This window comes from Bradyrhizobium semiaridum (genome assembly GCF_020329505.1).
GTDB classification, from domain to species: domain Bacteria; phylum Pseudomonadota; class Alphaproteobacteria; order Rhizobiales; family Xanthobacteraceae; genus Bradyrhizobium; species Bradyrhizobium semiaridum.
Genome location: NZ_JAGKJJ010000012.1, coordinates 1 through 56394 on the forward strand (window position 1 = coordinate 1; position 56394 = coordinate 56394).

Genomic DNA, 56394 nt, shown 5'->3' on the forward strand with positions numbered 1-56394 from the left:
AAGCCGCCGCCCAGGCCGCCTCCGGCGTCAAGCCGAGCTGATCAACTTGCTCGCTGTCGTCGCCCGGCTTGACGGGGCGACCCAGTACGCCGCGGCCCCTAGGTTCTATCACTGGCGTCTCTGGAATACTGGGTCGCCCGGTTCATGTGCGCAATTGCGCACAGGCCGGGCGATCACAGCAGTGGATGAGGATAAAGCTCCACGCCTTCACTGGGTCACGGGGATGGATTTGTGGCGCACAGCTTCTTCCCACCATCGTCCTGGCGAAGGCCAGGACCCATAACCACCGAATTTGATTGAGCGCGGGACAGCGGCCTCAGCGTCGTCCAACAACATGCAGTTGGCGTAATGGGTCCTGGCTTTCGCCAGGACGACGCTGAGTACGTTCACATTATCTCGGCATCTCGGGGTGACTGAGCAACCCGATCAAGCCGCCGGCGCTGCGGCCGGGACCGGCGGCGGCAGGTAATCGTTCCAGAGCGGCTTGTCGCCCAGGGTGGCGACGAAGGCGCGGTGGGCCTCGCGGTCGGCCTCGCTGACACGCGGCAGCAGCGGGGTCTCGCGCTGGCGCCGCGGCGTGTCGCCATAGCTGCCTGCGCGTACGTCAGGCGCCTCCGACGCCAGGATGAGCTGCGACTGCCGCGCGCCGATCAGGTCGATATAGACCTCGGCCAGCAATTCGGCGTCGAGCAGCGCGCCGTGCTTGGTGCGGCGGGAATTGTCGATCGCATAGCGCGAGCAGAGATCGTCGAGCCGGTTGGACACGCCCGGGTGCTTGCGGCGTGCCAGCAGCAGGGTGTCGACCAGGCGGTCCTTCGGGATCGTCGCCCGCTTGATGCGGTCGAGCTCGGCATTGATGAAGGCGATGTCGAACGAGGCGTTGTGGATCACCAGCGGTGTGTCGCCGATGAACGCCAGGAACTCGTCGACCACTTCGGCGAACAGCGGCTTGCTCGCCAGGAACTCGGTCGACAGTCCGTGCACCGCGAACGCTTCTGCCGGCATGTCGCGCTCGGGATTGATGTAGACGTGGTAGGTCTGCCCGGTCGGCATGCGGTTGAAGATCTCGACGCAGCCGATCTCGACCAGCCGGTCGCCGCGCAGCGGATCGAGGCCAGTGGTTTCGGTATCGAGAACGATTTCACGCATGAGGCAAAGACAATCCGAACAGCGGGCGAATCAGGCGCGCCGCTTTGGCATCTTAACAACCTCGGCCAGAATGTCGCGGATGCGCGCCCGCACCGGATCAAGTCCGTGCGAGGTATCCACTATGAAATCCGCGCGCTTGCGCTTCTCGGCATCCGGCATCTGCTTGGCGATGATGGCGTCGAGCTTGGCGGCATCCATGGTGCCGCGGGCCAGCACGCGTTCGCGCTGCAGTTCCGGCGAGGTGGTGACGACGACGACCGCGTCGACGCGCTTCTCGCCGCCGGTCTCAAACAGCAGCGGGATATCGACGACGACGACGGGCGCGCCGGCAGCCTCGGCATCGGCGAAAAATTTCTGCCGCGAAGACCCGAGCATCGGGTGCACGATCTGCTCGAGCTGCTTCATCGCCGCGGTGTCGTGCACCACGCGCGCCGACAATTTTGCGCGATCGACCTTGCCGTTCACGGTGGTGCCGGGAAACGCCGCCTCGATCGCCGGCGCGGCCTCGCCTTCGTACAGCCGATGCACCTCGGCATCGGCGTCGTACACGGGCACGCCGGCTTCCACGAACAGCTTTGCGGTGGTGGATTTCCCCATCCCGATCGAGCCGGTCAGTCCAAGGATCAACATCAGGTCAGTATCTTTCCGTCGCCACGCTTCTCACACCGCGAGCAATTTTTCGCCGCGCAGGAACGCGAGCAGCGACAATAGCGGCAGGCCGAGGATGGTGAAATGGTCGCCTTCGATGCGCTCGAACAGATGCACGCCGAGGCCTTCGAGCTGGTAGGCGCCGACGCTGGTTGTCACCGCCGCGCCGGCCTGGTCGAGATAGGCCTCGATCTCGCCGTCGCCGAGCCGCCGCATTGTCATGCGCGCGACGCTCACGTCACTGAACAAAACCTGCCCGTCGCGCGCGACCGCGACGGCCGAATGCAGCTCGTGGGGTTGGCCAGCGAGCAGCCGAAGCTGCTCGGCAGCCTGGACCCGGCCGGCCGGCTTGCTGAACATCCGCGGCCCCAGCGCCAGCGTCTGGTCGGCGCCGACGACATATTGGGCCGGCCGCTGCCCGGAAACGAACAGCGCCTTCTCCCGCGCCAGGAACGCGGCGATCTCGCCGGGCCCCGAGAGACCGGAATCCCGCTGCACCGCGCGCTCGTCGATATCGGCCGGCAGCGCCTCGACATCGAGGCCGGCGTTTTCCAGCAGCATTTTCCGCGCGCGGCTTTGCGAGGCGAGAATCAGCCGCTGTTGTCCGAGCCAGATGCCCATCACCTACAGCTCTTCCAGCGGCCGCGCGCGCTGGCGGTCGTTATAGAGCTTCATCACAGCGGCCGCCGTCTCCTCGATCGAGCGCCGCGTCACGTCGAGCAGCGCCCAGTTGAATTTCGCGCTCAGGCGGCGGGCAAAGGCGACCTCGTCGGCCACCGCCTGCTTGTCGATATAGGTTTCATTGTCGCGGTCACCCATGGTGAGCAAGCGGTTCTGCCGAACCTGGATCAGCCGCTCCGGCGTGGCATGCAGGCTGACCACCAGAGGCTTCTTCAACGTCTCAAGCTGGTGCGGCAGCGGAATGCCCGGCACCAGCGGCACGTTCGCGGTGCGGATGCCGCGGTTGGCGAGATAGATCGAGGTCGGCGTCTTCGAGGTGCGGGAGACACCGACCAGCACGACATCGGCCTCCTCGAGACCTTCGACGTGCTGACCGTCGTCATGCATCATCGTGAAGTTCAGTGCATCGATGCGGGCAAAATATTCCGCGTTGAGCACGTGCTGCGCACCCACGCGTCCGGTGGTGGCGGCACCCAGATAAGCCTCGAACAACTGCATCACCGGTCCGATGATCGACAGGCTCGGGACGTTGATCTCGCGGCACTTGGCCTCGAGGCGGCCGACGAGATCCTTCTCCAGCAGCGTGAACAGCACGATGCCGGGCGATTCCTCGATCTCGTCGAGCACGCGATCGAGCTGCTTCTGGCTGCGCACCAGCGGATAGACATGCTCGACCGCGGTGACGTTGGCGTATTGAGCGGCGACCGCGCGCGCCACGGTGATCAGCGTCTCGCCGGTCGAATCCGACACCAGATGCAGGTGGAAATAGTTGGAGGTCGTCGGCACCAGAGCCCCTGTCTATCCTGTGAATCCCTGTGGAGGTCGAGGACGAGAATCCGCCGCCGCCGGCCGGCCGCTGGATATCTCATCCCTTTCTTCACAGCACCTCGCAAAAGGATAAGTCGGCGTCATAGCGGCGATGATAGTGGGTAGGTGTGGATTTGTCTCTTCATAAGCTGGCCATAGACCGGCGCAAGCAATTGAGCCGAACGCTGGATTTCGGACAGCCATGCCGGCGCTCCGGAATGTTGAGGGATGTGAACAAGCCCGCAGGAACGGCTGGATCGCCTTGCATGAGTCAAATCCACCGCCATTCAGACTCAAACCTTAGAATCTAAAATTAATAGGTTTAGGAGAACCGAGCTTGCGGATATGTATCGGTCCCTCGCTTGCAAAGCTCGGTTCGCAACGCTGAGACCACCCAAGCTGTTCCTGGAAGGCATCCCCGCGATGTATGAGTGGATCAAGGCGCTGCACATCGTTGCCGTCATCTCCTGGATGGCGGGCATGCTCTATCTGCCGCGGCTGTTCGTCTATCATTGCGAGGCGGAGATCGGCTCGAAGCAGTCCGAGACCTTCAAGGTCATGGAGCGGCGGCTTTTGAAGGCGATCATCAATCCCGCGATGATCATCACCTGGCTCGCCGGGCTCTATCTGGTCTGGGCCGGACATTGGTACCTGTCGGGCTGGTTTCACGCCAAATTTACGCTGGTGCTGATCATGTCGGGTATCCACGGCTTTTTGTCCCGCTGCGTGAGGGATTTCGGCGCAGACCGGAATCAGCGCAGCCAGAAATTCTACCGTATTATCAACGAGGTACCTACAGTATTGATGGTTCTGATCGTGCTCTTGGTGGTGATCAAGCCGTTCTAGGCGTCCTGGACATGACGATGCTTAGCAAGCATGCTTCAGTCCTTCTTGCGAAGGACGGATCGATTTTCTATATAGATATTATCCCACCCCACGCAGGCGGATGTGGTCGCGTTCCGGTTCTTTTCGGGCCGGCGCCGCATCAGGTTCGAAAGCCCCAACGGCACTTTCCTGGCTGAGACCTGCGGACCTTCCTTTGGCGTCCGCTTTTTCCAAAGCCACTTCGCATCCCTTCCCTACTTACTTCCTCACAGGACTACCCCAATGCGGGAAATCAAACTCCAGGACCTCAAATCGAAAACGCCGGCCGAGCTCGTCTCGTTTGCGGAAGAGAATGGGGTCGAAAACGCCAGCACCATGCGCAAGCAGGAGCTGATGTTCGCTATCCTCAAGCAGCTCGCGATCGCCGAGACCGACATTATCGGTGAGGGCGTCGTCGAGGTGCTGTCCGACGGCTTCGGCTTTCTTCGTTCGCCCGACGCGAACTACCTGCCCGGCCCCGATGACATCTACGTCTCGCCCTCGCAGATTCGCCGTTTCGGCCTGCGCACCGGCGACACCATTGAAGGCCACATTCGCAGCCCGAAGGAAGGCGAACGCTATTTCGCGCTGCTGAAGGTCAACACGCTCAATTTTGAGGATCCGGAAAAGGCCAAGCACAAGGTCAATTTCGACAACCTGACGCCGCTGTTTCCCAATCAGCGCTTCCGCATGGAGCTCGAAGACTCCACCAAGAAGGATCTGTCCGCGCGCGTGATCGACATCGTCGCGCCGATCGGCAAGGGCCAGCGCGCGTTGATCGTGGCGCCGCCGCGCACCGGCAAGACCGTGCTGATGCAGAACATCGCGCACTCCATCACCGCAAATCATCCCGACTGCTATCTGATCGTGCTCCTGATCGACGAGCGTCCGGAAGAAGTCACGGACATGCAGCGATCGGTGAAGGGCGAGGTGGTGTCGTCGACCTTCGACGAGCCGGCCGTGCGTCACGTCCAGGTCGCCGAGATGGTGATCGAGAAGGCCAAGCGGCTGGTCGAACACGGCCGCGACGTCGTGATCCTGCTCGACTCGATCACGCGCCTCGGCCGCGCCTACAACACCGTGGTGCCATCATCCGGCAAGGTGCTGACCGGCGGTGTCGACGCCAACGCATTGCAGCGGCCGAAGCGCTTTTTCGGTGCCGCGCGCAACATCGAGGAGGGTGGTTCGCTGACCATCATCGCGACCGCGCTGGTCGATACCGGCAGCCGCATGGACGAAGTCATCTTCGAAGAATTCAAGGGCACCGGTAACTCCGAACTGATCCTCGACCGCAAGGTCTCGGATAAGCGGACCTTCCCGGCGATCGACATCGCCCGCTCCGGCACCCGCAAGGAGGAGCTGATCACCGATCCGCAGGTGCTGAAGAAAATGTACGTGCTGCGCCGCATCCTCAATCCGATGGGCACCATGGATGCGATCGACTTCCTGCTCGACAAGCTGCGCAACACGAAGAGCAATTCCGAGTTCTTCGACTCCATGAACACCTGAGACCAACGGCTTCGAATGGGACAGGGCGCTCCGCGCAAACGGGGCGCCCTTTTCATGCTGCGGGTATTGCTGCAAAATCGTGCAGCAACAGGTCGGAGCCCATAAAGCGTTCATTTACCGTATAATCTATTGATATCGTTGGTATATCCTAAATTGGAGGTTGGCCGACGGTTCAGCGACGCCATTTGCAACAAAATTGCTGCAGCCGTGCTGCAGTCTTCTGACGGTCATGCTGCGTCGCAACATGCGGGTCTTTTCGCAGCGAAGAGAAACAGCGTTGCCTTTCCGAAAGCTCGCGACCTAATAGGCAATGCATCCGCGCGACCAAACCATCTTTGCTTTGTCGTCAGGCCGGCCACCGAGTGCGATCGCCATCGTCCGGGTGTCTGGGCCAATGGCCGAATCGGTGATGTCGGATTTGGCCGGCAAGCTGCCGGTCCCGCGGACGGCGACCAGAGCCTTGCTGAGGGACCTGGATCTCCAGCCGATCGATGATGCGGTGGTGCTGTGGTTCCCGGGCCCGGCCAGCGCCACCGGCGAAGACGTCGCCGAATTTCATGTCCATGGCGGACGCGCGGTGCTGACGGCATTGTTCGACGCGCTGGCCAGGTTCGACAATGTGCGCCCGGCCGATGCAGGTGAATTCACGCGGCGCGGCTTCGAGAACGGCAAGCTCGATCTGACCGAGGCCGAGGGCCTCGACGACCTCATCCATGCCGACACCGACCGCCAGCGGCGCCAGGCGCTGCGGCAGTTGAAGGGCCTGCTCGGCGATCGCGCGCGCGATTGGCGCGAACGCATCATCGCGGCGTCGGCGCTGATCGAAGCCGGCATCGATTTCTCCGACGAAGGCGACGTGCCCGCCGAGCTGATCGCGCCGGCGCTGCAGCGGATCAGGTCGCTTCATGACGAAATTCAAGCTGTCCTTGCGGCACAGGCCCAGGGTGAGCGGCTGCGCGACGGCCTGGTGGTTGCGATTTCAGGTCCGCCGAATGTCGGCAAGTCGACCCTGATCAATCAGCTGGCCCGGCGCGAGGTCGCGATCGTCTCGCCGCACGCTGGCACCACGCGCGATGTCATCGAGGTGCAGCTCGATCTCGACGGCTATCCGGTCACGGTGATCGACACCGCAGGCATCCGCGAGACCGACGATCCGGTCGAACAGGAGGGGGTCCGCCGCGCCCGCTCCCGCGCCGCGGAGGCGGATCTCGTGCTGTGGCTGAGTGATACCGATGGCGGGGCTGCGCACGAGGGAACGACGCCGGTCTGGCTGGTGCGCAACAAGATCGACCTTGGTCGGCCATTGGCCGAGCCGGGCGACGGAACTGTCGAGTTCAGGATTTCGGCGGCTCGGGGCGACGGGATCCCCGAGCTGATCAGGAGTCTGGTCCGGTTTGCGCATGATTACTTCGGAGCCGGCGAGGGCGGGCTGATCACGCGGGTCCGGCAGCGCGAGTTGCTGCAGCAGACGGTAGATGCGCTGGGCCGCAGCATCGAGGTCGTCGGGCGGGGCGAGGAACTCGCTGCCGAGGAACTTCGCACCGCGGCGGTCTCACTGGGCCGTCTGCTGGGCCGGGTCGATGTGGAGGATATCCTCGACGTGATCTTCCGGGAGTTCTGTGTCGGGAAGTAGGGTCCTTTGCATGGGGTTGTTTTGCGGAAAATGAGTTCAGGGTTGCGCACCCCGTTTCACGTGAAACAAGGCCGGGCAGGTTCGGAACTTGTCTCGCGTGAAACGCCGGCTCCCCCAATCGTCGTTTCACGTGAAACAGAACGCCCCGATTGCACCTGCGTGCCCGATCCATATGTCCGAGCGGGTTTGGGCCCCTCCGGCTAACCGCATCTCAACTTCGTTCTTCCGGCTTTCATCACTCCGCGATAGAAGTCCCGCATGAATTCGCGGGCAGACTCATTTGACGTGATCGTCATCGGCGGGGGCCATGCCGGCTGCGAAGCCGCGAGTGCGGCTGCCCGAATGGGAGCCCGGACGGCCCTTGTGACCCATTGCTTCGCGACCATCGGGGCGATGTCCTGCAATCCCGCGATCGGTGGCCTGGGCAAGGGCCATCTGGTGCGCGAGGTCGACGCTCTGGATGGCTTGATGGGCCGGGTCGCCGACGCCGGCGGCATTCAGTTCCGGATGCTCAATCGCCGCAAGGGTCCGGCGGTCCGTGGTCCACGGGCTCAGGCTGATCGGAAGCTCTATGCTGCGGCGATGCAGGCGGCGATATCAGAGACCGCGAATCTCAGCGTCATTGAAGGCGAGGCGGAAGAACTGATCGTGGCCGACGGCGGGGTCACCGGCATCCGTCTGGGTGATGGCCGCGCTATCTCCGCCGGCGCGGTCGTCATCACGACCGGCACCTTTCTGCGCGGCCTGATCCACCTCGGTGAGCGGAACTGGCCCGCGGGCCGGGTCGGCGAGGCTCCGGCAATGGGGCTGTCCGCCTCGTTCGAGCGGGCGGGCTTTACGCTGGGCCGGCTCAAGACCGGCACGCCGCCGCGCCTGGATGGCACCACGATCGACTGGTCGGCGGTCGAAATGCAGCCCGGAGACGATCCGCCGGAGCCGTTTTCGGTCATGACCGACCGGATCACGACCGCGCAAATCCAGTGCGGCATCACCCGGACCACGCCGGCGACCCATGAGGTGATCCGGGCCAACGTGCATCGCTCACCGATGTACTCCGGCCAGATCAAGAGCACGGGGCCGCGCTATTGTCCCTCGATCGAGGACAAGATCGTCCGCTTCGGCGACCGCGATGGCCACCAGATCTTCCTCGAGCCGGAAGGGCTCGACGACACCACGGTCTATCCCAATGGGGTCTCGACCTCGCTGCCGGAGGAGGTCCAGCTCGCGATCCTCGCCAGCATCCCCGGCCTCGAACGGGTGAAGATGGTCCGGCCGGGCTACGCGATCGAATACGACCATGTCGATCCGCGCGAGCTCGATCCGACCCTGGAGGCCAAGCGTCTGCGCGGCCTGTTCCTGGCCGGCCAGATCAATGGCACCACCGGTTACGAAGAGGCAGCGGGGCAGGGCATCGTGGCTGGGCTCAATGCGGCGCTGGCCGCCGGCGGCGCCGATCCGATCGTGTTCGATCGTGCCGACGGCTATCTCGGCGTGATGATCGATGATCTCGTCACCCGCGGCATCACCGAGCCCTATCGCATGTTTACCTCGCGCGCCGAATATCGGCTCACGCTGCGGGCCGACAACGCCGATCAGCGGCTCACCGACAAGGGCATCGCGCTCGGCTGCGTCGGAGCGGCCCGCGCCGCGCGCCACCGGACCAAGATGGCGGCGCTGGATGCCGCAAGGGTGCTGGCGAAGTCGCTGTCGATCACCCCGAACGAAGCCGCCCGGCACGGCCTGTCGCTCAATCGTGACGGCCATCGTCGCTCCGCCTTCGAGCTGTTGGCCTACCCGGACATCGAATGGCCGGCCGTGCAGGCGATCTGGCCGGAGCTGTCGGCCATCGATCCTTCAATCGCCGTGCACCTCGAGATCGACGCCAAGTACGACGTCTACCTGAAGCGCCAGACTGCCGATGTCGACGCCTTCCGGCGTGACGAGAGCCTGTCGCTCACCGATATCGATTATGCCGATGTGCCCGGACTCTCCAATGAAGCGCGCGCCAAGCTGCAGAAGGCGCAGCCGCGGACAGTCGGGCAGGCCGGCCGGATCGACGGCATGACGCCGGCAGCGCTTGGTATCCTGGCCGCCTATCTGCGGCGCGAGGCACGGCGGAAGACCGCGAAGGCGACGGCGTAGCGTTTCACGTGAAACGAATGGTCGAGAGGCCGGTCCGCGTCATTGCGAAGAGGGAAGCGACGAAGCAATCCATCGCTCCCCGACGGCACAATGGATTGCTTCGCTTCGCTCAATGACAGTACGTCCGGCGCCCACATGGCTCAAGCTTCACGGCCCGCAGAACTCATGATCTCCGCTGACGACAAGGCGGCGGCCTTGGCACTCACCCCCGTTACACCCGAAACGAAAGCGCGCCTGGATCGCTACGTCGCGCTCCTCCTCGAATGGCAGGCCAAGACCAACCTGGTTGCGCCGTCGACTCTGTCCACTCTGTGGACCCGCCACATCTCCGATTCGCTCCAGCTCCTGAAGCTCGCTCCGTCGGCAAAATCCTGGGTCGATCTCGGCAGCGGCGGCGGCTTTCCCGGCATCGTCTTGGCCTGCGCGCTGGCCGAGACGCCCGGGGGACACGTCCATCTGATCGAGCGAATCGCCAAGAAGGCGGCATTCCTGCGCGAAGCGATTCGCGTCACGGGCGCGCCGGGGACAGTGCATCTCGCTGACATCGGGGATACTGTGGATAGAATCAGGGCGCCCATCGATTGCGTCACCGCGCGGGCGCTGGCTCCGTTACATCAGCTCATCGGCTTCGCGGAGCCGTGGGTCAAAAAGGGCGCCAAAGCCCTGTTTTTGAAGGGGCAAGATGTAGAGGCCGAATTGACCGAGGCCACTAAATATTGGAAAATCGAGCCGAAGCTACATTCCAGCCGGACCGGCGGACATGGCTGGATCGTCGAACTCGGGTCAATCGAGCGGCGCTAGGGGACTCCGCAAAAGCAAATGGTGTTTTGGTATGACTGTGATGGACGAGGTTTATCAAGAGGATAGGGCGCCTTCGGCGCCGGGCCATCCGCGCATCCTGTCGCTCGCCAACCAGAAGGGTGGCGTCGGCAAGACCACCACAGCGATCAACCTCGGCACCGCACTCGCGGCAATTGGCGAGCGCGTCCTGATCGTCGATCTCGATCCTCAGGGCAACGCCTCGACCGGTCTCGGCATCGACCGCCGCAACCGCAGCTGCTCGACCTACGACGTCCTGATCGGCGAAGCGCCGCTGCGCGATGCGGTGGTCGCGACCGCGGTGCCGCGTTTGCACATCGCGGCCTCGACGATGGATCTCTCCGGCCTCGAGCTCGAGCTTGGCACCACGCCCGGCCGCGCGTTCAAGCTGCGCGATGCGATCGCCGGACTGAACAACAACGTCTCGCCCGACAACGACTACACCTATGTGCTGATCGACTGCCCGCCGTCGCTCAACCTGCTCACCGTGAACGCGATGGCAGCATCGGATGCGATCCTGGTGCCGCTGCAATGCGAGTTCTTCGCGCTCGAAGGTCTGTCGCAGTTGTTGCAGACCGTGGAGCAGGTGCGTTCGACGCTCAATCCGAACCTGTCGATCCACGGCATCGTGCTGACCATGTTCGACTCGCGCAACAACCTGTCGAACCAGGTCGTCGCCGACGTCCGCCAGTTCATGGGCGCCAAGGTCTACGACACCATGATCCCGCGCAACGTGCGCATCTCGGAAGCGCCGTCCTACGGCAAGCCGGTGCTGGTCTACGATCTGAAATGCGCCGGCAGCGAAGCCTATCTGAAGCTCGCCACCGAAGTGATCCAGCGCGAGCGCGAGCTGCGCACGCATTGACGATGCGCAGGCTGGGTGGCGCGCAGCGATACCCATCACGATACGCCATGAGGGCAATGGGTTTCGCTTCGCGCGACCCATTCGACGATTCTGAAATTCAAGTCTGGAGTACTGCGCGTGAATCCAAGGGAGCTCGCAACAATGGCCGATGAAGCGCGTTCGCGACTGGGGCGCGGGCTGGCAAGCCTGATCGGAGATGTCGGCGGCGAGGCCGCACATATCGAGCGGCCGCGCAACCAGCGCAAGGTGCCGATCGAATTCCTCAAGGCCAACCCGCGCAATCCGCGGCGCAGCTTCGCCGATGCCGAGCTCGGCGAGCTTTCCGATTCCATCAAGCAGCGCGGCGTGATCCAGCCGATCGTGGTGCGTGCCATCAAGGGCGTGCAGGACCGCTACGAGATCATCGCCGGCGAGCGCCGCTGGCGCGCCTCGCAGCTCGCTGGTCTGCATGAAGTGCCGATCGTGCCGGTCGAGGTCAGCGATTCCGACGCGCTCGAGATCATGATCATTGAGAACGTCCAGCGCGAAGATCTCAACGCGATGGAGGAGGCGCAGGGCTATCACGCGCTCGCCGACGAGTTCAAACGCAGCCAGGAAGAGATCGCAAAGATCGTTGGCAAGAGCCGCAGCCATGTCGCCAACATGATGCGGCTGACCAAACTGCCGAACGAGGTGCAGGCGCTGATCGCCAAGGGCGATCTTTCCGCCGGCCACGCCCGCGCGCTGATCGGCGTGCCCGATCCGCTCGCTGCGGCCAAGCGCATCGTCGCCGAGGGTCTCAATGTCCGCCAGGCCGAGGCCCTGGCGCATGAAGAAGGCGTGCCGGAGCGCAAGCCGCAGAAGCCGCGCGCGAGCGCCGCGGCCAGGATCGCCAAGGATGCCGACACGCTGGCGCTGGAGAAACGCGTCAGCGACGCGCTTGGCCTCGCCGTCACCGTCAGCCATCGCGATCCCGGCGGCACCGTCCAGATCAGCTACCGCAACCTCGAGCAGCTCGACGAGGTGGTGCGGCGGCTGGAGGGCGGCTAGGTTCTCCCGATCTCTCTCCGCGTCATTGCGACGCGTTGGCTCGCAATGACGACTGCTGCAACGTCCCGCTCTAGCCCCTCCGCTTCGCATTCGCCGCGATCGAGAGCAGTGCGCGCTGGCCGATCACCGCGGCGAGCGAAGATTGCTTGCGCATGTCGAGCGCGGCGGTCGCGAGCTGATCGATGATCGCCACCAGCCGCGGCGGGCTGAGATTGCGCAGCGCGATCTCGACGGCGGGCTTGCGCGAGAAGTGCAGCCGCGGGAAGCCGCCTTCGAGCACGGCCGACGCCGGCGTGCCCTCTGCGATCGCCAGTGCCGATTTGTGCAGCCACGCTGCCTGGCGCTGCGCGGCGGAGATGATCACGCCGGGATAGGTGCCGGCGACCATCGCTTTTGTGAACTCGGTCTCGACCAGCGCGGCATTGCCGGCAAAGGCGCCGTCGACGATCGGATCGAGCTTCAGCTCGGAAGCGTCGGAAACCACCGTCATCACGTCATCGAGCGTGATCTCACCCTTGCCGTGCGCGAACAGCGCCAGCTTACGCAGCTCGTTGCGCGAGGCCTGGCGGTCGCCGCCGAGCAGCGACATCAGCACCGCGCGCGCATCCTGCGCGAGCCGGAGGTTGGAGATCTGCAGCTCGTCCTCGATCAGCTTGGTGAGATCGCGCTCGGTGTCCGGATAGCAAGCGATCGCCACTGCGTTCTTCGCGCGCTCGCAGATCTTGCGCAGCGGCGATTCGGCGCGCAGCTCGCCGGCCTCGATCACGATGCGGCATTCCTTCAACGCCATCTCCGACAGCGTCTCGACACCGCTGGAGAAGTTGCGTGTGCCGGCGCGGACGCGGATGGCGCGGCGGCCGCCGAACAGCGGCACGGTCATGGCTTCATCGACCAGGCGCGAGGGCTCGGCGGCGAGCTCGTCGCCGTCGAGCCGCACCAGCGAGAACGGGTCGTTGGGATCGTCGACCGCGGAGGCCATCAGCGCGTCGGCGCGCTCACGCACCAAGCCTGTGTCCGGGCCATAGAGCAGGATGATCGGCCGGCCGGCATCGGGCCGGGCGAGAAAGCTGTCGATCTCTTTTCCGCGGAGTGCGACCAATGCGGTGATCAGGTCCCGGTGGCGAAGAAGGAGGCCAGCCGGGTCTGAATGTTGTCGGCGATCTCCTGCGCAGCGCGATCCTCGGCGTCACGGAAGGCGCGGGCGCGGGCGAAGCGCTGGTAGGAGCCCGGCATGTCGTAGGACACGCGTGAGAAGGTGGTGCCGGTCATCACCGACTTGTTGGAAGCGATCTCGATCAGGTTGAACTGCGCGTCGATCGAGTAGTTCTCGCTGGTCGGCAGCGCGGTGGTCTGATCGATCATCAGCGAGGAACGGCCGGTCGAGAACCGCAGCACCAGCTTATGCGTCGGCGGCATGCCGGTGGCGTTGCCATAAAGCTTGAAGGCCAGTGCGTTGCGAATCTCGACGCCGACCCGCGCCTCGCGCGAGGCGTTGTTCTTGTCGACCGGCGGGATTTCGACCGCCATCAGCTTGTCACGCAGCGCGGGCGAGCCGTCGGTGCGCTCGGCATACATCGGCTGGAAGCAGCCGGCCGTCAGCGCGGCCAAGGCGGCGACGGCCAAAAGCCGGGCAGCGATCCTGATCCTAGCCGACGACATTGACGATCCTCATGGGCACTACGATCACCTTGCGGACGGGTTTGCCGCCGAGGGCGACTTTTACCGCATCAAGCGCCAAAACGGCAGCCTCTATATCCGCATTTTGGGCGGTGCGTGGCACGGTAACATCACCTCGTTTTTTACCGTTGACCTGGACCACCAGGGTGACGCTGTCTTCGACCAGCAAATCGCGTTCGATTTGGGGCCAATCGGCCTCCGAAACCAGCCCGTTCTGGCCCAAAACCGCCCAGCACTCCTCGGCCAGATGCGGCATCATCGGCGAGAACAGTTGAACGAGGATGACGGCCGCTTCCCTGACCGCCCAGGCGACATCGGGAGCCGGCTTGTCCCCCTTGGCCAGCACCTCGGCCAGTGCGTTGGCGAACTCGCGGATATGGGCGAGACACACGTTGAAGTGCAGCCGCTCGATGCCGCCGGACACCTTGTCCAGCGCGCCATGGGCGGCCTTGCGCAGCGCCAGCGCCTCGGGGCTGAACGCGGCCGGCCGCGCCGCCGGCGCCGCCTTGGCGATCTCGGCCGCTTCGTTCACCAGCCGCCACAGCCGCTGCACGAAGCGCGAGGCACCCTGCACCCGCTCGTCGCTCCAGATCACGTCGCGGTCCGGCGGCGAGTCCGACAGCATGAACCAGCGGGCGACGTCGGCGCCGTAGCTCGCGATGATGTCGTCGGGGTCGACGGTGTTTTTCTTCGACTTCGACATCTTCTCGATCGGGCCGATCGTGACTGTCTCGCCGCCCTCGAGCAGCGTCGCGCGGCGTTCAGTGCCGACCATCTCGACCTTCACCTCGGCCGGCGTGACCCAGGTGCCGTCAGCCTTCTGGTAGGTCTCGTGCACCACCATGCCCTGGGTGAACATGCCGGCGAACGGCTCGGTCATGTCGATGTGGCCGGTCGCCTTCATCGCGCGGGTGAAGAAGCGGCTGTAGAGCAGATGCAGGATCGCGTGCTCGACGCCGCCGATATACTGGTCGACGGGCATCATCCGGTTGGCGACCGCGGGCGTGGTCGGCGCGGTCGTATTCCAGGGATCGGTGAAGCGCGCGAAGTACCATGACGAGTCCACGAAGGTGTCCATCGTGTCGGTCTCGCGCACCGCCTTGCCGCCGCATTGCGGGCAGTTGACGTGCTTCCAGGTCGGGTGATGGTCGAGCGCGTTGCCCGGTTTGTCGAAGCTGACATCCTCCGGCAGCACCACCGGCAGCTGGTCGTCCGGCACCGGCACCACGTCGCATGTCGGACAGTGGATCACCGGGATCGGGCAGCCCCAATAGCGCTGGCGCGAAATGCCCCAGTCGCGCAGGCGGAAGTTCACCTGGCGCTCGCCGACCGGCGCGTTGCCGCGCAACTCGCCCTCCAGCCGCTTCGCAACCTCTTCCTTGGCTTGCTCGATGGTCATGCCGTCGAGGAAGCGCGAATTGATCATGCGGCCGTCGCCGTCAAAGGCGACGTCGGTGATGACGAATGTTGCCGGGTCCTGGCCATCGGGGCAGACCACCGGCACATTGCCGAGGTTGTACTTGTTGACGAAGTCGAGGTCGCGCTGGTCGTGCGCCGGGCAGCCGAAGATCGCGCCGGTGCCGTATTCCATCAGCACGAAGTTCGCGACGTATACCGGCAGCTTCCAGTTCGGATCGAACGGATGCACCGCCTTGATGCCGGTATCAAAGCCCTGCTTCTCCGCGGTATCGATGATCTCCTGCGCGGTGCCGATCTTCTTGATGTCGGCGATGAACTCCGCGAGCTTGGGGTTCTTCGCGGCCGCCGCCTGCGCCAGCGGATGATCCGCCGAGATCGCCATGAATTTCGCGCCGAACAGCGTGTCCGGCCGCGTCGTGAAGATCTTCAGCTCGGTCTCGCCGGCCGGCGTCGTGGCCGGATCCAGCGCGAAGCGGATCAGCAGGCCCTCGGAGCGGCCGATCCAGTTGCGCTGCATCAGCCGCACCTTGTCGGGCCAGCGGTCCAGCCCGTCGAGCGCGTCCAGCAGCTCCTGCGAGTACTTCGTGATCTTGAAGACCCACTGGCTCATCTCGCGCTGTTCGACGACGGCGCCCGAGCGCCAGCCGCGGCCGTCGATCACCTGCTCGTTGGCGAGCACGGTCATGTCGACCGGGTCCCAGTTCAGCTTGCGCTTCTCGCGCTCGGCGAGCCCGGCGCGCAGCATGTCCAGAAACATCTTCTGCTGATGCTTGTAGTAGCTGGGATCGCAGGTCGCGAACTCTCGACTCCAGTCCAGCGACAGCCCGATCGAGCGCAGCTGCTTCTTCATTGCGGCGATGTTGTCGTAGGTCCAGGCCTTCGGCGCCACCTTGCGCTCGATCGCGGCGTTCTCCGCCGGCAGGCCGAACGCGTCCCAGCCCATCGGGTGCAGCACGTTGAACCCCTTGGCCCGCATGAACCGCGCCAGCACGTCACCCAGCGTGTAGTTGCGGACATGCCCGATATGGATGCGCCCCGACGGATAGGGAAACATCTCGAGCACATAGTATTTCGGCCGCGTATCGTCGTTCCTGGAGGCGAAGATCGCCTTCTCGTCCCACAGGCGCTGCCAGCGGGGCTCGGATTCACGGGCGTTGTAGCGTTCAGAGGTCATGAAATCGCAAGGATTCTAGGTGGCTTTGGGTGGTTTTCCGGTCCCGGCAAAGGACGGCGGACTAGGCCATAGAAACGCCCGTGGGGTCAACGGTTTGCGGCGTCCCAAGGCCTCGTTGGCCAGCGCAACCGCTCTGCCTATGCCGCAGGGCGGGCGAGGATTGCCTGGGACGGCTGAAGTAGCCGGCCTCGAGAACGTCGGTCTGGGCGCGGAACCCCCCACGCCGTCGTCCTGGCGAAGGCCAAGACCCATAATCACTGAGTCGTGTTGCGGAAGGGATCGCGGCCCCAGCGTCCGATGGCTGACGTTCGGGGTAATGGGTCCTGGCTTTCGCCAGGACGACGGCGGAGAGAACGTGGCCTTCAGCTCGCCAGCGCCATCCCGGCTTCGTCCAGCGTTTGCAGGAAGCCGTGCTCGACCACCGCATTGCGGCCACGCCGTTTCGCGGCATAGAGCGCGGCGTCGGCGGCTTCGATCAGGTCGCCGGGGCGCAGGACCTCGTTCGGCTTGGTCGTGGCGACGCCGATGCTGACGGTGACGATGCCGTGGCTCGAGGTGGCGTGCGGCGCGGCGAGGCCGAGCACGGCGGTGCGCACGGTTTCGCCGATCGCGAGCGCATGGGCGGCGTCGGTGTTCGGCAGCAGCAGGCAGAATTCCTCGCCACCGTAGCGGCCGGCAAAGCCCATCGTGTCGGCGGCGATGCCGGCCAGCGTCGCGCCGAGCCTGGTCAGGCAGGCATCGCCCTCGGGATGGCCATAGGTGTCATTGTAGAGCTTGAAGTGATCGACATCGATCATCATCAGCGACAGCTCGCTGTCATATTGCTGCGCCCGCATCCATTCGAAGTCGAGCCGGCTCTGGAAGCCGCGGCGGTTGGCAAGACCGGACAGCGCGTCGATCGAGGCCATCACGGTAAGGCGGTCGTTGGAGGCGACGAGCTCGCGCTCGCGCTGGCTGAGCTGCGCCGCCATCGCATTGAAGGCGCGCGCCAGCGGCACGAACTCTGCGGGCAGCTTGTGCTTGGCGACCCGCGCCGACCAGTCGCCCTCGCCGAACCGCTTGGCCATGCCGGTCATCAGCTCGATCGGATGGATCACCAGCCGCTCCGCGCCGACCAGGGCGCCCAGCAAGACGAACAGGCAGACGAAGCCAAGCTGCAGATAGGCGGTGCGGATCTCGCGGTTGATCGCAGCCGTGACCCTCGCTTCATCCATGCTGACGATCAGGCGGGCCTGCGTTCCGGCGATGCGGGCGAAGCTCAGCGTGCGCTGCGCGCCGTCGGCCGCGGTGAACGACACCGAGCCGGACGGCTCGTCATAGCTCAGCGCCTTCTCCGCGATCGCCGACATCAGCGGCACGGTGTCGAGCGAACGGCCGATCAGGCTGGCATGATCGGCCGGTGCGGCGATCACGACGCCGGTGCTGTCGACCAGCGCCGCGGACATCCCCGGCTGGCCGCCGAGGTTGGCCATGATCTGCGACAGCCAGTCGATATTGATGCCGGCGACGACGACGGCATCCAGCTCGGGATTGATTGCGGACACCGGATAGGCCGCCATCATCATCGGGCGGCCGTTGGTCTTGCCGAACAGATAGTCGCTGAACACGAAGCCGCGCGATTCCTGCGCCTTCTTGAAATAGTCGCGGTCGCCGAGATCGAGCCCGACCTGGGTGTTGAGGGTGGAACACTGCACGAGGCCGTCTCGCGAGACGAACATGATGCTGCGGATCCACGGCAAGATCGTCGGCAGGCTGGCGCGCAGCAGCTCGCAGCTTCGCGCCACGCCGCTGGAAGCTCGGATATAGGCGGCCGATTTCAGCATGGTCTCGACCGAGGACACCACCTCGCGCTGGGTTTCGGCGGCGCGGCTGGTCAGGTTGGCGTAGCCTTCCGCGGCCTGCGCCACCTGTCTGGCGCGGGAATCCTCGAGCGTGCGGACGCGATCCAGCATCAGGGGCGCGACCAGCATCAAGGCCAACAAGGCCAGCCGGGCACGAATACCCAGAAGCTTCTTGAGTTTGACGCGGTTGCGGTTGAAAGTCAGGCGCGACATCTAGTCCCTTGCCCCTTGCGCCAAGGCTAGAATGAAGGGCTTCAAAAAGCCTTTCCCGAATTTGGTAAAATTCGAGAAACCCCCCGCAGCCTGTCAGAGAACGGCACAAACATGACGCAAAGCCGAACCACGCCGTTAGCAGCGGATTCACCAAGCGGCCTCGCCACCGTGGAGCAGGAGATCGCGCGCGCCTGCAAGGAAGCGCGGCGCGACCGCGCTTCGGTGACGCTGATCGCGGTATCGAAAACCTTCGCCGCCGATGCAATTTTTCCGATAATCGCCGCAGGACAGCGCGTATTCGGCGAAAATCGCGTGCAGGAAGCCAAGGGCAAGTGGCCGGCACTGATGCAGTCCCATCCGGGCCTCGTGCTGCATCTGATCGGTCCGCTGCAATCGAACAAGGCCAAGGAGGCGGTTGCGCTGTTCGATGCGATCCACTCCGTCGACCGCGCCAGCATTTGCGAAGCGTTAGCCAAGGAAATCAAATCTCAGGGCAGGCGCCCGGAACTGTTCGTCCAGATCAATACCGGCGAGGAGCCGCAGAAGGCTGGCGTCGCGCCGCAGGACGCCGATACCTTCATTGCAGCGTGCCGCGAGACTTATGGCCTGTCAATTTCGGGGCTGATGTGCATCCCGCCGGTCGATCAGGCGCCCGCCCCGCATTTCGCGCTCTGCGCCAAGATCGCCGCGCGCAATGGGCTGAGCGGCCTGTCGATGGGCATGAGCGCGGATTTCGCGACGGCGATCCAGATGGGCGCCACGCATGTGCGGGTGGGCTCGGCGATTTTCGGCACGCGGACGGCGCCGCATATCTAACCGTCGTCCTGGCGAAAGCCAGGACCCATACTCCGCGGCCGTCGCAAAAAGGCGCGCGGCCCGACGTTCTTCCGGCAACCAGCTTCAGTGGTAATGGGTCCTGGCTTTCGCCACGACGACGCTGGTGTGGTGGCGCGGATGTGCCCTACGCGAACCGTACCGACACCTTTCCCAGCACGCCGAAATCCGCCGCGAACACGTCGCCCGCCGCGATCGGCAGCGGCGGGTGGCAGGTGCCTGTCGTGACCACCTCCCCTGCCCGCAAGGTGATGCCGAGCGCGCGCAGTTCGTTGGCGCACCAGGCGAGCGCGACGCGGGGATCGCCGAGCACGTTCTTGCCGTGGCCGATGGTGCGCTCGCCGCGCAGCGTGATGACCGGGCGCTCCTCCGCGAGATCGCGGGCCCGCCAGTCGGCGGCGGTCGCTTCGCCCAGCACGAACAGATGCGCGCAGGCATTGTCGGCAATCAACTGCGCCTCGCCCGCTGCGACGAAATCGGCGAAGCGCGAATCCGGAATCTCGATTGCCGGATGCAGCGTGCCGACCGCGTCGAGCACCTCCTGCACCGTGTAAGGCTGCGCGCGCGGCGGCAGGTCCCGCGCCATGCGGAAGCAGAATTCCGGCTCGCCGACGCGCATCTCGTTGCCCTTCATCGATGCGGTACCGCCATCGGCGATCACAGTCTCGGCAAGGATGCGCCCGGCCAGCGGGCCCGCGACATTGATGTGCTTCTGCCCGGCCGCGCTGGTCGCCGCGATCTTCCAGCCGAACAGTTTTTCGCGCGAGGTTTTTTCCAGCGCGGCCTGGATCGCGTAACCCTCTACACGGTCGCGCGGGCGGATCGATTCATCGAGATTGCCGAGCTTCGTGCCGGCACGCCAATGATCGGTCAACATCTTCGAGGCGGCGGCGATCGCGTTGTTGTCGAGCATGGCGTTTCCTATCCGATCACTATCTTCGTGCCCGGCCCCATCCGCCGCAACAGGCGCAGCATCGAGGCCTTCGTCATCGAGATGCAACCCGCGGTCGGCGAGAAATTCGGCCGCGCCAGATGCAGGAATACGGCGCTGCCGCGGCCGGCGATGCGCGGCCCGCTGGAAGCGGTCGGCGCGCCACCACAGCCTGAGCGGGTGGTAGACGCCGCGCGGCGTGCCGCCATCGCCCTCGCGCTTGTTGGCGAGGATGCCGCCGCGCCCGAGCGCCACCGGCACCACCCATCCATCCGCCGCCAACCAGCCCCGGCGGGGGTCGCCGGCGGCGCGGCGAACATGAATGGCGGCAAGCGGGCGATCACGCACATCTGTCATATAAGTGATTGAAATAGCTGATCTTCCTTTCAGAATCATTCCAAACCGAACTTGCCTTCAAATCCCCGATCGGCATATCTGACGGGGATTGCAGGACATTCACGTCTCGCCTGCCGATTTTGGGGTAAACTGCGCCGCCTTGTGAATCAGTAACAACCGCCTACCTGAAGCCATATCTACCGGAAGTCCGGCCACGCGCCTGTCCGCTGCTGGCCACCCCGCCTGCCTCGAAGGATCCTATCTATGGCCAATGCCCGCAAGATCTTGATCGTGGATGACGATACCGATCTGCGCGATACGCTGGTCGAGCAACTGTCGCTGCACGAGGAATTCGAAGCCTCGGCGGTCGACACCGGCGCCAAGGGCGCCAGCGCCGCCAAAGCCAATTCCCCCGATCTGGTCCTGATGGACGTCGGCCTGCCCGACACCGATGGCCGCGAAGTGGTCCGCTCGCTCCGCAAGGGCGGCTTCAAGGCCCCGATCATCATGCTGACCGGCCACGACACCGATTCCGACACCATCCTTGGTCTCGAATCCGGCGCCAATGACTACGTCGCCAAGCCGTTCCGCTTCGCGGTGCTGCTGGCCCGGATCCGGGCACAGCTGCGCCAGCATGAGGCCAGCGAGGACGCGGTGTTCTCGGTCGGCCCCTACTCGTTCCGGCCCGGCTCCAAGATGCTGACCGCGGCAAATGCCCGGAAGGTGCGGCTGACCGAAAAGGAAACCGCGATCCTGCGCTTCCTCTACCGCGCCGGCCAGATGCCGGTGTCGCGCGAGACTCTGCTCCAGGAGGTCTGGGGCTACAATTCCGGTGTCACCACCCATACCCTGGAAACCCACATCTACCGCCTCCGCCAGAAGATCGAGAAGGACGCCGCCAACCCGGAGATCCTGGTCACGGAAGCCGGTGGCTACAAGCTGGTGCCGTGATACGCTTTGCGCTCAACGATTCGTGAAATCGAGGCGCGCTCCGGTCACCGGCCCTGAATGTCGATCGATGATGATGTAGCCCTGCTCGAGCAGGTCCCCACAATGCGTCTGTTGGGCGACAGCTCCTTGCGCATGCTGGCGATCGGCTCCGAGCAACGCGATTTCAATTCCGGTGACGTGCTGTTCAAGGCCGGCGACGACGCCGATGCCGGCTACGTCGTGCAGCGCGGCTCGTTCCGCGTGGAGGAAGGCGGCGCCGAGATCGTCGCCGGCCCCGGCGCGCTGATCGGCGAGCTCGCATTGATCGTGGCGATGAAGCGGCCGTCGACCGCGACCGCGCTGGAGCGCGCCTCCGTCATCCGCGTCGCCCGCAGCCTGTTCCAGCGCGTGCTGGAGAGCGACCCCGCCGCCGCGCGACGGCTGCGCGACGAAATGGCGATGCGGACCAGCCAGCTCGCCAGCGATATTCTGATGGCGGGCGCGAAGCTGAGCACGTAGCTGTCATTGCTCTCCGATCCCGTCGTCCTGAGGTGCTCGCCCCTTCGGCGAGCCTCGAAGGATGCATGGCCCGGCTGGTGGCCGTCGACCCTTCGAGGGCCGCTGAACAAGCGGCCGCCTCAGGGTGATGGGTTGGGTCTTGAGTGTGACGGTCTCGGCGGCGCAACGTTGCCTAAACCTCCAGCACCGCGGTGACCGGCACGTGGTCCGACGGGCGCTCCCAGCTGCGGGCGTCGCGGGTAATGGTGAAGTCGCTGACGGAATCCTTCAGCGCGCGCGACACCCAGATGTGGTCGAGCCGGCGGCCGCGATCGCCGACGGTCCAGTCGGCGGCGCGGTAGCTCCACCAGGTGTAGACCTTCTCCGACATCGGGATGCGCTCGCGCGCGATGTCGAACCATTCGCCATGCATCTGGGCGGCGAGCAGCTTTTCGGTCTCGACCGGCGTGTGCGAGACCACCTTCAAGAGCTGCTTGTGCGACCAGACGTCGTTCTCATGCGGCGCGACGTTGAGATCGCCGACCAGGATGTGGCGGTCGTCGCCGCGCGGATGCAGCGGCTCGCAGGCTTTCATTTCGTCGAGGAATTGCAGCTTGTGCTCGAATTTCGGATTGAGCGCGGGATCGGGAATGTCGCCGCCGGCCGGCACGTAGAAATTATGCAGCACCAGCGGTTTTGCGAGCTGCGCCTTCTCGCCGAAGGACACCGAGATGTGCCGCGAGTCGATCTTGTCGCAGAATGTCCTAATGTCGGTGCTCTCGAACGGCAGCTTCGAGATGATGGCGACGCCGTGATAGCCCTTCTGCCCGTTCAGCGCGACGTGCTCATAGCCGAGCCGCTTGAAGCGCTTCAGCGGAAACGCGTCGTCGATGCATTTGGTCTCCTGCAGGCACAGCACGTCCGGCCGCGCCGCCTTGATGAATTTGGCGACGATGTCGATGCGCAGGCGCACCGAATTGATGTTCCAGGTGGTGACGGAGAACCGCATGAGAGCTGCGTCTTAGCACGGTTCTCGATGCGGGATTCGGATTGTCCACAGCTGGAGGGAGCGTCAGCCCGGTGACGAGCCTGGGTATGTCGTAAAATCGATCTTGAACAGCGCCGGGTCGGGCTTCTGCGTCGCGTCGAGATTGTAGACCGCGACGGTGGTGTCGTAGCCCTGCGGATCGGTGACGGTCCACTGCTTGAGCTTGCCGTCCTTGGCGCCGACCATCAGCATCAGGCGCGAGGTGCCGACCAGCGCCTGCTTCTCCTCGATGGTAACGCTGACGAACACGTCATCGGCGGTGACGCTGACGACGTTGGTGTCCTTCATCAGGTCGATGCGGTCGGACAACAGATAGCGCAGCGGCGTCTGCGACAGCGGGTAGATGTCCTGCGTGGCGAGCCTGCGATCGCGCACCGCGACCGAGGAGCCGTCGGCGACGATCTCGATCGGGCTCGGATCGTCATACTCGAAGCGCACCTTGCCGGGCTTCTGGATGTAGAAGTCGCCCTTGGTCTTGGTGCCGTCGGGGCCGACCTGCACGAAATTGCCGACCAGCGTTTGCAGCGACGACAGATAGGCCGACACCTTGGCGGCCTGCGCCTTCTGGTTGGCGTCGAAGGTCTGAAAGATGTTCGCAGGCACGTTGCGGCGCGGATCGGGGATCACCGGATTCGGCGGTGCCTGGGTGGCGCCGGTGGTGGTCGGGCCCTTGTCCTGGCTGGCCTGCGCGGCGCCATCGCGGCCCTTGGGCGCGGCCTTTGGCGTCGGCGCGCTCTGCGCGGTGGCCGCGCTGACGAGCGCAGCGGAGACGAGGAGTGCCAGCGCATGGCGCGAGCCGCGGTGAATGAGGTGTTTTGCCATCAGATGTGTCAGATCTCTGTTCGAGGCTCGTCCCGCTGGGTTACGACCTTATCGTGCCTGATCCGAGGCGGATATGGCTTTTCCGTGGTGTTTGGTCAGAACTGGCCCTCTTCCTCGCCGACCAGGATTTCACGTTTTCCGGCGTGGTTCGCCGGGCCGACGATACCTTCCAGTTCCATGCGCTCCATCAGGGAAGCGGCGCGGTTATAACCGATTTGCAGCCGGCGCTGAATGTAGGAGGTCGACGCCTTGCGGTCGCGCTTGACGATCGCAACCGCCTGCGTGAACAGGTCGCCGCCGCCGTCGCCGCCCATGCCGGTGGAATCGAACACCGCGCCGTCCTCGCCCTCGGCAGGCTCTTCCGCGGTCACCGCTTCGAGATATTCCGGCGCGCCTTGCGTCTTCAGATGACGCACCACCTTCTCGACTTCCTCGTCGGATGCGAACGGGCCGTGCACGCGGCTGATGCGGCCGCCGCCTGCCATGTAAAGCATGTCTCCCTGGCCGAGCAGCTGCTCGGCGCCCATCTCGCCGAGGATGGTGCGGCTGTCGATCTTCGACGTCACCTGGAAGGCGATGCGGGTCGGGAAGTTGGCCTTGATGGTGCCGGTGATGACGTCGACCGACGGGCGCTGTGTGGCGAGGATCACATGCAGGCCGGCGGCGCGCGCCATCTGTGCGAGGCGCTGCACCGCGCCTTCGATGTCCTTGCCGGCGACCATCATCAGGTCGGCCATCTCGTCGACGATGATGACGATGTAGGGCAGCGGCTCGAGGTCGAGCTTCTCCTCCTCGTAGATCGCCTTGCCGGTCTCCTTGTCGAAGCCGGTATGCACGGTGCGCGTCAGCTCCTCGCCCTTGGCCCTGGCTTCGATGAGGCGCTGATTGTAGCCGTCGATGTTGCGGACGCCGAGCTTGGCCATCCGCTTGTAGCGCTCTTCCATCTCGCGCACCGCCCATTTCAGCGCGACCACCGCCTTCTTCGGATCGGTGACGACGGGCGTCAGCAGATGCGGGATGCCGTCATAGACGGAGAGTTCGAGCATCTTCGGGTCGACCATGATCAGGCGGCACTGGTCCGGGCGCAGCCGGTAGAGCAAGCTCAAGATCATGGTGTTGATGGCGACCGATTTGCCGGAGCCGGTCGTGCCGGCGATCAGCATATGCGGCGTGCGGGCGAGGTCGATGATGACGGGATCGCCGCCGATCGTCTTGCCGAGGCACAGCGGCAGCTTCGCCACCGATTCGGTGCTCTCCTTGGCGACCAGGAGCTCGCGCAGATAAACCTTCTCGCGATGCGCGTTCGGCAGCTCGATGCCGATCGCGTTGCGGCCGGCGACGACGGCAACGCGGGCCGACAGCGCGCTCATCGAGCGCGCGATGTCGTCGGACAGGCCGATCACGCGCGACGACTTGATGCCGGGCGCCGGCTCAAGCTCGTACAGCGTGACCACTGGGCCCGGATTGGCTTTGACGATCTCGCCGCGCACGCCGAAGTCCTGCAGCACGCCTTCCAGCGAGCGCGAGTTGGTCTCCAGCTCGGCCTTGCTCAACGGCTGGCGATCGCTCGCCTTCGGCGCGCTGAGCACCGAGACCGACGGCAGCTCGAACTTGTCCGAGCTCTTTTTCTTCGGCTTCGGTTCTGTCTTTTTGCGCGGGGTGCGGGCGACCGGAGCTACGTCGTCCTCGTCTTCCTCACCATCGCCGCCGTGGTCGAAATGTTCGGCGTCGTCCTCGTCCTCATCATGCTCGGCCGGCGTGATCGAGGGCGCGGCGCGGCCGCCGCCGATATTGGGTTCCTGGCGCTCGAACGCGGCGGCGCGGCCCTGCGAGGCGCTCGACACCAGCGATTTATAGGCGGTCGTGATCAGCCAGCCGAGCCGCGCCTTGGCGCTCATCAGCGCGTGGAACAGCCAGCCCAGCGAGACCGAGCTGCTGTCGCCCTCGTCCTCTTCGACGAACGGCTCGTCGTTATCCGCAATCGGCGTCAGTTCGTCGTCCTGCTCCCTGGCGCCCCAGCCGCAAGCGAACACGAAGCTCGCCGCCATCGCCACGAATAGGATCAAGCCAAGCACGACGCGATAGATGAACCCGGGCGGGCCGAATGCCACCGCCGGCGCGCGGAACAGCGCATCGCCGATCACGCCGCCGAGCCCGGTCGGGAGCGGCCAGGCGGTCCGACACCGGCAGGATCAGCATGATGGCGCCGAGCCCGAGGATCTGCATCAAGAGGTCGGCGCCGATCGCGCCGGGATAACCGACGACGTTGCGGATCGCGCGCGAGGTGGCGTGGCTCAGCGAGGGATCCTGCACCGACCAGGTCATCAGCGCCGCGGCGACGACGCCCGACAGCGCGATCAGGCCGAGGCCGGCCAGCTCGCGCAGCCGCCGCACCAGCGCCTCGCGCAGCGAGAGCGGCAGGTGGCCGACCAGGGGGATGACACGTTCGATTGCAGGCATACTCAATCTTCGCGCTTGCCGATTAACCCAGGGTTTCGACCAGCCGATGCAATGCCTCGGCCGTGGATTCACTGTCGGAGACCAGCGCAAGGCGGATATAGCCCGCGCCCGGATTGAAACCGTCGTTCTGCTCGCGCGCCAGATAGCTGCCGGGAATCACCCGCACGCCGGCGTCGCGATAGAGCTGCACCGTCACGGCCTCGTCACCGCCGCGATCGGAAACGTCGAGCCAGACGCAGAAGCCGCCGGCCGGCCGCTTGTAGCCGTAGCGGCTGCCGAGGATCTGGTCGGCGAAATCGAACTTGATGCGATAGAGCCGCCGGTTCTCCTCGACATGCGCCTCGTCGCTGTAGGCGGCGACCGCGACATGCTGCAGCGGCACCGGCACCTGCGGCGCCGCGACGTTGCGCAGCTCGAGGAACGCGGCCAGAAACTTTTTATCACCGGCGGCGAAGCCGACCCGCATGCCCGGCAGGTTCGAGCGCTTCGACAGCGATTGGAACGCGACCACGTTGGTGAAGTCGGGTCCCGCGCATTCCAGCATGCTGCCCGGCGCTTCGCGGGTGTAGATCTCCGAATAGCATTCGTCGGAGAGGATGATGAAGCCGTGGCGGTCGGCGAGCTGCTTCAGCCGCGTGAAATAGGCACGCGAGGCGACCGAGCCTTGCGGATTCGCCGGCGAGGCGATGAAGAACGCCACGGTACGCGCCCATGTCGCCTCGTCGATCGCATCGAGGTCGGGCAGGAAACCGTTGGCGAGCGTGGTCGGCAAATGGATCTGCTCGCAGCCGGCAGCGCGGGCGCCCGCGCCATAGGCCGGATAGAACGGATTCGGCATCAGGACCGCCGGACGCCCTTTTCGCGGGCTGACGTAGCGCGCGGCGGTGATCGCCGCGAAGAACAGCCCCTCGCGGCTGCCATTGAGCACCAGCACCTCGCTCTCCGGATCGACCGGACGCGGCAGCTGGAACCGGCTCGACAGCCAGGCCGCCGCCGCGCGGCGGAACGGCTCGATGCCCTTGGCCAACGGATAGCGGCCGAAATCGGCGGTGTGCTTGGCCAGCACCGGCCCGACGAAGTCCGGCACCGGATGCTGCGGCTCGCCAACTGACAGCGTAATCAAGGGCTTAGCCGGTCGGTAGGGCGCCAGCAGCTCGGTGGTCCGCACGAAGGGGGAGCGCTCGGCCTGGCCGGGTGCGACATTGCCGGCGCCCTGCGCCACGCCGGATGAGGCGGTCATTGCCATGTTTGAAGCGCCAGCACTTTCACTGCGGTCGGAATGAGGAGGGCCGACCGTAAACCGATCAAGTCACCATAGATAGGGCGAGGTTAAGACGCGATTAACCATCGGCGGCCGCGCGGATATTGGCCTGGATGGGGAACGGTAGCCCGGATGCCGCGAAGCGAAATCCGGGGCGGTTCTGTCCTGCGGCGAGGCCGTTTCCGGATCTCGCTTCGCTCCATCCGGACTACGTGCTGGCTTCCGGCAATGACGGCCACCACCCTGCCGCAATGTTCCCGATCTACTTCTGGAACCGTACAACCTGGGGTGGGGACATGATGAGGGTGACCGGCCGGCCGTTGGGGGCGATGGTTCTGCTGCTGCCGTTGCTGGCGGCGTGCGCGCCGGCGCCGAACAATTCAGCGCAGTCCGATTTGCCAGTGGCCGGCGCGGCACTGCCGGGTAGCGCGCAGGCTGCCAGGCAGTCATTGGCAATCACGCATCGCTATACGCTTCGCGTTCCGAGCGCCGAGACCGAGGCCGTCCAGCAGAAGCATCTGGCCGAATGCGTGCGGCTCGGCTGCTCCGTCCTGAGCACATCGATCGACCGCGCCAATGAAGGACGCATCGGTGCGCGCACATCGGTCCGCATCAAGCCGGAATCCTTCGATGCGTTCGCTGCCGCGCTGGCCGCGCCGCCGGCGCAAATCATTATCCATGCGCAATCGGCGGAGGACATGACAGCGCCGATCGTCGACGCGGAGCGGCGGCTTGAGGCGAAAACCGTGCTGCGCGATCGCCTCACCGCGATGTTGCGCGATCAGACCGTGAAGACAGCCGCCGATCTGATCACGATCGAGCGCGAGCTGGCGCAGGCGCAGAGCGAGATCGAAGCCATCACGGCGCAGCGCGACAGCCTGCGGACCCGCACCGACACGATACGGATCGACATTTCATATGTCGGCGCCGCCAGGCAAATCGGCGGGGCCGACCTGTCTCCGATCTACCAGGCCTCCAATGCGATCAACCAGACGGCGGTCAATTCCGTCTCCTGGCTGATCTGGTTCATCGCCGCAGCAGTGCCGTGGCTTCCCGTGATCGCCGTGGTCTGGTGGGGCACGCGACGCCTGATGCGGCGATGGAGGGTGCGGAAGCTGCCTGGATAGATCCCGTAGCCCGGATGCAGCGAAGCGAAGTCCGAGGCAGGTCCTCCGCGGCGAGACAGTTCCCGGATTGCGCTGCGCTCCATCCGGGCTACGCACCGATCGCCGGTCCACAGCTCGTCATGCCCGGGCTTGACCCGGGCATCCATCGATCCAGACGAGTCTTACGAAGCGGGATGGATGCCCCCAAGTCCGGGCATGACGAGCGTGGCTTGCCGCACGCGCTACCGCGCCGGCAGCTTCTCGAATGACGGCTTGCCCTCGGGGACGTGATGGAAGGTCTGCTTGTCGCAGGTGTAGATGGTCATCTGCGGGGTGAACACCGAGGGATCGTCGAAGGTGCCGACCTTGAGGATGGTGGCGGGCAGGCCCGGCACCTTGGTCACCAGATGCGTGCCGCATTCGGCGCAGAACTCGCGCGTCACGGCGCGCGCGAGGTCGCTGCGGGTGAACTGCTTAGGTTCGCTCGCAGTGTATTTGAAGCCGGAAACCGGCATCGCCATGAACAGATTGGGCCCGCCGCCCGAGATGTACTGGCATTCGCGGCACAGACACTGCGCCGCCATCATCGGCTCGCCCTCGGCCTGATAGCGCACCTTGCCGCAATAGCATCCGCCTTCGAGCTTCATGACGTCCTCCCCTGGTTATTTGCCGGCCAGATCATTCCATGCAGGCGCGGCCCGGTGACAATTTTTTCTCAAGCGCTAGCAAAAAGAAAGGGGCTCCAACTTGCGCTGGAGCCCCTCAACGGTCCGGACATTGCCGGGTATGTGCCCGGACCGTAGTTCTGGGAACGACCGCTTGGAGAGGTCGCGCCCCGGGAGAACTCACATGTTGTAGGCGCGCTCGGTGTGCTCGGTGATGTCGAGGCCTTCACGTTCGGTCTCGACGTTGGCGCGCAGGCCGACGATCACGTCGACGATCTTGTAGAGGATCGCCGAGCCGATGCCCGACCACACCAGCGTGGTGGCGACGCCCCAGCACTGCGAGATCATCTGCGCCGCGAAGTCGTAATCGGCGACCTTGGGCGGGATCGCGGTGTAGTCGATGATGCCAGCGCCGCCGAGCGCCGGGTTGACCAGGATGCCGGTGCCGAGCGCGCCGACGATGCCGCCGACGCAGTGGACGCCGAACACGTCGAGCGAATCGTCATAGCCGAGCGCGTTCTTCACGACCGTACAGAAGAACAGGCAGACCACGCCGACCGCGATGCCGAGCACGATGGCACCCATCGGACCGGAGTAACCGGCCGCCGGCGTCACCGCGACGAGACCCGCGACCGCGCCCGAGAGCGCGCCAAGCAGCGAGGGATGCCCCTTGATGATCCACTCCGCGAACATCCACGACAGCGCCGCCGCGGCCGTGGCCACGAAGGAGTTGGTCATGGCGAGCGCGGCGCCGCCATTGGCTTCGAGGTTGGAGCCGGCGTTGAAGCCGAACCAGCCGACCCAGAGCAGCGAGGCGCCGATCATGGTCATGGTCAGCGAGTGCGGCGCCATCAGCTCCTTGCCGTAGCCGGTGCGCTTGCCGATCAGGAGCGCGCCGACGAGGCCGGCGATGCCGGCGTTGATGTGCACGACGGTGCCGCCGGCAAAGTCGATCGCACCCTTCTTGAAGATCCAGCCGGCGTCGGCGTTGATCTCGTCGAGCTTGGCCTGCGCCGCGGTCTTGGCCGCACCGTCAGCCGCGGCGGCGAGCGCCTTGGCGGCATCCTGGATCGCGTCCGGGCCCGGCCAGTACCAGACCATGTGCGCGATCGGGAAGTAGATCAGCGTCACCCAGAGCGGGATGAACAGCGCGATCGCCGCGAACTTCATGCGCTCGGCGAAGGCGCCGACGATCAGGGCCGGGGTGATCGCCGCGAAGGTCATCTGGAAGCAGATGTAGACGAGTTCAGAGATATTGGCGTCGACCGAGAAGGTCGCGACCTTCGAGTCGGTGGTGACGCCCATCAGGAACGCCTTGGAGAAGCCGCCGATGAAGTCGGAACCGCCGGTGAAGGCGAGGCTGTAGCCGTAGAGGGCCCACAGCACGGTGACGAGGCACACGGTGTAGAATACCTGCGCCAGCACCGAGAGCATGTTCTTGGAACGGACCAGGCCGCCGTAGAACAGTGCGAGGCCCGGGATGGTCATCAGCAGCACCAGCACCGTCGAGGTCAGCATCCAGGCGTTGTCGCCCTTGTTGACGGTTGGCTCTGCGTAGGCGGCGGTCGCGGCAAACAGGCCGACTGCGAAGGCCGCCAGTCCCGCGCCATAGGGACGCTTGAACGTCATATCATTTCACTCCTGAGGTCTTGTAAGTTTGAGCGCGAAATCAGAGGGCCGCAGCATCGGCCTCGCCGGTGCGGATGCGCACGGCGTGCTCGAGGCTGATGACGAAGATCTTGCCGTCGCCGATCTGGCCGGTCTTGGCGGCCGAGGTGATGGCGTCGATGGTCTTGTCGACTTGATCGGAGGCGACTGCGACCTCGATCTTGATCTTGGGCAGGAAGCTCACGGCATATTCGGCGCCGCGATAGATTTCCGTGTGGCCTTTCTGCCGGCCGTAGCCTTTGACTTCCGTCACCGTGAGACCGTGAACGCCAATGGCGGTCAGGGCGTCACGGACCTCTTCGAGCTTGAATGGCTTAATGATCGCCATAACAATTTTCATGAGTCCTATCCCCGCTTGGATCCGGTGCCAAACGAACACCGGGAGATTGCGACTGAGGTTCACCACGCGGAGGGCATCCACTACGCGGGCACAGCCGGGACCCTTAGAATCAAATGCCGTGCCAAGACGGTGGGCATTCGCTAACGGTTTATGAATCCGGACCTTTTCCCGCTTTGCGCGAGGTGGTGTGCCCTGCGCTATTCCGTCGCGCCTAGAATCTCATCAGGACTGGTCAAAACGCAGGCAGAGCCAACTCCGGACATAATCGTGCCCAGCGCATCGGCAGATTAGCGGTATCGTGATAATCAAAATGGGGCCCGTCATCGCGAGGAGCGTAGCGACCAAGCAATCCATCCATCCGCACATGCGCTGGAAATGGATTGCTTCGGTTCGCTCGCGGTGACGGCGGACCGGAAGAGGCTACTGCAGCGCTTCGCCGTGCTGGGAGATGTCGAGGCCTTCCAGCTCCTGCTGCAGCGAGACGCGCAGCGGCACGAACGCGCTGACCAGCTTCAGCAGCACGAAGGTGACGCCGCCGCACCAGATCAGCGTGACGGCGACGCCGTAGAGCTGGAACAGCAGCTGCTGCGGATTGCCCTCGAGCAGGCCGGCGGAGCCGCCGATCGCCGAGCTCGCGAAGATGCCGGCGAGCAGCGTGCCAGTCATGCCGCCGATGCCGTGCACGCCGAAGACGTCGAGCGAATCGTCGTATTTGAAGCGGTGCTTCAGCCAGGTGCAGGCCCAGTAGCAGACCACGCCGGCGACGATGCCGATGATCACGCCGTGCCATGGCGCGACGAAACCGGAGGCCGGCGTGATGGTGCCGAGGCCGGCGACCGCGCCCGAGATCATGCCGAGCACCGACGGCTTGCGGCGCGTCGCCCACTCGATCGCCCCCCAGGTCAGGGCGCCGGCGCAGGCGGCGAGATGTGTCGCCGTGATCGCCATCACCGCGCGCGAATTGGCCGCCAGCGCCGAGCCGCCGTTGAAGCCGAACCAGCCGACCCAGAGCAGGCCGGTGCCCATCACCGCGAGCGACAGATCGAACGGGGAGAGGTTGTCGTTGCCGTAGCCGTGGCGACTGCCCATCACCTTGGCCGCGACTAGGCCGCTGATGCCAGCCGAGAGATGCACGACGAGGCCGCCGGCGAAATCGACGGTGCCTGTCGTGGCGAGAAAGCCGCCGCCCCACACCCAATGCGCCAGCGGCACATAGACGAAGATGAACCAGCCGACCGAGAACAACAGGTAGGCGGAAAACCGCATGCGGTCGGCGACCGAGCCGGCCACCAGCGCCACTGTGATGATCGCGAACGTCATCTGGTACAGCATGAACAGCGCTTCCGGGATCGTCTTCGCCGCCGGGTTGACACCGTCCATCGTCATGCCGGCGAGGAACCAGCGGTCGAGCCCGCCGAGCCACGGGCCGTCGCCGACGAAGCTCAGCGAATAGCCGAAGGTGACCCAGAGGATCGAGACGATCGCGACCGCCGACAGGCTCTGCGCCATCGTCGCGAGCACGTTTTTCTTGCGCACCATGCCGGAGTAGAACAGCGCCAGCCCCGGGATCGTCATCATCAGCACCAGCGCGGTGGCGACGATCATCCAGGCGGTGTCAGCGGCATTGATGCCGGAGCTCGCGGTCGCGTCTTGCGCGAAGGCCGGTGTGCCCAGCGCGAGCAGGATTACAGCATTGATCGGCGCAGCTGAAATCGCTGCGCGAAGAGCCCGTGCCCCCATTATCATTCCCCGGCGTGTGGTCGTTTCTTGACGGTGTCTCGCCGGCGACGTTGCCGGCGCTGATCTCGCTCGAAAATTACAGTGCGTCGCGATCGGTCTCGCCGGTGCGGATGCGCAGGGCATGGTCGATCGGGGTGACGAATATCTTGCCGTCGCCGATCTGGCCGGTGCGCGCATGCTGGGTGATGACGCTGACCGCCTTCTCGGCGAGGTCGGTATCGACGGCGATCTCGATCCGCAGCTTGGGCAGGAAGTTCACGACATATTCGGCGCCGCGATAGATCTCGGTATGGCCCTTCTGGCGGCCATAGCCCTTCACCTCGGTCACGGTCATGCCGTGGACACCGATCGCAGTCAGCGCCTGGCGCACCTCGTCCAGCTTGAACGGTTTGATGATCGCGACGACGAGTTTCATGGTTCAGGCCTTCATTCCCTCGAGGGTTCTTCGCTCGCGCCCGGTCCCCCCGGGGGCGGCAAACTGCCGCTCCGGAGGCGGCTTTTGCGCCCAGCGAATTTGGCAGCTTTCTGGGCAAATGGCACAAAAAAGTTGCAGGTTGAAGCGGAAAACATGCGCAAGCGGTGAGCTCCCTCACTATACGGAACGAAAACCCTCGGCCAGAATGCCGCTTTCCCGCCCGGCCAGCGATCCAGTTGGCCTGTTTGCCCCTAAAGCGTGTCCACGCACGCCTTGAGGAAACAAGAAATGTCGAACCGAAACTGGTTTTATGCAGCCGATGGCCAACAGAAGGGTCCCCTGCCGGAGACGCAGCTTCGCGACTTGATCGCCCGCGGCATGGTGCGGGCCGACACGCTGGTGTGGACCGAGGGCATGGCGGGCTGGCAGAAGGCCGGTGAAATTCCCGGCTTGGTTCCGGGCAGCGTCGCAGCGCCGGTGTATCCGCGGGCCGGCGGACCGCCGCCGGTCGTGGCATCGGCGAGCTACAACGGCGGGGCGCTGTCGGCCGATTTTCCGATCTGGGGCTTGTTCGGACGCACGCTGCTGATGGTGATCGGCCAGTTTCTCGTCATCCCCGCGCCGTGGACCGCGACCGGCCTGTATCGCTGGGCCACTCCCAACATCCAGGTGCCGGGCCGGCCCAATCTCGGCTTCACCGGGCAGCCGCTCGACATCTGGTACGTCTTCATCGTGCTCGGCCTGATGGCCTATGCCGGCCTCGCCGACAGCACGCTTCTGTCGCTGCTCTCGCTGGTGCTGCAGGCGTTCCTGCAATGGATGATCGTGCGCTGGTTCATCAGCCGGCTCAGCTCGAACGGCCAGGACCTGCCGATCTCGTTCAAGGGCAGCGCTGCGGTCTATATCGGCTGGTACCTGCTGATGGTGATCTCTGCCATTACGATCATCGGCTGGGCCTGGGTACTGACGGCTTGGATGCGCTGGATCTGCCGCAACATCGAAGGCTCGCGCCGCGAGATCACCTTCAACGCGTCGGGCCTCGACATGCTGTGGCGAACCATCGTGTTCACGATCGGCTGCGCGTTCCTGATCCCGATTCCCTGGGTGCTGCGCTGGTACAGCAACTGGTTCGTCGCGCAATTCGCCGTGGTCGAGCGCAGCGGCTTCGTCAGCGTGTAAGCTCCTTGTTGGCGCATGATCTTTTCGGAAAACCGCTTCGCACTTTTTCGGATCATGCTCTACCTGCGCTCGCGCACCGAACCTTCCTGCGCGACTGACGCCACCAGCGTGCCGTCGGGCTTGAAGATCAGGCCGCGGGTCAGGCCGCGGCCTGCCTGCGCGCTCGGCGAATCCTGCGCATAGAGCAGCCATTCATCGGCGCGGAACGGGCGGTGAAACCACATCGCGTGGTCGAGGCTCGCCGGCATCATGCGCTTGTCGAACAGCGTGCGGCCGTAGCGCGCCATCACGGCGTCGAGCAGCGAGAAGTCCGACGCATAGGCCAGCGCGCACAGATGCAGCGCCGGATCGTCGGGCAGTTTCGCCGCGGTGCGGATCCAGACGTGGATGCGGCCGTCGTCGATGGCCTGGCCGAAATAGCGGCCGAGCTCGACCGGGCGCAGCTCGATCGGCCGGTCGCTCTCATAATAGCGGCGGATGAATTCCGGCATCTCCTTGAACATCGGCTGCTTGGAGACTTCCTCCGCGGTGAGCTTCTCCGGCGGCGGCACGTCCGGCATCTTCTCCTGGTGATTGAAGTTGCTCTCTTCCTCGGCGTGGAACGAGACCATGATGGAGAAGATCGCATTGCCGTGCTGGATCGCGGTGACGCGGCGCGTCGTGTAGCTCTTGCCGTCGCGCAGCCGCTCGACCTGGTAGATGATCGGGATCTGCGGATCGCCGGGCAGGATGAAATAGCAATGGATCGAATGCGGCAGCCGGCCCTCGACGGTGCGGCACGCCGCCACCATCGCCTGGCCGATCACCTGGCCGCCGAACACCCGCTGCCAGCTCGTCTTCGGGCTGTTGCCGCGGAACAGATTCACCTCGAGCTGCTCGAGATCGAGGATGGACAGCAAGTCGATCAGGCTCTTGGACATGGATGGCTTTCGTTTCGGCTGCACCCCGTCATTCCGGGCTCGCGAAGCGAGAGCCCGGAATCCATTCATCCACGGAACATGCGGTCTGATGGATTCCGGATTCGCGCTGCGCGCGCCCCGGAATGACGCCTGGGCAGGTTAACCGCTCTTGTTTCAATCCCCTGTTTCGCCCAGCTATTATCAGGTAGCAAGCACAGTCTGAGAGCGCCAATCGCGTAAGGATAGGGCATGCCGTCACAGCGAAGTATCGTCATCTGCGGGGGCGCGTTTGCCGGGCTGGCGCTGGCGGTGGCGCTGCGCCAAGGGCTCGGACCCGATATCGGCGTGATCGTGGCCGATCCGGCGCTCGCCATGCGGCCGAGCCGCGACCCGCGCGCGACCGCGATCGTGGCGGCGTGCCGGCGGCTGTTCGAGACGCTCGGTGTCTGGGGCCAGGTCGCGCCGACCGCGCAGCCGATCACCGACATGGTCGTGACCGACTCCAAGCTGGAGGACGCGACGCGGCCGGTGTTCCTGACCTTCGCCGGCAATGTCGAGCCGGGCGAGCCGTTCGCGCATATGGTCGAGAACCGCTATCTGATCGACGCGCTGGCTGCGCGCGCCGAGGCCGAGGGCGTCGAGCTGCGGGCAACAGCGGTGTCGACCTTCGAGTCCCGCCCTGACGGCATCAACGTGACATTCGCCGACGGCAGCGTGATCGACGCAAGCCTGCTGGTCGCCGCCGACGGCGCGCGCTCGAAATTGCGCGAACGCGCCGGCATCGCCACCCACGGCTGGGACTATGATCAATCCGGCATCGTCGTCACCGTCGGCCATGAGCGCGAGCACAATGGCCGCGCCGAAGAGCATTTCCTGCCCGCGGGCCCGTTCGCGATCCTGCCGCTGACCGGCAACCGCTCGTCGCTGGTGTGGACCGAGACGCGCAAGGGTGCCGAGCGCATCACCGCGCTGAGCGACGAGGAATTTCACGCCGAGCTCGAGCAGCGCTTCGGCCTGCATCTCGGCGAGATCAAGGCGCTCGACAAGCCCCGCGCCTTCCCGCTCGGCTATTTCGTCGCGCGCTCCTTCATCGCCGAGCGCCTGGCACTGATCGGCGACGCCGCGCATGTGATCCATCCGATCGCCGGTCAGGGTCTCAATATGGGCCTGAAGGACGTCGCGGCGCTCGCCGAGGTCGTGGTCGACGCGGCGCGGCTCGGCATGGATCTCGGACAGGCCGACGTGCTGGAGCGCTACCAGCGCTGGCGCCGCTTCGACACGATGGCGATGGGCGTCGCCACCAATTCGCTGAACCTGCTGTTCTCCAACGAATCGACGCTGCTGCGCACCGTGCGCGACATCGGCCTCGGTCTGGTCGACCGCACGCCGCCGCTGAAGGAGATGTTCATCCGGCAAGCGGCGGGACTATCCGGCGAAGTGCCGCGACTATTGAAGGGCGAGGCGCTTTAGGGGCGAATGGCGAATAGGGAGTAGCGAATAGAGTCCATTCACTATTCGCTATTCACCATTCGCCCTCTTCTCAATCGATCTTCCTTGCCTCTTCCGGCAGCATGATCGGGATGCCGTCGCGGATCGGATAGGCGAGCTTGGCGGAGCGCGAGATCAGTTCCTGCTTTGCAGCGTCGAACTCCAGCGGGCCCTTGGTGATCGGGCACACCAGAATTTCGAGCAGCTTCGGGTCGGCGGTGCTTTCGAGATGGTCGGGCGTGGAATTCATTGCGGTCTCCGGCTGGCCTTGCTCTAAAGCGCGATCAGGTTTGGTTGAATTGTCATCGCGCCTGAGCTCTTTGTTTGAGCATGATCTTTTCAAAAACCGCTTCGCACTTTTCCGGATCATGCTCTAGCACATTCAACTGACGGAAGTCATGACGGCGAGCGCTTTGCCATCCGCAACAGCTCGTCGAGCGCGGCCTCCTGGCGCGCTTTCGGCTGCGCCTGTTCCGAGAGCGCGAAGCCGATAAAGGCCCAGTAGAAGATCTGCGCCCGGCCGCGCGCCACGTCGTCAGGAAATCCGGCCTGCCGGAGCAGGCTTTCGATATAGCCGATGCGGCGCTGGTCGACCGCGTGCACGGCGGCGCGCGCTTCCGGATCGACGGTCGCCCAGCTGCGCACCGCGCGTTCCAGCCCCAGCCGCGCCGCAAAAGCGCGGCGCAGCAGCAGCGCCAGCGCGTCCTCGCCGTTCGGCATCGTTTCGAACTCGGCGATCACCTGCTCGGCCATCACCTCGCGCCAATGATTGAGGATCGCGGCATGGTAGGCGCCGATGTCGGCGAAGTGCCAGTAGAAGCTGCCGCGTGAGACGCCCATCGCCTTCGCCAGCAGCTCGGCCTTGAGCGCGGTGAAGCCGCTCTTCGCCAGCGTCTTCAGGCCGAGGTCGAGCCAGTGCTTTGCCGAGAGCTGTTCGGTCATGTTTCCCCGTCCGCGCCGACCATACACAAGTGTATTGACACGCGCCAGCCGCCGGTGCCATAAACGATCTCCATACACAACTGTATGGAAATATCGCGATGCGTGATTTCCTGCTGCAGGGCGCCGGCCTCCTCGCCATCATCGTCAGCGTGGCGCACGGCATTCTCGGCGAGACGAGGGTGTTCGCGCGGGCCACGATCGAGCCGCCGCGCCTGCGGTTGCTGCTCCGCCTGGTATGGCAGGCGGGAACCATCGCCTGGATCGGCGGCGGCGTGCTGCTCGTCGCCGCGCCTATGATGGCGAGCGATGCCGCCCGGCATTGGTTGATCGCCACGCTCGGCGTCGTGTTCGGCGTCGCAGCGCTCGGAAATGCGCTGGCGACGCGCGGCCGCCACGTCGGCTGGGTCGGGATGAGCGCCGTCGTGGCACTGGCCATCGCTGGCTATTAGCGGGGAACGCGCATCGGGAACTGCAAGCCGTTGCAACCGTCGCGAAATTTATGGAGCCATCAATTTCGGTGCGGAATCGGCTTACGCGCGGATAACCATGCCATCGAAAGTTGCGAAAAATTATCGAGAAGAAAATTCAACTGGCCTAGGTTGTTGATCCGACAACGATGGGCCGACGCAATGTTCCGTGTCCTGACGTGCATTTCCGGTGAGCATGACTGGCGGCTTGTTCTGCTCGCCGGATTGGTCTGCTTCGCCGCCAGCGTCGTGGCCATCAACATCTTCCACCGCGCCATCGCATCGCAGGCGCGGACGCGACAGCTCTGGATCGCGATCGCGGGCGCCGCGATCGGCTACGGCATCTGGGCGACGCATTTCATCGCCATGCTCGCCTATGAGCCGGGGGTTCCGACCGGATATGGCATCGCGCTGACCGCGGTCTCGCTCGCCGCGGCGATGGTGCTGACCTCGGGCGGCCTCGGTTTCGCCGTCACCGAGTCCGGCAGTCGCTGGCGCGCGCCGGTCGGCGGCGCGGTGATCGGAGCCGGCATCGCAAGCATGCATTATCTCGGCATGTGGGCGCTCGAAGTGCCGGGCCGCGTCGTCTGGTCGGTCGATCTCGTCATTGCCTCCATCGTGCTCGGCATGCTGTTCGGCTACGCCGCGCTGGCGATCGCGGTCCGCCATCAAGGCCGGCGGATGTCGCTGGCCGCGGCGCTGCTTCTGACGCTCGCGATCGTCTCGCACCACTTCACCGCGATGGGCGCGGTCGAGATCGTGCCGGATCCGCTGCGGGCCACCGACGCCCTGCAGCTCTCGCCCAATTTCCTCGCGGCCGCGATCGCCGGCGTGGCGCTGTCGGTGCTCGGGATGAGCCTGGTCGGCGTGATGGCGGATCGCCGTATGGCGCTGCGCACAAGCCGCTTCGAGGCGATCATCAGCCAGCTCTCGCTGGCGCGTCAGCAGGTCGAGGCGTCGCAGCACGAGCTCGAGCAGCAGAGGCTGCGGCTCGATACGGCGATCAACCACATGGGCGAGGGGCTCTGCATGTTCGATGCGGAGAAACGCCTCGTCGTGTGCAATGAGCGCTACGCCGGCATCTACAGCCTGCCGCCGGAGCTGCTGGTGCCGGGCACTGCGCACCGCGACATCATCCGCCACCGGATCGCGAACGGCATTCTGAAGGGCGACACCAGCGACAATGCGGCGACGCAGGTGCTCGCGACCTTGAACGCGCTGCCGGCCGATGCCAGCAGCAGCCGCATCGACGAGCTCGCCGACGGCCGGCAAATCTGCGTCACGCGCGAGCCGATGCCCGGCGGCGGCTGGGTCGCGACGCATCGCGACGTCACCGAGCAGCTGCGCTCCGAAGCCAAGATCACTCACATGGCGCAGCACGACGCGCTGACCGATCTGCCGAACCGGGTGCTGCTCAAGGAGCGGATGGAGCATGCGCTGTCGGTGATCCGGCGCGACGGCGCGAACCTTGCGGTGCTGATGCTCGATCTCGACCGCTTCAAGGAGATCAACGACACGCTCGGCCATCCGGCCGGCGACACGCTGCTGCAGGCGGTAGCGGAGCGGCTGCGCCGCTGCGTCAGCGAGACGACGCTGATCGCCCGGCTCGGCGGCGACGAGTTCGCCGTGATCGACTATGTCACCGATCCGGTCGCGGATGCCGGTCAGCTCGCCGAACAGATCAGGAAGGGGCTCAGCGATCCGGTCGATCTCGGCCATCACCGCGTCACCACCACGACCAGTATCGGCATCGCGATCGCGCCGCGCGACGGCGCCGATTCGGATGAGATCCTGCGCAGCGCCGATCTCGCGCTCTATTCGGCCAAGAGCTGCGGCCGCGGCTCGTACCGCTTCTTCGAGCCGGAGCTCGACCGCCAGCTGCAGGCGCGGCGCAAGCTCGAGCGCGACATGCGCAGCGCGCTCGCCAATGGCGAGTTCGAGCTGCACTATCAGCCCTTCATCAACGTCGAGAGCGGGGAGACTTCCGGCTTCGAGGCGCTGCTGCGCTGGCACCATCCGCAGCGCGGCATGGTGTCGCCGGCGCAGTTCATTCCGCTGGCGGAGGAGACCGGCCTGATCGTGCCGCTCGGCGAATGGGTGCTGCTGACGGCCTGTGCCGAAGCGGCCAAATGGCCCGACGACGTCAAGATCGCGGTCAATCTGTCGCCCGCGCAGTTCAGGAGCCCGGAGCTGGTCCCGGTGGTGGTGCGCGCGCTGGCGAGCGCGGGCATCGCGCCGCACCGGCTCGAACTCGAGGTCACCGAGACGGCGATCATTCACGATAGCGAGGCGGTGTTCGCTGCGCTGAACCAGCTGCACGATCTCGGCGTCCGGATCGCGCTCGACGATTTCGGCACCGGCTATTCGTCACTCAGCTTCCTGCAGAAGTTTCCGTTCGACAAGGTCAAGATCGACCGCAGCTTCGTCTCCGAATTGTCCGGAACGACCGACGAGTCGCGCCGCATTGCGCGCGCGGTGGTCCGCTTTGCCGTCAGCCTCGGCAAGACCACGACGGCCGAAGGCGTCGAAACCCGGGAACAGTTCGAGATCCTGCGCGCCGACGCCTGCGCCGAGGTGCAGGGCTTCCACTTCAGCCCGGCGGTGCAGGGCGAGAAGGTCGCGCAGATGATCGGCGGGCGCACCCCGGCACCGAAGCACCGTCCGCTTGTTCGCCACGCACTTGCCGGTGCCGCGTGCTGACCGCGGAAAGGCCGATCGGACCATCTGAGGCGTAAGGCCGCGCCGTGCGGCCGAAAGCGAATTGCACACGAGCAGCAAAGCGTTTTTCGCGGCCGTTAGAATCCCTCTAAGCGTGGCTTTCGCCCCGTCGCCTTGACTTGGCAACCACCTTCGTTTCCTTCACTCGTGTGCCTTGCGCGATGGCTTTCGCGCATGATCGTCAACGGAGGGGGAAATGCGCGTGAAAGTCATTCGGAGTGTTGTGCTTGCAGTGTCGGTTCTGGGCTTCAGCGGATCGGCGGCGCTTGCCGACGGCTTCAAGAACTGCACCAAGCTCGACAAGGCCTCGTGGAAGCCGGCCAGCGAAGCCGAAGCCAAGGCCAAGGCGGCCGGCTACGAGGTTCGCCGCTCGAAGGTCGAGGGCTCCTGCTACGAGGTGTACGGCGTCAAGGAAGGCAAGCTCTACGAGCTGTTCTACAGCCCGGAAGATCTCAGCCTGAAGCACACGATCGCGAAGTGAGCTGTCGTCGAGCGAACTGAGGCCGATGGACGAGGCGTTGCCAGGAACGCGTGCTGCGACCGGACGAGACTCCGCGCAGCGCGCAGCGCCGCTGACAGTGCAGGTCTGGGATCTGCCGCTGCGGCTCTGGCACTGGCTGCTCGCCATCCTCGTGCTGGTGGCGTGGTTCACGCCCAACACCTACGACCGTGCTCACAGGCTCGTCGGCTATGCCGTGATCGGGCTGCTGGTGTTTCGGCTGGTGTGGGGCTTCGGCGGCTCGCGCTATTCACGCTTCAGGATGATCGGCGTCAGGCTGCGCGCCGCGCCGCGCTACATCTGGAATCTGCGCCGCGGCATCACCGGTCGCTATATCGGGCTCAATCCCGCCGGCACCGCGATGCTGGTGGCGCTGCTGCTCTCGCTCGCCGTCTCGGTGGTCACCGGCGCGATGTCGGTGACGACGACCTTTTTTGGCGTCTGGTGGGTCGAGGACACCCACGCTTATTCATCCGACGCGGTGATGATCCTTGTCGTGGTGCATGTGCTCGGCGTCGTCGTGATGGGGCTCATGCAGCGGCAGAATCTCGTGCGCGCAATGCTCACCGGGCGCAAAGAGATTCGCCATCACTCCTAGGCCGGGGCAGCAGCGCAACTTCACCTCTCCCTTTGGGAGAGGTCGGCGCGCAGCGCCGGGTGAGGGGTTACGGTCTCTCGTGGGTGCTGAGGTGCCTCACCCGATTTGCCGCGCAAATCGACCTCTCCGCGTCGGGGAGAGGTGGAAGAGGCGTGTCGGCGCCTACTGCACCGGCGGGTCGCCGCTGGTGCGCTTCTTGGCGAGGTCCATCTCGGTGATCGCGATCAGGATTTCGGCGCGGGTCTTGAGGTCGGGCGCTTCCAGCATCGCCTGCTTTTCCGCCGCGCCATAGGGCGACATCATCGCGAGCGCGTTGACCAGCGCCTCGTTCGGCGCGGCCTCGATGCCGTCCCAATCGACCTTCAGATTGTTGACCTTGAGAAAATCGGCGAGCACTTCGAGCAGCGATTTGCGGTCAACCGCCTCTTCGCCCTTGCGCGCGGTGAAGTCGCCGCTGAACGAGAAGAAGTCGACCTTGCACTGGCGATACGGCGTCGAGACCGTGAGCTCCTCGATCACCTTGAAGCGTGAGATGCCGGTCAGTTCGAGGATGTAGCGGCCGTCGCCGGATTCGGCGAGCTGGGTGATGCGGCCGACGCAGCCGATGCGGAACAGCACCGGCGTTGCCGCCTTCGGCGAATGCGTCACGTCGGGCTGGATCATCCCGATCAGGCGGTGCCCGTCGCGCAGCGAATCGTCGACCATCGCGAGGTAGCGCGGCTCGAAGATGTTGAGCGGCATCTGGCCGCGCGGCAGCAGCAGCGCGCCCGGCAGCGGAAACACCGGGATCACTTCCGGAAGCTCGGCCGGCCCGCGGTATTCGGCATTGATCGGCATCTGCGGCCCCGCTGCTGTTACCGGCGTGGTCCAGGCATGATCCGGAAAAGTGCGAAGCGGCTTTCCGACGAGATCATGCCTGACCCATAGACTGAGGCGCGGCCCTGTCGCGCTTCAGGAGAAGAGGATCGTCGACAACCGCTTGCGCCCGTCGACGGTGGCCTCGTCGGTGCCGCCCCACGCCTCGAAGAACTGCACCAGCTGCTTGCGCGCGCCGTCGTCGTTCCACTTGCGATCGCGCTTGACGATGGCGAGCAGTTGCTCGGTCGCCTCGGCGCGCTTGCCCATCGCATTCAGCGCCGTGGCGAGATCGAAGCGCGCCTGATGATCCAGCGGGTTTGCGGCGACTTTCTGTTCGAGCTCGGCAACCGGACCGACCGACTGCGCCTGCTCGGCGAGATCGATCGCCGCCTGCACCGCCGAGACCGCGGCGTCGCCACGCTTGGATTCGGGGACCATCGCCAGCGTCTGCTTGGCCTGCTCGATCGCGCCCTTCGTGACGTAGCACTTGGCAAGGCCGGCGAGCGCCGGGATGTTGGTGGCGTCGTGCGCCAGCACCTCAGCATAGATCTGTGCCGCCGCGGCGGCGTCGCCCTCGGCGAGCACGGTCTCGGCCTCCTTGACGATCTCGGCGAGATCAGGCTCGCCAGCGGCCGGCACGCCCTTGGTGATCTTCTCGATGAAGGCGTTGACCTGGCTCTCCGGCACCGCGCCCATGAAGCCGTCGGCCGGCTGGCCATTGACGAAGGCGATCACGGCCGGGATCGACTGGATGCCCATCTGGCCCGGGATCTGCGGGTGCTCGTCGATGTTCATCTTGACCAGCTTGACCCGGCCCTTGGCGTTGCGGACCGCCTTTTCCAGGATCGGCGTCAGCTGACGGCACGGACCGCACCAGGGCGCCCAGAAATCGATCATGACCGGCTGGCGGCGCGATTCCTCGATGACGTCCTTGACGAAGGTCTGGGTCGTCGTCTCCTTGATCAGATCGGGCGCTGCCTGGGGCGTGGGGCCGCCCTGCTCCATTATCGTCACGTTGTCCTCGCCTGGTCTTGACGCATGAGGTCGGAAGATTCTAGGGGCGCGTTCTAGCACGCTCCGCCCGGCCGGTTCAGCCGTTCTGTCAGGCTAAATGGCGGTCAGCCTGCAAAATTCAATCGCTTCGGGTCCATCCCGTTCCGGGTGGATCGCGCGGTCGCGCGGCTCGAATCGCTCCGGGGTCCCAATGACGGTCTGAGGCCGGTTCCCGCGGTTCAGGCGAAGAAATTTTCAAATCAACTTGTTTGGGGCCGATTCGAGCATAATTTTTAAGCAATTCAGGCTATTTCGTCGGGTTCGGACCGTGCTCTTGTGTTGCATTCATGGTCCGCATTTGGCATAGGACTGCCGTTGCCGGCGAGTGATCGCCGCCATCTCGGATGCGGGTGTAGCTCAGTGGTAGAGCACGACCTTGCCAAGGTCGGGGTCGAGGGTTCGAGCCCCTTCGCCCGCTCCAGATTTCTCGCTGACCGAGCTGACAGTCTGATGAAGGCCCGCTCTCCGGAGGCGGGCTTTTTTATTTGCCAGTTGCAGCAGGCTTCGGCTCACCTGGCGCTTTGATCAATCGGCGCGGCCGCGGCGCTATTGGCTTAAAATCAAGGATTTCGAATTCTAGTACTGTCCTACACTACCATACGACCATACGCCGCATTCTTGCCACCGCGTGTATCGGCGCCGCACACTAAGATTCTATCGCTCCACGCGGCTTTGATTCTTTGAAGACATGTTCGAAATCACGGGCGACCATATTGCTGAATTGAGTGACGAAGACCTGCGCAGCCTCATTGGCATGCTGTGCGAGGCCGAAATGCGCCGCCGTGACCTTCCCGTTTCCGTCGTAACGTGGGGCGGCAACCAGAACGCGAAAGACGCCGGACTTGATGTGCGCGTTTCGCTTCCTGCGACGACCCAGACCGACGGGTTTATCCCGAAGCCGTCATCGGGGTTCCAAGTCAAAAAGTCCGACATGCCTCGGAGCGCTATCCTCGACGAGATGAGGCCGAAGCCGAAGGGCGTGATAAGGCCGTCCATTGCTGCCTTGGCCGAGGAGTCTGGTGCATACATCATTGTGAGCGGCGATGGTTCAGCATCAGACTCCGCTCTGAAGGATCGCCGTGAGGCGATGGCTGAAGCCATGCAGGGCGTTCCTCATGCGGATAAGCTTGTGTTGGAATTTCTGGACCGGGGGCGTGTCGCGACATGGGTTCGCGATCATGCCGCCATCATTACTTGGGTCCGAAAGAAGATTGGCAAGGCTATTCCCGGTTGGCACCCTTACGGTACGTGGTCACACACGCCAGATGCAAAAAATACCGATTATCTTGCCGATGACGCCGCAAGGATCAGGACAGGAACTCAAGACGAGGGCGACGGGCTTTCCGCGATTGAAGGCATCAACCGCATTCGGGATGTACTCCGAACCCCGGGCAAGGTGGTGCGACTTGTCGGCTTGTCTGGTGTCGGTAAGACACGGTTCGTCGAAGCATTGTTCGATGGCAAGATCGGAGACAACCCTCTCGACCCAGCGCTCGCAGCGTACGCCGATGTAGCTAATACGCCAGATCCGCCGCCTTCGGAGCTTGCGGCGAATTTGTTGGCCGAAAACCGGCGGATGATCCTCGTTATCGACAACTGCCCGCCCGATCTACACCGAAAGCTTTCCGAGATCGTCCGAGTCAGCGGCAGCAAGCTTAGCGTTATAACTGTTGAGTACGACATTCGCGAAGACCAACCGGAGGGAACCGACGTATTCTCATTAGAGGCGTCATCGACCGAGCTTATTGAAAAGCTGGTTGCCCGGCGCTTCCCGCAACTATCTCAGATCGATTGCAGTACGGTTGCTAAGTTCTCCGGCGGCAATGCGCGCATCGCAATTGCGCTTGCTGGCACCGTTGAGAAAGACGAGACGGTTGCAGGCCTGAGCGACGAGGACTTGTTTCGCCGCCTGTTTCACCAGCGTCATCAGCCTGATGAAACGCTGCTTCTTATCGGCCAAGCTTGTGCTCTGGTCTACTCTTTTCAGGGAGAAGACCTTGAAGGCGATAATGCCGAGTTGCCGATCTTAAGTGGTCTCATCGGTAAAACAGCCGATGAAATGTACAGGGGAGTCGATGAACTCCGCAGCCGCGACCTGATGCAGCGACGGGGCGTGTGGCGAGCCGTATTGCCGCATGCCGTTGCCAATAGGCTTGCGGCTATGGCCCTTCGGAAAATTCCGCCGCAGAGGATCAACACGGCCATCATAAATGGTAAGTCCGAACGCTTGCTGCGTTCCTTTTCGCGGCGGCTTGGCTATTTAGACACAAGCGAAGAAGCTTGTACTATTGTTGCTGCATGGCTCGCTCCGGGTGGGCTCTTATTTGACGTGTTGGACCTCGACGAACTCGGTAAGGCAATCTTCCATAACGTTGCCCCTGTAATGCCGGAGCTAGTCCTCTCTGCTCTTGAACGCGAGATTGGGAAGGCGGACGCAGCAACGCTGGAGCGTTCCAAAAACTTTATCAGTTTGATCCGCTTACTTGCGTTCGATCCGAAGCTTTTCGAACGTTCCACCGCGCTCCTCTTGCGCTTCCATGCGATTGGGACGGACTCACATGTCGATAAGGACGCGGGTAACGTCATCGTGTCTTTCGGGCACATCTATCTCTCCGGCACTCACGCCACTATTGAGCAACGGCTGGCTCTCATCGAAAGTCTTCTGCGCTCGCCTGACGCTAAGCAGCAAGCGCTTGGCGTGGAATCGCTCGACGCGGTATTGCAGACAGACCACTTCTCATCGAGCTATCTTTTCGAATTTGGCGCGCGATCTCGTGACCATGGCTACTACCCCAGGAGCGATGCGGATATTACACATTGGTTCGGATCGGCACTGAAACTCGTTGAAACGATCGCTGCGTCCGATTTGCCCGTGGTCGATGGCGTGAAGAAATCTATTGCAGGAGAGTTTCGCGGGTTATGGGCCAATGCTCAGCTCGGCGACGAACTCGACAAGATGGCCCGCGCGTTTGCCGGCAATGGGTTTTGGAGAGATGGCTGGATCGCTACTCGGCAAGCGAGAGCTTACGACAGCAAGCGGCTTTCACCAGAATCATTAGCGAAACTGAAAGCCCTAGAAGAGTTCCTGCGTCCCAAAGACCTCGTCGCCAAGGTGCGGGGCATCGTCTTGGAGGCGAAGGGCGGAGGCCTCGGTTACGACGAGTTGGATGACGCAGAAGACCTTGACAAATACGACTACGACGCCGCGGAAAAGCGAACGGCCGTCGCGATTGAACGACTCGGTAAGGATTTGGCCGTCGCTACCGAGTCGCTTCAGGAAATTTTGCCGGAGCTGGTTAGCGGCAACGGTCACCGCCTTTTTCAGTTGGGGTCCGCACTTGCGTGGGGCGCCGACGAGCCGCGCCTGCTATGGGAAGCCCTTCTAACTCAATTAGCTGCGACCCAAGATGGCAACCCGACTGTCATGGGCGGGTTTCTGAGCGGACTGCAGGCACTGCAGCCTGATGACGTCGACGCCATGCTCGATGACGCGCTGACCAATCCAGCCCTAGTGACTTGGTTTCCGTATTTGCAGGCGTCGGTGCACATTGATGATAGTGGGATCGCCCGCATTCACCGCTCACTGGAGTTAGGACGGTCGCCGATTGAGCGATATTCTCACCTAGCTTGGGGCCGCGCGTCCGACCCAATTCCGGGTCCTGCATTCCGTGATCTGGTCGCCGCGCTAACCGACAAGGATGGCCTTGATTCAGCGATGCACATGGTTTCGATGCGCCTTGTTTCCGATCGCACCGCTAAGCGTGAGCCTGCCCTCGAAACCCTTGAGGCAGGCCGTCACGTTCTTTCGAAGTTCGAGCTTGGCAACTCCAAGCGCCAAGTGCAACGCGAGGACCACGAGCTCGGCTCACTTGCGAAAGCGTGCCTTGCCGGCAAAGAAGGTGAGGTGGTCGTTCGGCGACTCACTCGAATGCTCAAAGAAGCATCGGCTGACTATACGCTGCGCGCACACGACTACGACGATCTGGTGAACGCCTTGTTCGTTGTTCAACCCATTGTAACACTTGATGAAATGTTTACAGGCGACGAGGCGTCGGTTAAGGCCGGCATTCGTTTCGTCGAAAAGCTCACCCGGCGGCGGGCCAGCCCGCTTGATGGCGTTCCGCCGAGTACGTTGATTGGTTGGTGCCAGATCGAGCCAGATATGCGCTATCCGATCCTCGGCGTCGCGGGTTCTCTCTTTGCGAGTGACAATCACTCTTCGCCTCGCCAGTGGACGCCGCTGGGTCCATTGCTCCTGCGGAACGCGCCTAATCCGACCAAAATTCTCGCGACCATCGTCAAGCGGCTCTATCCCAACAGCTGGGGCGGCTCTTGGGCGACGGAGATGGAAGGCCGTTTCAAGTTGCTGGAGCAGCTTGACGTCAGTGCCAGTCCGGACCTTCAGAACGCGAAATCAGAGGCGCTGGCTCGCATGCGAACCGAGATCGAGGGCGCGCGCAAGAAAGAGGCCGAAGAAGAGCGGCAGCGCAGCGCGCGCTTTGAATAGTATGAACGAAGCCAAGTCTCCGGCGTGGCTTGGCGAAGACTTGGTAAGCCCTAGCTGTGGAGCCTCAAGAGGTTATTCCCGGCCATGTCGAGCCTGCTGATGGGTGGCCTTGAGCCGATACTGCCATGAGGACGATGCCAGTTGTAGCGGTGAAGCCATCGAGGCAACTCCGCTGCTCGTTCCTGAGAAGTGTTGTAGGCCTGCGCGTAAGCCCATTCTCGTAGGCTGGTTTGAATGAAGCGCTCAGCCTTGCCATTAGTCTTTGGCGTGTAGGGCTTGGTGCGGATGTGCTTGAGGCCGAGGCGCTTGCAGGCCTTCTGGAAGGCGAAGGATTTGTAACAGGCGCCGGCTCGACCCCTGTCGATCGCCGGTGATCCGATGGCCGATCCGATTGAACTTGCCGAGCTTTTTGATGTCGATGTGGATCAGTTCGCCGGGACGTTCGCGCTCATAGCGCCGGATCGGCTCGGCCGGCTCCAGAGCAGCCAATCTGTTCAAACCGAGCCGGCGCAGGATACGGCTGACAGTTGCGGCTGAGATCCCGACCTCGAGCGCGATCTGTTTGCCGGTGTGGCGCTGCCGGCGGAACGTCTCGACAGCTGCGCATGTGGCTGCCGGGGTTTGGCTTGGCGATGAAAGAGGCCGTGAGGAACGATCTCGCAACCCATCCACGCCGTCCGCGCGGAAGCGTTTGACCCACTTGGCGACTGTCTTCGCGGTGGTGTTGAACTGGCGCGCGGCGACCGCCTGGCTCAGCCTTCGCTCAACAACACTTCGCACCATCGCCTCTCGACCTTTCGGCGTCAGAGGCGCATTCTTGTGAACGTCCATTCGGTTCTCCGCGAATCGCTGGTGTTTGGCGACTTCAGAGTTCCCGGTCAGGGCCGAATGGACAACCTCCTGAAAGTTCACAACGTCATCGACGCAAATTCAGGCCGACCGAAGTCGAAAACCGTGCAACAGAACGTCCAACAATCCGCCGCGGCTAGCGAGTTTCTCGAACGCCGTTCTTCAGATAAGATGTTGAATTTGTGAATGAATTTCGAAAACTTGAGGGTGTCTTAAGTAACTCAAAGAGCGCTCGCCCGCTCCAAGATTTCTCGCTGGCCGAGCTGACTCTCGCTAATCGAGCTGACAGTGTGATGAAGGCCCGCTCTCCGGAGGCGGGCTTTTTTATTTTCCGGTCGCGGCAGGCTTCGGTTCACCCGGCGTGAGTCGCAACTTCCACGAGTTGAAATGCCACACGGCACGTTCGTTAACCGTCAAGCGAGCTGTTAGTAAAACTGATAGAAAACTGTGTTGCTGTCAGCGTCGAACGCAGGCACGAAGTGGCCGCCTTCGCCGTGGCGATACGGCAAGCCATACGAGAATGTCAGTCAGCTGGACGCCAGACCCCGGTTTGTATCGAAGCGTGCTGCGCTGGAGCATTGTCGCGCCGGCCGTTCTCGCCGCCAGTTGGTCGATTGCTCCGGCCGCCGCGCAAATGATGCCGAGCGACTCGGCCTACGCGTCATCGCCTCCAACAGCCAGCTTCTTCGCCGCACCGAATTTCGAGCCGGCCGAACCGCAGCAGCCGCGCACCAGGGTCTACATCACGACGCGATCCAATCCAGGGGGCGGGCGTAACTATTGCGTCCGGATCTGTGACGGTCGCTATTTCCCGCTGCCGCAGGCCAACGAAACGGCAAGCAAGACCTGTGAAGCCGTCTGCCCGGGCGCCGAGACGAAGCTCTACTCGGGCTCCGACATCGAGAGCGCGCGAAGCGAGCAGGGCGAGACCTACAAGGCGCTGGCGAATGCATTCCGCTTCCAGCGCGAGATCGTGCCGCAATGCTCGTGCCGCTCGGATGCTGCGGCCGGGCTCGCCGCGATCTCGATCGAGGATGACATGACGCTGCGCACCGGCGACATCGTCGCCGCCAATGACGGCTTCAAGATCGTCGCGGTCTCCGAACGGCGCTCCGGCGTCCGGGGCAGCATCCTGTTCAGGCCGCTGTCCAGCGCCAAGGCGCAGGCGCTCGGCCTTTCGCGCGTCTCATCGCGCTAGACCGAGCGTTCGCTTCGCGCGAATATTGCGCTGCAATGCGCCTGGATATCTTCTGAAACACGACGCACAAAATTTGGTCGCTCACTTTGTCTTGACCGCAGCGCAGCACGAATGCCCCGTACTTCTCAGCCTCGTCGGATGTGCTACCATTTTGCCGTCTGACCACCTCACAGACCGCCACCATCATCTCTCAGGGCGTTCAAAATCAATAACAGCGCAAGCTGCAACGGCTTGGCACAGGGGAGTGACGCGATGAAATCTGCTTTCAATCAATCATTAATTGCGCTTACGGCGATCGCGCTGCTGGCCGGGACTGGCTTTGCCAATGCGCAGCAGCAGACGGACAAGGGCCGGCCGCTGAAGAAATATGAATCCGGCACCAAGGAATTCTGGACCCATCCGCCGGACGACTGGTTCCTGGGCGACGAGACCGAGGCGCAGAAGGGCCTTGCGCCGCCGTCGGGCCCGCCGACCGGCGCCTCCGACGCCGAGCTCGCGGCGATGATGAAGAAGATCAAGCTGCCGCCGGGCTTCAAGATCGAGGTCTACGCCTCGAACGTGCTGGCGGCGCGCCAGATGGCCTGGGGCGACAAGGGCACGCTGTTCGTCGGCTCGTTCGGCCTCGGCAACGTCTACGCGATCAAGGACAACAACGGCAAGAAAGAGGTCAAGACCATCCTCAAGGGCCTCAACATGCCGACCGGCCTCGCCTTCAAGGACGGCGCGCTCTACGTCATCGCGGTCGACAAGCTGATCCGTTACGACAACGCCGAAGCCAATCTCGACAATCTCGGCAGCGGCAAGGTGGTGTATGACGACATGCCGTCCTATGCGGCGCATGGCTGGAAATACATCGCGGTCGACAAGGATGGCTGGTTCTTCATCCCGTTCGGCCCGCCCTTCAACATCGGCATTCCGCCGACCTCGGTGTCGCAGATCCGCCGCGTCGATCCGAAGACCGGCAATGCGGAGATCTGGGCGCTCGGCGTGCGCAACTCGGTCGGCGGTGACGTCGATCCGCGCACCGGCAAGTACTGGTTCACCGAGAATGCGCGCGACTGGATCAGCGACGATCTGCCGAGCGACAAGCTCAACATGATCTCGAAGATCGGCGAGCATTTCGGCTATCCCTACTGCCACCAGGGCAACCTGCCGGACGACAAGTTCGCGATGGGCCACAAATGCTCGGAGTTCACCCCGCCGGTGTTCAATCTCGGTGCCCACGTCGCTCCGCTCGGCATGAAGTTCTATACCGGCAACCAATTCCCGGCCGAGTACAAGAACAGCATCCTGATCGCCGAGCACGGCTCGTGGAACCGGCACAAGTACCAGGGCGGCCGCATCGTCCGCATCACCGCGAGCCCCGACGGCAAGAACGCGAAGCAGGAGATCTTCGCCTCCGGCTGGATCGAGGGTGACCAGGGCTATCTCGGCCGTCCCGCCGATATCCTGCTCGACAAGGACGGCTCGATCCTCGTCGCCGACGACTGGGCCGGTGCGATCTATCGCATCAGCTACAGCAAGAAGTGACGGCTGAACTGTTGCGGGGCTGCGGTGGCCGATCTGGCAACTGCAGCCCGTTCACGTGGGTATGTCCGCAATCGGAACAGACTCGTCATGCCCGGACTTGATCCGGGCATCCATCCAAACAAGAAACCTTTAGCAAGTGCGATGGATTGCCGGGCTTGTCGCGCCGGAGAGACTTCAGCCTCGCAGGCGGATCGAGCCCGGCAATGACATACGGAGAGAACTGACTATGCGTGTTGCGTCGCTCGGAATCCTGTCCGCGGCAATCCTGCTGAGCTCCTTTGCCCACGCCGCAGACGTCGCCGCCGGTAAGGCGAAGGCCGAGATGTGCGTCGGCTGCCACGGCGAGAACGGCATCTCGCAGATGGAGAACATTCCCTCGCTCGCCGGCCAGCTCGATCAGTTCATGCAGTGGCAGCTCGTGTTCTTCCGCGCCGGCGCGCGCAAGAACGAGCAAATGCAGCCGATCGTCGAGCAGCTCTCGAACGAGGACATCCGCAATCTCGGCGCCTATTTCGCCTCGCTGCCGCCGTTCAAGGGCAGCAAGGACGACAATCCGGAGCTCTCGGAAAAGGGCAAGCAGGCCGCCGCGGGACGGCGCTGCGCCTCATGCCACACCGACACCTATGTCGGCACCAAGGCCGTCGCGCGCCTTGCCGGCCAGCGCGAGGAATATCTCGTCAAGGCGCTGCACGACTACAAGTCCGGGCAGCGCTCCGGCGGCGCCCAGGCCGCGATGGCCGACGTCGCCTATCCGCTGAGCGACGAGGAGATCACCGCGCTCGCGCATTACCTGTCGCATCTCTGAGAGACCCGTAGCCCGGATGAAGCGAAGCGCAATCCGGGGGCGCTGCATCCGCGGCACGACCGTTCCCGGATTCGCTTCGCTCCATCCGGGCTACAAGGCTCCGAACTAGCTCGCCCGCTGCCTCTCATACGCCTTGAGATGCGTGTAGGCGGTGCGCAGTTTCGGCACCGGGATCTTCGCGGCATCGGCGCGGACGATCAGATCGCCGATCACGTGATCGGCCTCGACCGGCAGCCCCGCCTTGATGTCGCGGAACATCGACGCCGTCATCGGCGAGCCTTCGGTCGTCAGCATGCCGCGGGTGCGCTGGAAGAACGGACCGCCCGGCGCGTGGCCGGCGTCGGCGGCGATCGCGCTGCATTCGTCGAGGATGCCGAGCAGGAAATCACTGCCGCCCGGCGCCGCCAGGATATTGCCGACCGAGGTCCGCATCAGGCTGGTGGAGGCGGCGAGCGAGGCCAGGAACACCCACTTCTCCCACATGTCTTGCATGATGTGTTCGCTGGCTCCAGCGCCGTTGATCGCGGAGAAAGTATCCGCGATCGCACGCACGCGATCGGACATGCCGCCGGCGCGCTCGCCGAAGGTGAGCGACTGCATCGGCTGCAGCTGCACCACCTCGCGCTTCTCGTTCAGCGTCGCCGCGATCGCGCAGAGCCCGCCGAGCACGCGCGACGCGCCGAACTTCTTTTCCAGCGCATCGAGATGCAGCATGCCGTTGAGCAGCGGGATGATCGCGGTGCTGTCGCCGACCGCGGGCGCAAACGACTTGATCGCATCCTCGAGATCGAACGCCTTGCAGCTCAACAGCACGACGTCGAATTTTTCCGAAAGCTTGTCGGCCTGTACGGCCGGCGGGTTGTTCAAGGTGACGTCGCCGTTCGGGCTCTTGATCACCAGCCCGGCGGACGCCAGCTCTGACGCGCGCCGCGGCCGCACCAGGAAGGTGACGTCGCGGCCGGCCTCCAGCATCCGGCCGCCGAAATAACCGCCGATCGCGCCGGCGCCGACCACGAGAACGCGCATGGGAATTCGTCCTTCTTTGTTGTTGCCCGGGGAGGGCGCGAATAGCTGACGGGGAGTAGCGAATGGATATTAGAAGTCTATTCGCCATTCGCTACTCACTATTCGCTCACTTCACTTTCCCGAGACCATCTCCTCGACCTCGCGCAGCTGCTCCTTGCCGAAGAAGATCTCGTTGCCGACGAAGAAAGTCGGCGAGCCGAACGCGCCGCGCTCGACCGCGGCCTGGGTGTATGCGATCAGCTTGCCCTTCACATCCGCCTCCTGCGCCCGCGCAAACAGTTTTGCGGCGTCGAGGCCGGAGGAAGCGATGGCTTTGCCGGCGACCTCCGGATCGTCCATCTTCTTCGGCTCGACCCACATGTGGTGGAACGCCGCCTCGACATACGGCTCGAACACGCCTTCCAGCTGCGCGGCGACCGCGGCGCGCATCAGGTTCAGCGTGTTGACCGGGAAGAACGGGTTCCAGACATAGGGCTTGACGCCGAACCGCTTGAGGAAGCGCTCGGTCTCGATCTGCTGGAACTCGGGCTTGTTCTTGACGCCGGCCAGCGTCTCGGCCGGCGACTTGTTGTTGGTGGCCTTGAAGATGCCGCCGAGCAGGATCGGGACATACTCGAACTTGACGCCGGTGCGCTGCTCGATGGCCGGAATGGCGCGGTGGCTGAGGAAGGCGTTGGGGCTGCCGAAATCGAACAGGAATTGCGGATTTGCGCTCACGGCAGTCTCTCCCTCGGGCTTCGCTTGGTACAGGCCTGCTGTCACAGGCCGTGCTGGTAGAATATGATAATCATCATGTGAGCCGTACGGCGCGATGTCAAATCAGGCATCCCATCGTCCGTGCATACGCGTCATTCTCCGGTGCGCAATTGCGCACTGAGCGCGCGCCCCTTGGCGCGAACCCGGAATTCGTTCAGCCGCCGAGGCCGCGGCGCGATGGATTCCGGGCTCGCGCTTTCGCACGCCCCGGAATGACGGCGTGGCCTAATCCGCCTGGTCGCTGTAGGCGAGCGCGATCGCGTGGTCGCGGATGTCGGCCGGCCAGTCCGCGATCAAGGTCGAGAAGCGTCGGCGGTCGTGCACGAACAGCGCCCGGATCGCGTCCTCGTAATGCGGACGGTTGCCGGCCATCGTTGTCATGAAGCGATAGGCGGCATCCTGCGCGAGGCGCGTGCGATCCTTGTCGCCGCTCGAGCGCCGGGCCTCATCGATCAGTTTGCGGATCGCGACCGAGGCGCCGCCCTTCTGCTGCGCCAGCCAGTCCCAGTGCCGCGGCAGCAGCGTGATCTCGCGCGCGACGACGCCGAGGCGCGGCCGGCCGGGGCCGCGCGGCGCAGGCGCGGGCTGCTCATGCTCCTCGGCTGCGGGTGTCTTTGGTTTCGGCAGGCGTTTGAGCACGTCGTCGACCGAACCGCGATAGTCGATGTCGACCAGCGCCGAGGTGCGGCCGTCGAATACCAGGACGGCGGCGTCCTTGCGCCGGTCGAGCAGTTGCTTGGCGGCGCGCACGACCTCGCCGAGATCGCCGGCGGCGATGCGCCGCTCGCTTTCGAAGGCGACAAAGGCAGGATTCATGGCACACTTCTCCGGTTGCGCGACATATTGTCCGGGTAATTTGGGGCGATCGCGATGCGCCCATCTCGACTTTCCAGCGCCCGGCTGGCACCAAGCGCCGCTCGGCCACGCCGATACCTTGAGGAACGACAATGCTGACGGTTCATCATCTCAACAATTCCCGCTCGCAGCGCGTGCTGTGGCTGCTCGAGGAATTGGGCGTGCCCTACGAGATCGTGCGCTATCAGCGGCAGCCCGACATGCGCGCGCCGAAGGAGCTGCGCGCGATCCATCCGCTCGGCAAGTCGCCCGTCATTACCGACAACGGCAACACGGTCGCCGAATCCGGTGCGATCCTCGACTACGTCATCAACACCTACGGCAATGGGCGGCTGATCCCGCAGGCCGATACGCCGGAGCGGCTGCGCTTTACCTATTGGCTGCATTATGCCGAGGGCTCGGCGATGACGCCGCTGCTGCTGAAACTGCTGTTCAACCTGATGCCGAAGCGCGCCCCGGCGCTGCTGCGTCCCTTGGTGCGCAAGGTGTCCAACACCGCGCTGACCACGCTGGTCAACCCGCAGATCAAGCAGCACATGGCCTATTGGGAAAGCGAGCTCGGCAGGAGCGAGTGGTTCGCCGGCAATGAATTTTCCGGCGCCGACATCCAGATGAGCTTTCCGCTCGAAGCCGCCGCGGCGCG

Annotated in this window: 49 protein-coding genes, 1 tRNA gene and 2 pseudogenes (1 of these 52 only partly in view); 23 read left to right on the forward strand and 29 right to left on the reverse strand. The window is 64.2% G+C overall.

The genetic code is table 11. The annotated features are described in order from the left end of the window. Positions 1–426: 426 nt before the first annotated feature. From dnaQ to J6500_RS15845, 4 genes are read right to left on the reverse strand one after another with little or no spacing between them, the layout of a single operon-like run. Positions 427–1149 (reverse strand): DNA polymerase III subunit epsilon, encoded by a 723-nt coding sequence (dnaQ, locus tag J6500_RS15830; RefSeq protein ID WP_225713634.1) that lies wholly within the window; start codon positions 1147–1149, stop codon positions 427–429. A gap of 30 nt (positions 1150–1179) precedes the next feature. After that, on the reverse strand, positions 1180–1779 hold the full coding sequence (gene coaE / locus J6500_RS15835; RefSeq protein WP_225713635.1) for a dephospho-CoA kinase: 600 nt from the start codon (positions 1777–1779) through the stop codon (positions 1180–1182). Positions 1780–1809: 30 nt separating this feature from the next. Beyond that, positions 1810–2418, reverse strand: coding sequence for a Maf family protein (locus tag J6500_RS15840; RefSeq protein WP_225713636.1), 609 nt, complete (start codon positions 2416–2418; stop codon positions 1810–1812). 3 nt (positions 2419–2421) lie between these two features. Next, positions 2422–3264, reverse strand: coding sequence for a pyruvate, water dikinase regulatory protein (locus J6500_RS15845; protein ID WP_225713637.1), 843 nt, complete (start codon positions 3262–3264; stop codon positions 2422–2424). Between the two features lie 444 nt (positions 3265–3708). On the opposite strand from J6500_RS15845, the gene hemJ reads away from it, so the two are divergent. The 7 genes from hemJ (at position 3709) to J6500_RS15880 (ending at position 12146) form a co-directional block, all read left to right on the forward strand. After that, complete coding sequence (gene hemJ / locus J6500_RS15850) at positions 3709–4131, forward strand: protoporphyrinogen oxidase HemJ (RefSeq protein ID WP_225713638.1); 423 nt, start codon at positions 3709–3711, stop codon at positions 4129–4131. 261 nt (positions 4132–4392) lie between these two features. Then, on the forward strand, positions 4393–5658 hold the full coding sequence (rho, locus tag J6500_RS15855) for a transcription termination factor Rho (RefSeq protein WP_211985829.1): 1266 nt from the start codon (positions 4393–4395) through the stop codon (positions 5656–5658). Between the two features lie 310 nt (positions 5659–5968). Beyond that, on the forward strand, positions 5969–7291 hold the full coding sequence (mnmE, locus tag J6500_RS15860) for a tRNA uridine-5-carboxymethylaminomethyl(34) synthesis GTPase MnmE (protein WP_225713639.1): 1323 nt from the start codon (positions 5969–5971) through the stop codon (positions 7289–7291). A 258-nt stretch (positions 7292–7549) separates the two neighbouring features. After that, on the forward strand, positions 7550–9433 hold the full coding sequence (mnmG, locus tag J6500_RS15865) for a tRNA uridine-5-carboxymethylaminomethyl(34) synthesis enzyme MnmG (RefSeq protein ID WP_225713640.1): 1884 nt from the start codon (positions 7550–7552) through the stop codon (positions 9431–9433). 135 nt (positions 9434–9568) lie between these two features. Continuing rightward, the gene (gene rsmG, locus J6500_RS15870) at positions 9569–10234 is read left to right on the forward strand and encodes a 16S rRNA (guanine(527)-N(7))-methyltransferase RsmG (protein ID WP_225713807.1); all 666 of its coding nucleotides are present in this window, start codon (positions 9569–9571) and stop codon (positions 10232–10234) included. A gap of 31 nt (positions 10235–10265) precedes the next feature. Then, complete coding sequence (locus J6500_RS15875) at positions 10266–11117, forward strand: ParA family protein (protein WP_225713641.1); 852 nt, start codon at positions 10266–10268, stop codon at positions 11115–11117. Between the two features lie 141 nt (positions 11118–11258). After that, positions 11259–12146, forward strand: coding sequence for a ParB/RepB/Spo0J family partition protein (locus J6500_RS15880; protein ID WP_225713642.1), 888 nt, complete (start codon positions 11259–11261; stop codon positions 12144–12146). 70 nt (positions 12147–12216) lie between these two features. Here the strand turns inward: J6500_RS15880 and holA are convergent, their stop codons facing one another. The 4 genes from holA to J6500_RS15900 form a co-directional block, all read right to left on the reverse strand. Beyond that, on the reverse strand, positions 12217–13245 hold the full coding sequence (gene holA, locus J6500_RS15885; RefSeq protein WP_225713643.1) for a DNA polymerase III subunit delta: 1029 nt from the start codon (positions 13243–13245) through the stop codon (positions 12217–12219). A gap of 8 nt (positions 13246–13253) precedes the next feature. Beyond that, positions 13254–13805, reverse strand: coding sequence for an LPS assembly lipoprotein LptE (gene lptE, locus J6500_RS15890; protein ID WP_225713644.1), 552 nt, complete (start codon positions 13803–13805; stop codon positions 13254–13256). Continuing rightward, positions 13792–16416: a leucine--tRNA ligase gene (gene leuS / locus J6500_RS15895; protein WP_225713645.1), complete on the reverse strand. Its 2625-nt coding sequence runs from the start codon at positions 16414–16416 to the stop codon at positions 13792–13794. Before leuS ends, lptE begins: the two co-directional genes overlap by 14 nt. A gap of 362 nt (positions 16417–16778) precedes the next feature. Continuing rightward, positions 16779–18470, reverse strand: a complete 1692-nt coding sequence (locus J6500_RS15900) for a diguanylate cyclase domain-containing protein (protein ID WP_225713646.1) — start codon at positions 18468–18470, stop codon at positions 16779–16781. A 111-nt stretch (positions 18471–18581) separates the two neighbouring features. Between J6500_RS15900 and J6500_RS15905 the strand changes: the two genes are divergently transcribed. Further along, positions 18582–19286, forward strand: a complete 705-nt coding sequence (locus tag J6500_RS15905) for a YggS family pyridoxal phosphate-dependent enzyme (RefSeq protein ID WP_225713647.1) — start codon at positions 18582–18584, stop codon at positions 19284–19286. Positions 19287–19431: 145 nt separating this feature from the next. On the opposite strand, the gene J6500_RS15910 is transcribed toward J6500_RS15905, so the two are convergent. Both J6500_RS15910 and J6500_RS15915 read right to left on the reverse strand, forming a co-directional pair. Next, a complete protein-coding gene (locus J6500_RS15910; RefSeq protein ID WP_225713648.1) occupies positions 19432–20217 on the reverse strand; it encodes a 2-keto-4-pentenoate hydratase in 786 nt (261 codons plus the stop codon). Between the two features lie 8 nt (positions 20218–20225). Then, positions 20226–20592, reverse strand: a pseudogene (locus J6500_RS15915) (L,D-transpeptidase family protein). Between the two features lie 243 nt (positions 20593–20835). Here J6500_RS15915 and J6500_RS15920 point away from each other — a divergent pair. Further along, positions 20836–21522, forward strand: coding sequence for a response regulator transcription factor (locus tag J6500_RS15920; protein WP_008142830.1), 687 nt, complete (start codon positions 20836–20838; stop codon positions 21520–21522). A gap of 57 nt (positions 21523–21579) precedes the next feature. Beyond that, on the forward strand, positions 21580–22020 hold the full coding sequence (locus tag J6500_RS15925) for a cyclic nucleotide-binding domain-containing protein (protein ID WP_225713649.1): 441 nt from the start codon (positions 21580–21582) through the stop codon (positions 22018–22020). Positions 22021–22192: 172 nt separating this feature from the next. Here the strand turns inward: J6500_RS15925 and J6500_RS15930 are convergent, their stop codons facing one another. The 5 genes from J6500_RS15930 to J6500_RS15945 form a co-directional block, all read right to left on the reverse strand. Next, complete coding sequence (locus tag J6500_RS15930; RefSeq protein WP_225713650.1) at positions 22193–23008, reverse strand: exodeoxyribonuclease III; 816 nt, start codon at positions 23006–23008, stop codon at positions 22193–22195. Between the two features lie 63 nt (positions 23009–23071). Then, entirely contained in the window at positions 23072–23869 is a 798-nt protein-coding gene (locus tag J6500_RS15935; protein ID WP_225713651.1) for an outer membrane lipoprotein carrier protein LolA, read from the reverse strand. A 95-nt stretch (positions 23870–23964) separates the two neighbouring features. Beyond that, the gene (locus J6500_RS15940; RefSeq protein WP_376707813.1) at positions 23965–25935 is read right to left on the reverse strand and encodes a DNA translocase FtsK; all 1971 of its coding nucleotides are present in this window, start codon (positions 25933–25935) and stop codon (positions 23965–23967) included. Further along, positions 25841–26329, reverse strand: coding sequence for a DNA translocase FtsK 4TM domain-containing protein (locus J6500_RS32220; protein ID WP_376707814.1), 489 nt, complete (start codon positions 26327–26329; stop codon positions 25841–25843). The genes J6500_RS15940 and J6500_RS32220 overlap by 95 nt, the downstream gene beginning before the upstream one ends. Before the next feature lie 22 nt (positions 26330–26351). Continuing rightward, complete coding sequence (locus J6500_RS15945; RefSeq protein ID WP_225713652.1) at positions 26352–27575, reverse strand: aminotransferase class I/II-fold pyridoxal phosphate-dependent enzyme; 1224 nt, start codon at positions 27573–27575, stop codon at positions 26352–26354. 311 nt (positions 27576–27886) lie between these two features. Between J6500_RS15945 and J6500_RS15950 the strand changes: the two genes are divergently transcribed. Continuing rightward, positions 27887–28717 carry a DUF4349 domain-containing protein gene (locus J6500_RS15950; protein WP_225713653.1) on the forward strand — a complete coding sequence of 277 codons (831 nt, stop codon included), beginning with the start codon at positions 27887–27889 and terminating at the stop codon, positions 28715–28717. 221 nt (positions 28718–28938) lie between these two features. Here the strand turns inward: J6500_RS15950 and J6500_RS15955 are convergent, their stop codons facing one another. The 5 genes from J6500_RS15955 to J6500_RS15975 form a co-directional block, all read right to left on the reverse strand. Continuing rightward, the gene (locus tag J6500_RS15955) at positions 28939–29343 is read right to left on the reverse strand and encodes a GFA family protein (protein WP_225713654.1); all 405 of its coding nucleotides are present in this window, start codon (positions 29341–29343) and stop codon (positions 28939–28941) included. 198 nt (positions 29344–29541) lie between these two features. Continuing rightward, on the reverse strand, positions 29542–30990 hold the full coding sequence (locus J6500_RS15960; protein WP_225713655.1) for an ammonium transporter: 1449 nt from the start codon (positions 30988–30990) through the stop codon (positions 29542–29544). 40 nt (positions 30991–31030) lie between these two features. Further along, positions 31031–31369: a P-II family nitrogen regulator gene (locus tag J6500_RS15965; protein WP_029080945.1), complete on the reverse strand. Its 339-nt coding sequence runs from the start codon at positions 31367–31369 to the stop codon at positions 31031–31033. A 420-nt stretch (positions 31370–31789) separates the two neighbouring features. Continuing rightward, positions 31790–33109, reverse strand: coding sequence for an ammonium transporter (locus J6500_RS15970; protein ID WP_225713656.1), 1320 nt, complete (start codon positions 33107–33109; stop codon positions 31790–31792). A 76-nt stretch (positions 33110–33185) separates the two neighbouring features. Continuing rightward, entirely contained in the window at positions 33186–33524 is a 339-nt protein-coding gene (locus J6500_RS15975; protein WP_225713657.1) for a P-II family nitrogen regulator, read from the reverse strand. Between the two features lie 288 nt (positions 33525–33812). Between J6500_RS15975 and J6500_RS15980 the strand changes: the two genes are divergently transcribed. After that, entirely contained in the window at positions 33813–34703 is an 891-nt protein-coding gene (locus tag J6500_RS15980; RefSeq protein ID WP_225713658.1) for a DUF4339 domain-containing protein, read from the forward strand. A 59-nt stretch (positions 34704–34762) separates the two neighbouring features. Here J6500_RS15980 and tesB read toward each other — a convergent pair whose 3' ends face one another. Then, the gene (gene tesB, locus J6500_RS15985) at positions 34763–35623 is read right to left on the reverse strand and encodes an acyl-CoA thioesterase II (protein WP_225713659.1); all 861 of its coding nucleotides are present in this window, start codon (positions 35621–35623) and stop codon (positions 34763–34765) included. A 228-nt stretch (positions 35624–35851) separates the two neighbouring features. Between tesB and J6500_RS15990 the strand changes: the two genes are divergently transcribed. Next, positions 35852–37072: a ubiquinone biosynthesis hydroxylase gene (locus J6500_RS15990; RefSeq protein ID WP_225713660.1), complete on the forward strand. Its 1221-nt coding sequence runs from the start codon at positions 35852–35854 to the stop codon at positions 37070–37072. 70 nt (positions 37073–37142) lie between these two features. On the opposite strand, the gene J6500_RS15995 is transcribed toward J6500_RS15990, so the two are convergent. Both J6500_RS15995 and J6500_RS16000 read right to left on the reverse strand, forming a co-directional pair. Next, positions 37143–37340 carry a Trm112 family protein gene (locus tag J6500_RS15995; protein WP_044539258.1) on the reverse strand — a complete coding sequence of 66 codons (198 nt, stop codon included), beginning with the start codon at positions 37338–37340 and terminating at the stop codon, positions 37143–37145. A 146-nt stretch (positions 37341–37486) separates the two neighbouring features. After that, the gene (locus J6500_RS16000; protein ID WP_225713661.1) at positions 37487–38032 is read right to left on the reverse strand and encodes a TetR/AcrR family transcriptional regulator; all 546 of its coding nucleotides are present in this window, start codon (positions 38030–38032) and stop codon (positions 37487–37489) included. Between the two features lie 98 nt (positions 38033–38130). On the opposite strand from J6500_RS16000, the gene J6500_RS16005 reads away from it, so the two are divergent. The 4 genes from J6500_RS16005 to J6500_RS16020 all read left to right on the forward strand — a co-directional run bounded on the left by J6500_RS16005 (position 38131) and on the right by J6500_RS16020 (position 42314). Further along, entirely contained in the window at positions 38131–38481 is a 351-nt protein-coding gene (locus J6500_RS16005; RefSeq protein WP_225713662.1) for a hypothetical protein, read from the forward strand. A 180-nt stretch (positions 38482–38661) separates the two neighbouring features. Continuing rightward, on the forward strand, positions 38662–41199 hold the full coding sequence (locus J6500_RS16010) for a bifunctional diguanylate cyclase/phosphodiesterase (protein ID WP_225713663.1): 2538 nt from the start codon (positions 38662–38664) through the stop codon (positions 41197–41199). A gap of 220 nt (positions 41200–41419) precedes the next feature. After that, on the forward strand, positions 41420–41698 hold the full coding sequence (locus tag J6500_RS16015) for a PepSY domain-containing protein (protein WP_225713664.1): 279 nt from the start codon (positions 41420–41422) through the stop codon (positions 41696–41698). Positions 41699–41723: 25 nt separating this feature from the next. Next, entirely contained in the window at positions 41724–42314 is a 591-nt protein-coding gene (locus J6500_RS16020; RefSeq protein ID WP_225713665.1) for a cytochrome b/b6 domain-containing protein, read from the forward strand. Positions 42315–42476: 162 nt separating this feature from the next. On the opposite strand, the gene J6500_RS16025 is transcribed toward J6500_RS16020, so the two are convergent. Together J6500_RS16025 and trxA are read right to left on the reverse strand one after the other, a co-directional pair. Continuing rightward, positions 42477–43151 (reverse strand): LON peptidase substrate-binding domain-containing protein, encoded by a 675-nt coding sequence (locus J6500_RS16025; protein WP_225713666.1) that lies wholly within the window; start codon positions 43149–43151, stop codon positions 42477–42479. A gap of 114 nt (positions 43152–43265) precedes the next feature. Then, positions 43266–44186 (reverse strand): thioredoxin, encoded by a 921-nt coding sequence (gene trxA / locus J6500_RS16030; RefSeq protein WP_376707815.1) that lies wholly within the window; start codon positions 44184–44186, stop codon positions 43266–43268. Positions 44187–44571: 385 nt separating this feature from the next. On the opposite strand from trxA, the gene J6500_RS16035 reads away from it, so the two are divergent. Together J6500_RS16035 and J6500_RS16040 are read left to right on the forward strand one after the other, a co-directional pair. Then, a tRNA-Gly gene (locus J6500_RS16035) sits at positions 44572–44646 on the forward strand. Positions 44647–44913: 267 nt separating this feature from the next. Beyond that, positions 44914–48732, forward strand: a complete 3819-nt coding sequence (locus J6500_RS16040) for a hypothetical protein (RefSeq protein WP_225713667.1) — start codon at positions 44914–44916, stop codon at positions 48730–48732. A gap of 50 nt (positions 48733–48782) precedes the next feature. On the opposite strand, the pseudogene J6500_RS16045 reads toward J6500_RS16040, so the two are convergent. Then, positions 48783–49563 (reverse strand): annotated as a pseudogene (locus tag J6500_RS16045) (integrase core domain-containing protein). 655 nt (positions 49564–50218) lie between these two features. Here J6500_RS16045 and J6500_RS16050 point away from each other — a divergent pair. From J6500_RS16050 to J6500_RS16060, 3 genes are all read left to right on the forward strand, one after another. Continuing rightward, a complete protein-coding gene (locus J6500_RS16050) occupies positions 50219–50779 on the forward strand; it encodes a DUF2865 domain-containing protein (RefSeq protein ID WP_225713668.1) in 561 nt (186 codons plus the stop codon). A gap of 252 nt (positions 50780–51031) precedes the next feature. Further along, a complete protein-coding gene (locus J6500_RS16055; protein WP_225713669.1) occupies positions 51032–52309 on the forward strand; it encodes a PQQ-dependent sugar dehydrogenase in 1278 nt (425 codons plus the stop codon). A gap of 226 nt (positions 52310–52535) precedes the next feature. Continuing rightward, entirely contained in the window at positions 52536–53114 is a 579-nt protein-coding gene (locus J6500_RS16060; RefSeq protein WP_225713670.1) for a c-type cytochrome, read from the forward strand. 105 nt (positions 53115–53219) lie between these two features. Here J6500_RS16060 and panE read toward each other — a convergent pair whose 3' ends face one another. The 3 genes from panE to J6500_RS16075 form a co-directional block, all read right to left on the reverse strand. Beyond that, positions 53220–54140, reverse strand: a complete 921-nt coding sequence (panE, locus tag J6500_RS16065; RefSeq protein WP_225713671.1) for a 2-dehydropantoate 2-reductase — start codon at positions 54138–54140, stop codon at positions 53220–53222. A 111-nt stretch (positions 54141–54251) separates the two neighbouring features. After that, the gene (locus J6500_RS16070) at positions 54252–54857 is read right to left on the reverse strand and encodes a 2-hydroxychromene-2-carboxylate isomerase (RefSeq protein WP_225713672.1); all 606 of its coding nucleotides are present in this window, start codon (positions 54855–54857) and stop codon (positions 54252–54254) included. Positions 54858–55121: 264 nt separating this feature from the next. Further along, positions 55122–55712 (reverse strand): DUF2239 family protein, encoded by a 591-nt coding sequence (locus tag J6500_RS16075; protein ID WP_225713673.1) that lies wholly within the window; start codon positions 55710–55712, stop codon positions 55122–55124. 131 nt (positions 55713–55843) lie between these two features. Here J6500_RS16075 and J6500_RS16080 point away from each other — a divergent pair, with 131 nt between their 5' ends. Then, positions 55844–56394: the 5' portion of a glutathione S-transferase family protein gene (locus J6500_RS16080; RefSeq protein WP_225713674.1), read on the forward strand. The gene runs 115 nt beyond the window's last position; only the first 551 of its 666 coding nucleotides appear in the window; it begins with the start codon at positions 55844–55846; its stop codon lies off the right edge, out of view.

What these genes read in the sequence shown, in the direction of transcription:
- J6500_RS15905 (WP_225713647.1), top strand. Translation starts at nt 18,582, where the DNA reads ATGACGCAAAGCCGAACCACGCCGTTAGCAGCGGATTCACCAAGCGGC.
- J6500_RS15970 (WP_225713656.1), bottom strand. Translation starts at nt 33,109, where the DNA reads ATGGGGGCACGGGCTCTTCGCGCAGCGATTTCAGCTGCGCCGATCAAT.
- lptE (WP_225713644.1), bottom strand. Translation starts at nt 13,805, where the DNA reads ATGTCGTCGGCTAGGATCAGGATCGCTGCCCGGCTTTTGGCCGTCGCC.
- J6500_RS15910 (WP_225713648.1), bottom strand. Translation starts at nt 20,217, where the DNA reads ATGCTCGACAACAACGCGATCGCCGCCGCCTCGAAGATGTTGACCGAT.
- J6500_RS15955 (WP_225713654.1), bottom strand. Translation starts at nt 29,343, where the DNA reads ATGAAGCTCGAAGGCGGATGCTATTGCGGCAAGGTGCGCTATCAGGCC.
- J6500_RS16010 (WP_225713663.1), top strand. Translation starts at nt 38,662, where the DNA reads ATGTTCCGTGTCCTGACGTGCATTTCCGGTGAGCATGACTGGCGGCTT.
- J6500_RS15930 (WP_225713650.1), bottom strand. Translation starts at nt 23,008, where the DNA reads ATGCGGTTCTCCGTCACCACCTGGAACATCAATTCGGTGCGCCTGCGC.
- J6500_RS16075 (WP_225713673.1), bottom strand. Translation starts at nt 55,712, where the DNA reads ATGAATCCTGCCTTTGTCGCCTTCGAAAGCGAGCGGCGCATCGCCGCC.
- J6500_RS15945 (WP_225713652.1), bottom strand. Translation starts at nt 27,575, where the DNA reads ATGGCAATGACCGCCTCATCCGGCGTGGCGCAGGGCGCCGGCAATGTC.
- J6500_RS15980 (WP_225713658.1), top strand. Translation starts at nt 33,813, where the DNA reads ATGTCGAACCGAAACTGGTTTTATGCAGCCGATGGCCAACAGAAGGGT.
- J6500_RS16005 (WP_225713662.1), top strand. Translation starts at nt 38,131, where the DNA reads ATGCGTGATTTCCTGCTGCAGGGCGCCGGCCTCCTCGCCATCATCGTC.
- J6500_RS16025 (WP_225713666.1), bottom strand. Translation starts at nt 43,151, where the DNA reads ATGCCGATCAATGCCGAATACCGCGGGCCGGCCGAGCTTCCGGAAGTG.
- J6500_RS15965 (WP_029080945.1), bottom strand. Translation starts at nt 31,369, where the DNA reads ATGAAAATTGTTATGGCGATCATTAAGCCATTCAAGCTCGAAGAGGTC.
- dnaQ (WP_225713634.1), bottom strand. Translation starts at nt 1,149, where the DNA reads ATGCGTGAAATCGTTCTCGATACCGAAACCACTGGCCTCGATCCGCTG.
- J6500_RS15900 (WP_225713646.1), bottom strand. Translation starts at nt 18,470, where the DNA reads ATGTCGCGCCTGACTTTCAACCGCAACCGCGTCAAACTCAAGAAGCTT.
- J6500_RS15925 (WP_225713649.1), top strand. Translation starts at nt 21,580, where the DNA reads ATGTCGATCGATGATGATGTAGCCCTGCTCGAGCAGGTCCCCACAATG.
- J6500_RS15950 (WP_225713653.1), top strand. Translation starts at nt 27,887, where the DNA reads ATGATGAGGGTGACCGGCCGGCCGTTGGGGGCGATGGTTCTGCTGCTG.
- leuS (WP_225713645.1), bottom strand. Translation starts at nt 16,416, where the DNA reads ATGACCTCTGAACGCTACAACGCCCGTGAATCCGAGCCCCGCTGGCAG.
- J6500_RS15920 (WP_008142830.1), top strand. Translation starts at nt 20,836, where the DNA reads ATGGCCAATGCCCGCAAGATCTTGATCGTGGATGACGATACCGATCTG.
- coaE (WP_225713635.1), bottom strand. Translation starts at nt 1,779, where the DNA reads ATGTTGATCCTTGGACTGACCGGCTCGATCGGGATGGGGAAATCCACC.
- hemJ (WP_225713638.1), top strand. Translation starts at nt 3,709, where the DNA reads ATGTATGAGTGGATCAAGGCGCTGCACATCGTTGCCGTCATCTCCTGG.
- J6500_RS15840 (WP_225713636.1), bottom strand. Translation starts at nt 2,418, where the DNA reads ATGGGCATCTGGCTCGGACAACAGCGGCTGATTCTCGCCTCGCAAAGC.
- J6500_RS16040 (WP_225713667.1), top strand. Translation starts at nt 44,914, where the DNA reads ATGTTCGAAATCACGGGCGACCATATTGCTGAATTGAGTGACGAAGAC.
- J6500_RS32220 (WP_376707814.1), bottom strand. Translation starts at nt 26,329, where the DNA reads ATGCCTGCAATCGAACGTGTCATCCCCCTGGTCGGCCACCTGCCGCTC.
- mnmE (WP_225713639.1), top strand. Translation starts at nt 5,969, where the DNA reads ATGCATCCGCGCGACCAAACCATCTTTGCTTTGTCGTCAGGCCGGCCA.
- J6500_RS16050 (WP_225713668.1), top strand. Translation starts at nt 50,219, where the DNA reads ATGCCGAGCGACTCGGCCTACGCGTCATCGCCTCCAACAGCCAGCTTC.
- tesB (WP_225713659.1), bottom strand. Translation starts at nt 35,623, where the DNA reads ATGTCCAAGAGCCTGATCGACTTGCTGTCCATCCTCGATCTCGAGCAG.
- J6500_RS15875 (WP_225713641.1), top strand. Translation starts at nt 10,266, where the DNA reads ATGACTGTGATGGACGAGGTTTATCAAGAGGATAGGGCGCCTTCGGCG.
- J6500_RS15960 (WP_225713655.1), bottom strand. Translation starts at nt 30,990, where the DNA reads ATGACGTTCAAGCGTCCCTATGGCGCGGGACTGGCGGCCTTCGCAGTC.
- J6500_RS16060 (WP_225713670.1), top strand. Translation starts at nt 52,536, where the DNA reads ATGCGTGTTGCGTCGCTCGGAATCCTGTCCGCGGCAATCCTGCTGAGC.
- J6500_RS15990 (WP_225713660.1), top strand. Translation starts at nt 35,852, where the DNA reads ATGCCGTCACAGCGAAGTATCGTCATCTGCGGGGGCGCGTTTGCCGGG.
- mnmG (WP_225713640.1), top strand. Translation starts at nt 7,550, where the DNA reads ATGAATTCGCGGGCAGACTCATTTGACGTGATCGTCATCGGCGGGGGC.
- J6500_RS16000 (WP_225713661.1), bottom strand. Translation starts at nt 38,032, where the DNA reads ATGACCGAACAGCTCTCGGCAAAGCACTGGCTCGACCTCGGCCTGAAG.
- J6500_RS15880 (WP_225713642.1), top strand. Translation starts at nt 11,259, where the DNA reads ATGGCCGATGAAGCGCGTTCGCGACTGGGGCGCGGGCTGGCAAGCCTG.
- J6500_RS15935 (WP_225713651.1), bottom strand. Translation starts at nt 23,869, where the DNA reads ATGGCAAAACACCTCATTCACCGCGGCTCGCGCCATGCGCTGGCACTC.
- J6500_RS15995 (WP_044539258.1), bottom strand. Translation starts at nt 37,340, where the DNA reads ATGAATTCCACGCCCGACCATCTCGAAAGCACCGCCGACCCGAAGCTG.
- J6500_RS16020 (WP_225713665.1), top strand. Translation starts at nt 41,724, where the DNA reads ATGGACGAGGCGTTGCCAGGAACGCGTGCTGCGACCGGACGAGACTCC.
- rsmG (WP_225713807.1), top strand. Translation starts at nt 9,569, where the DNA reads ATGGCTCAAGCTTCACGGCCCGCAGAACTCATGATCTCCGCTGACGAC.
- panE (WP_225713671.1), bottom strand. Translation starts at nt 54,140, where the DNA reads ATGCGCGTTCTCGTGGTCGGCGCCGGCGCGATCGGCGGTTATTTCGGC.
- rho (WP_211985829.1), top strand. Translation starts at nt 4,393, where the DNA reads ATGCGGGAAATCAAACTCCAGGACCTCAAATCGAAAACGCCGGCCGAG.
- J6500_RS15975 (WP_225713657.1), bottom strand. Translation starts at nt 33,524, where the DNA reads ATGAAACTCGTCGTCGCGATCATCAAACCGTTCAAGCTGGACGAGGTG.
- J6500_RS16055 (WP_225713669.1), top strand. Translation starts at nt 51,032, where the DNA reads ATGAAATCTGCTTTCAATCAATCATTAATTGCGCTTACGGCGATCGCG.